53 protein-coding genes, 6 tRNA genes and 2 other RNA genes (1 of these 61 running past the window's edge) are annotated in these 57,671 nt (G+C 50.9%); 47 read left to right on the forward strand and 14 right to left on the reverse strand.

Annotation, left to right across the window (positions count from 1 at the left end; genetic code table 11):
* The first annotated feature begins 46 nt into the window (after window positions 1–46).
* Together LVQ77_RS20465 and LVQ77_RS20470 are read left to right on the forward strand one after the other, a co-directional pair.
* A tRNA-Asp gene (locus LVQ77_RS20465) sits at window positions 47–123 on the forward strand.
* A 54-nt stretch (window positions 124–177) separates the two neighbouring features.
* Window positions 178–253 (forward strand) — tRNA-Trp (locus tag LVQ77_RS20470).
* Window positions 254–332: 79 nt separating this feature from the next.
* Here the strand turns inward: LVQ77_RS20470 and hdfR are convergent.
* On the reverse strand, window positions 333–1,187 hold the full coding sequence (gene hdfR / locus LVQ77_RS20475; protein ID WP_370639870.1) for an HTH-type transcriptional regulator HdfR: 855 nt from the start codon (window positions 1,185–1,187) through the stop codon (window positions 333–335).
* Between the two features lie 89 nt (window positions 1,188–1,276).
* Here hdfR and LVQ77_RS20480 point away from each other — a divergent pair, with 89 nt between their 5' ends.
* Window positions 1,277–1,615, forward strand: a complete 339-nt coding sequence (locus LVQ77_RS20480; RefSeq protein ID WP_151996167.1) for a MaoP family protein — start codon at window positions 1,277–1,279, stop codon at window positions 1,613–1,615.
* Window positions 1,616–1,641: 26 nt separating this feature from the next.
* Here the strand turns inward: LVQ77_RS20480 and LVQ77_RS20485 are convergent, their stop codons facing one another.
* On the reverse strand, window positions 1,642–3,162 hold the full coding sequence (locus tag LVQ77_RS20485; RefSeq protein ID WP_232905369.1) for a YifB family Mg chelatase-like AAA ATPase: 1,521 nt from the start codon (window positions 3,160–3,162) through the stop codon (window positions 1,642–1,644).
* Between the two features lie 354 nt (window positions 3,163–3,516).
* Between LVQ77_RS20485 and ilvL the strand changes: the two genes are divergently transcribed.
* The 14 genes from ilvL (at window position 3,517) to LVQ77_RS20555 (ending at window position 17,547) form a co-directional block, all read left to right on the forward strand.
* Complete coding sequence (gene ilvL / locus LVQ77_RS20490; RefSeq protein ID WP_072009493.1) at window positions 3,517–3,615, forward strand: ilv operon leader peptide; 99 nt, start codon at window positions 3,517–3,519, stop codon at window positions 3,613–3,615.
* Window positions 3,616–3,754: 139 nt separating this feature from the next.
* Window positions 3,755–5,401: an acetolactate synthase 2 catalytic subunit gene (gene ilvG, locus LVQ77_RS20495; protein ID WP_232905370.1), complete on the forward strand. Its 1,647-nt coding sequence runs from the start codon at window positions 3,755–3,757 to the stop codon at window positions 5,399–5,401.
* Window positions 5,398–5,655 carry an acetolactate synthase 2 small subunit gene (ilvM, locus tag LVQ77_RS20500; protein WP_064515142.1) on the forward strand — a complete coding sequence of 86 codons (258 nt, stop codon included), beginning with the start codon at window positions 5,398–5,400 and terminating at the stop codon, window positions 5,653–5,655. Before ilvG ends, ilvM begins: the two co-directional genes overlap by 4 nt.
* A gap of 19 nt (window positions 5,656–5,674) precedes the next feature.
* Window positions 5,675–6,604, forward strand: a complete 930-nt coding sequence (locus LVQ77_RS20505) for a branched-chain amino acid transaminase (RefSeq protein ID WP_151996170.1) — start codon at window positions 5,675–5,677, stop codon at window positions 6,602–6,604.
* A gap of 156 nt (window positions 6,605–6,760) precedes the next feature.
* Window positions 6,761–8,611 carry a dihydroxy-acid dehydratase gene (gene ilvD / locus LVQ77_RS20510; protein ID WP_064515146.1) on the forward strand — a complete coding sequence of 617 codons (1,851 nt, stop codon included), beginning with the start codon at window positions 6,761–6,763 and terminating at the stop codon, window positions 8,609–8,611.
* Between the two features lie 2 nt (window positions 8,612–8,613).
* Complete coding sequence (gene ilvA, locus LVQ77_RS20515; RefSeq protein WP_151996171.1) at window positions 8,614–10,158, forward strand: threonine ammonia-lyase, biosynthetic; 1,545 nt, start codon at window positions 8,614–8,616, stop codon at window positions 10,156–10,158.
* Window positions 10,159–10,414: 256 nt separating this feature from the next.
* Window positions 10,415–10,930: a PTS sugar transporter subunit IIA gene (locus LVQ77_RS20520; RefSeq protein ID WP_232905371.1), complete on the forward strand. Its 516-nt coding sequence runs from the start codon at window positions 10,415–10,417 to the stop codon at window positions 10,928–10,930.
* 1 nt (window position 10,931) lies between these two features.
* On the forward strand, window positions 10,932–11,210 hold the full coding sequence (locus tag LVQ77_RS20525; protein ID WP_232866432.1) for a PTS sugar transporter subunit IIB: 279 nt from the start codon (window positions 10,932–10,934) through the stop codon (window positions 11,208–11,210).
* A gap of 45 nt (window positions 11,211–11,255) precedes the next feature.
* On the forward strand, window positions 11,256–12,659 hold the full coding sequence (locus LVQ77_RS20530) for a PTS galactitol transporter subunit IIC (protein ID WP_232866435.1): 1,404 nt from the start codon (window positions 11,256–11,258) through the stop codon (window positions 12,657–12,659).
* Between the two features lie 68 nt (window positions 12,660–12,727).
* Window positions 12,728–14,791: a BglG family transcription antiterminator gene (locus LVQ77_RS20535; protein ID WP_232905372.1), complete on the forward strand. Its 2,064-nt coding sequence runs from the start codon at window positions 12,728–12,730 to the stop codon at window positions 14,789–14,791.
* A 103-nt stretch (window positions 14,792–14,894) separates the two neighbouring features.
* On the forward strand, window positions 14,895–15,557 hold the full coding sequence (locus LVQ77_RS20540; protein WP_232905373.1) for a class II aldolase/adducin family protein: 663 nt from the start codon (window positions 14,895–14,897) through the stop codon (window positions 15,555–15,557).
* Window positions 15,558–15,602: 45 nt separating this feature from the next.
* Entirely contained in the window at window positions 15,603–16,613 is a 1,011-nt protein-coding gene (locus LVQ77_RS20545) for a dihydroxyacetone kinase subunit DhaK (protein WP_232866442.1), read from the forward strand.
* A gap of 9 nt (window positions 16,614–16,622) precedes the next feature.
* Window positions 16,623–17,264: a dihydroxyacetone kinase family protein gene (locus LVQ77_RS20550; RefSeq protein ID WP_232905374.1), complete on the forward strand. Its 642-nt coding sequence runs from the start codon at window positions 16,623–16,625 to the stop codon at window positions 17,262–17,264.
* Between the two features lie 16 nt (window positions 17,265–17,280).
* Window positions 17,281–17,547, forward strand: coding sequence for an HPr family phosphocarrier protein (locus LVQ77_RS20555; protein ID WP_035896560.1), 267 nt, complete (start codon window positions 17,281–17,283; stop codon window positions 17,545–17,547).
* A gap of 72 nt (window positions 17,548–17,619) precedes the next feature.
* On the opposite strand, the gene fabV is transcribed toward LVQ77_RS20555, so the two are convergent.
* The 4 genes from fabV to ilvY form a co-directional block, all read right to left on the reverse strand.
* Window positions 17,620–18,813, reverse strand: coding sequence for an enoyl-ACP reductase FabV (gene fabV, locus LVQ77_RS20560; protein ID WP_232866446.1), 1,194 nt, complete (start codon window positions 18,811–18,813; stop codon window positions 17,620–17,622).
* A 235-nt stretch (window positions 18,814–19,048) separates the two neighbouring features.
* Window positions 19,049–19,678: a dihydroxyacetone kinase subunit DhaL gene (gene dhaL / locus LVQ77_RS20565; protein ID WP_232905375.1), complete on the reverse strand. Its 630-nt coding sequence runs from the start codon at window positions 19,676–19,678 to the stop codon at window positions 19,049–19,051.
* A 1-nt stretch (window position 19,679) separates the two neighbouring features.
* Window positions 19,680–20,684 carry a dihydroxyacetone kinase subunit DhaK gene (locus LVQ77_RS20570; protein ID WP_232905376.1) on the reverse strand — a complete coding sequence of 335 codons (1,005 nt, stop codon included), beginning with the start codon at window positions 20,682–20,684 and terminating at the stop codon, window positions 19,680–19,682.
* A 131-nt stretch (window positions 20,685–20,815) separates the two neighbouring features.
* A complete protein-coding gene (ilvY, locus tag LVQ77_RS20575) occupies window positions 20,816–21,718 on the reverse strand; it encodes an HTH-type transcriptional activator IlvY (RefSeq protein WP_151995971.1) in 903 nt (300 codons plus the stop codon).
* A 165-nt stretch (window positions 21,719–21,883) separates the two neighbouring features.
* On the opposite strand from ilvY, the gene ilvC reads away from it, so the two are divergent.
* Window positions 21,884–23,359 (forward strand): ketol-acid reductoisomerase, encoded by a 1,476-nt coding sequence (gene ilvC / locus LVQ77_RS20580; protein WP_151995967.1) that lies wholly within the window; start codon window positions 21,884–21,886, stop codon window positions 23,357–23,359.
* A 170-nt stretch (window positions 23,360–23,529) separates the two neighbouring features.
* On the opposite strand, the gene ppiC is transcribed toward ilvC, so the two are convergent.
* The gene (gene ppiC / locus LVQ77_RS20585) at window positions 23,530–23,811 is read right to left on the reverse strand and encodes a peptidylprolyl isomerase PpiC (RefSeq protein ID WP_064515151.1); all 282 of its coding nucleotides are present in this window, start codon (window positions 23,809–23,811) and stop codon (window positions 23,530–23,532) included.
* 279 nt (window positions 23,812–24,090) lie between these two features.
* On the opposite strand from ppiC, the gene LVQ77_RS20590 reads away from it, so the two are divergent.
* The 4 genes from LVQ77_RS20590 (at window position 24,091) to rep (ending at window position 28,401) form a co-directional block, all read left to right on the forward strand.
* Window positions 24,091–24,783 (forward strand): Crp/Fnr family transcriptional regulator, encoded by a 693-nt coding sequence (locus LVQ77_RS20590; RefSeq protein WP_233338077.1) that lies wholly within the window; start codon window positions 24,091–24,093, stop codon window positions 24,781–24,783.
* A 27-nt stretch (window positions 24,784–24,810) separates the two neighbouring features.
* Entirely contained in the window at window positions 24,811–25,560 is a 750-nt protein-coding gene (locus tag LVQ77_RS20595) for a nucleoside phosphorylase (RefSeq protein ID WP_232905377.1), read from the forward strand.
* Window positions 25,560–26,288 carry a nicotinamide riboside transporter PnuC gene (gene pnuC, locus LVQ77_RS20600; protein WP_232905378.1) on the forward strand — a complete coding sequence of 243 codons (729 nt, stop codon included), beginning with the start codon at window positions 25,560–25,562 and terminating at the stop codon, window positions 26,286–26,288. The genes LVQ77_RS20595 and pnuC overlap by 1 nt, the downstream gene beginning before the upstream one ends.
* A 91-nt stretch (window positions 26,289–26,379) precedes the next feature.
* Entirely contained in the window at window positions 26,380–28,401 is a 2,022-nt protein-coding gene (rep, locus tag LVQ77_RS20605; protein ID WP_232905408.1) for a DNA helicase Rep, read from the forward strand.
* 1 nt (window position 28,402) lies between these two features.
* Here the strand turns inward: rep and gppA are convergent, their stop codons facing one another.
* Window positions 28,403–29,887 carry a guanosine-5'-triphosphate,3'-diphosphate diphosphatase gene (gene gppA, locus LVQ77_RS20610; protein WP_232905379.1) on the reverse strand — a complete coding sequence of 495 codons (1,485 nt, stop codon included), beginning with the start codon at window positions 29,885–29,887 and terminating at the stop codon, window positions 28,403–28,405.
* Window positions 29,888–29,893: 6 nt separating this feature from the next.
* A complete protein-coding gene (gene rhlB / locus LVQ77_RS20615; protein WP_034461719.1) occupies window positions 29,894–31,165 on the reverse strand; it encodes an ATP-dependent RNA helicase RhlB in 1,272 nt (423 codons plus the stop codon).
* Window positions 31,166–31,283: 118 nt separating this feature from the next.
* Here rhlB and trxA point away from each other — a divergent pair, with 118 nt between their 5' ends.
* The 18 genes from trxA (at window position 31,284) to LVQ77_RS20705 (ending at window position 45,291) form a co-directional block, all read left to right on the forward strand.
* Window positions 31,284–31,613 (forward strand): thioredoxin TrxA, encoded by a 330-nt coding sequence (gene trxA, locus LVQ77_RS20620; RefSeq protein ID WP_034461718.1) that lies wholly within the window; start codon window positions 31,284–31,286, stop codon window positions 31,611–31,613.
* A gap of 358 nt (window positions 31,614–31,971) precedes the next feature.
* Complete coding sequence (gene rho / locus LVQ77_RS20625) at window positions 31,972–33,231, forward strand: transcription termination factor Rho (protein WP_034492237.1); 1,260 nt, start codon at window positions 31,972–31,974, stop codon at window positions 33,229–33,231.
* 252 nt (window positions 33,232–33,483) lie between these two features.
* A complete protein-coding gene (wecA, locus tag LVQ77_RS20630) occupies window positions 33,484–34,575 on the forward strand; it encodes a UDP-N-acetylglucosamine--undecaprenyl-phosphate N-acetylglucosaminephosphotransferase (protein WP_134187791.1) in 1,092 nt (363 codons plus the stop codon).
* Between the two features lie 23 nt (window positions 34,576–34,598).
* On the forward strand, window positions 34,599–35,648 hold the full coding sequence (gene wzzE, locus LVQ77_RS20635; protein WP_151995962.1) for an ECA polysaccharide chain length modulation protein: 1,050 nt from the start codon (window positions 34,599–34,601) through the stop codon (window positions 35,646–35,648).
* A 62-nt stretch (window positions 35,649–35,710) separates the two neighbouring features.
* On the forward strand, window positions 35,711–36,844 hold the full coding sequence (gene wecB, locus LVQ77_RS20640) for a non-hydrolyzing UDP-N-acetylglucosamine 2-epimerase (protein ID WP_232866466.1): 1,134 nt from the start codon (window positions 35,711–35,713) through the stop codon (window positions 36,842–36,844).
* Complete coding sequence (gene wecC / locus LVQ77_RS20645) at window positions 36,841–38,103, forward strand: UDP-N-acetyl-D-mannosamine dehydrogenase (RefSeq protein ID WP_232905380.1); 1,263 nt, start codon at window positions 36,841–36,843, stop codon at window positions 38,101–38,103. The genes wecB and wecC overlap by 4 nt, the downstream gene beginning before the upstream one ends.
* 25 nt (window positions 38,104–38,128) lie before the next feature.
* Window positions 38,129–38,818: a dTDP-4-amino-4,6-dideoxy-D-galactose acyltransferase gene (rffC, locus tag LVQ77_RS20650; protein ID WP_232905381.1), complete on the forward strand. Its 690-nt coding sequence runs from the start codon at window positions 38,129–38,131 to the stop codon at window positions 38,816–38,818.
* A gap of 4 nt (window positions 38,819–38,822) precedes the next feature.
* Window positions 38,823–39,953 (forward strand): dTDP-4-amino-4,6-dideoxygalactose transaminase, encoded by a 1,131-nt coding sequence (gene rffA / locus LVQ77_RS20655; RefSeq protein WP_232866473.1) that lies wholly within the window; start codon window positions 38,823–38,825, stop codon window positions 39,951–39,953.
* A 1-nt stretch (window position 39,954) separates the two neighbouring features.
* Entirely contained in the window at window positions 39,955–41,205 is a 1,251-nt protein-coding gene (gene wzxE, locus LVQ77_RS20660) for a lipid III flippase WzxE (protein WP_151995957.1), read from the forward strand.
* A complete protein-coding gene (locus tag LVQ77_RS20665) occupies window positions 41,202–42,281 on the forward strand; it encodes a TDP-N-acetylfucosamine:lipid II N-acetylfucosaminyltransferase (RefSeq protein WP_232866475.1) in 1,080 nt (359 codons plus the stop codon). The genes wzxE and LVQ77_RS20665 overlap by 4 nt, the downstream gene beginning before the upstream one ends.
* Window positions 42,278–43,654, forward strand: coding sequence for an ECA oligosaccharide polymerase (wzyE, locus tag LVQ77_RS20670; RefSeq protein ID WP_232905382.1), 1,377 nt, complete (start codon window positions 42,278–42,280; stop codon window positions 43,652–43,654). Before LVQ77_RS20665 ends, wzyE begins: the two co-directional genes overlap by 4 nt.
* Complete coding sequence (gene wecG / locus LVQ77_RS20675) at window positions 43,651–44,391, forward strand: lipopolysaccharide N-acetylmannosaminouronosyltransferase (RefSeq protein WP_232866479.1); 741 nt, start codon at window positions 43,651–43,653, stop codon at window positions 44,389–44,391. Before wzyE ends, wecG begins: the two co-directional genes overlap by 4 nt.
* A 157-nt stretch (window positions 44,392–44,548) precedes the next feature.
* Window positions 44,549–44,625, forward strand: a tRNA-Arg gene (locus LVQ77_RS20680).
* A gap of 73 nt (window positions 44,626–44,698) precedes the next feature.
* A tRNA-His gene (locus LVQ77_RS20685) sits at window positions 44,699–44,774 on the forward strand.
* 17 nt (window positions 44,775–44,791) lie between these two features.
* Window positions 44,792–44,878 (forward strand) — tRNA-Leu (locus LVQ77_RS20690).
* A 39-nt stretch (window positions 44,879–44,917) separates the two neighbouring features.
* Window positions 44,918–44,994 (forward strand) — tRNA-Pro (locus tag LVQ77_RS20695).
* Window positions 44,995–45,030: 36 nt separating this feature from the next.
* Window positions 45,031–45,143, forward strand: a non-coding RNA gene (locus LVQ77_RS20700) — RtT sRNA.
* Between the two features lie 35 nt (window positions 45,144–45,178).
* Window positions 45,179–45,291, forward strand: a non-coding RNA gene (locus LVQ77_RS20705) — RtT sRNA.
* A gap of 609 nt (window positions 45,292–45,900) precedes the next feature.
* Here LVQ77_RS20705 and hemY read toward each other — a convergent pair.
* The 4 genes from hemY to hemC all read right to left on the reverse strand — a co-directional run bounded on the left by hemY (window position 45,901) and on the right by hemC (window position 50,034).
* Window positions 45,901–47,097 (reverse strand): protoheme IX biogenesis protein HemY, encoded by a 1,197-nt coding sequence (gene hemY, locus LVQ77_RS20710; RefSeq protein WP_232866482.1) that lies wholly within the window; start codon window positions 47,095–47,097, stop codon window positions 45,901–45,903.
* A 2-nt stretch (window positions 47,098–47,099) separates the two neighbouring features.
* Complete coding sequence (hemX, locus tag LVQ77_RS20715) at window positions 47,100–48,281, reverse strand: uroporphyrinogen-III C-methyltransferase (protein ID WP_151995952.1); 1,182 nt, start codon at window positions 48,279–48,281, stop codon at window positions 47,100–47,102.
* Between the two features lie 74 nt (window positions 48,282–48,355).
* Window positions 48,356–49,096 carry a uroporphyrinogen-III synthase gene (gene hemD, locus LVQ77_RS20720; protein ID WP_232905383.1) on the reverse strand — a complete coding sequence of 247 codons (741 nt, stop codon included), beginning with the start codon at window positions 49,094–49,096 and terminating at the stop codon, window positions 48,356–48,358.
* Complete coding sequence (gene hemC / locus LVQ77_RS20725; RefSeq protein WP_232905384.1) at window positions 49,093–50,034, reverse strand: hydroxymethylbilane synthase; 942 nt, start codon at window positions 50,032–50,034, stop codon at window positions 49,093–49,095. Before hemC ends, hemD begins: the two co-directional genes overlap by 4 nt.
* Window positions 50,035–50,315: 281 nt before the next feature.
* Between hemC and cyaA the strand changes: the two genes are divergently transcribed.
* Entirely contained in the window at window positions 50,316–52,868 is a 2,553-nt protein-coding gene (gene cyaA / locus LVQ77_RS20730; protein WP_232866487.1) for a class I adenylate cyclase, read from the forward strand.
* Here the strand turns inward: cyaA and cyaY are convergent.
* Complete coding sequence (cyaY, locus tag LVQ77_RS20735; protein ID WP_151995948.1) at window positions 52,865–53,185, reverse strand: iron donor protein CyaY; 321 nt, start codon at window positions 53,183–53,185, stop codon at window positions 52,865–52,867. The genes cyaA and cyaY overlap by 4 nt on opposite strands.
* A 125-nt stretch (window positions 53,186–53,310) precedes the next feature.
* Here cyaY and lptM point away from each other — a divergent pair, with 125 nt between their 5' ends.
* The 6 genes in view from lptM to uvrD are tightly spaced (at most 57 nt apart) and all read left to right on the forward strand, a layout consistent with a single transcriptional unit that may run on beyond the window.
* On the forward strand, window positions 53,311–53,517 hold the full coding sequence (gene lptM, locus LVQ77_RS20740; RefSeq protein WP_151995947.1) for an LPS translocon maturation chaperone LptM: 207 nt from the start codon (window positions 53,311–53,313) through the stop codon (window positions 53,515–53,517).
* A gap of 38 nt (window positions 53,518–53,555) precedes the next feature.
* On the forward strand, window positions 53,556–54,380 hold the full coding sequence (dapF, locus tag LVQ77_RS20745; protein ID WP_232866488.1) for a diaminopimelate epimerase: 825 nt from the start codon (window positions 53,556–53,558) through the stop codon (window positions 54,378–54,380).
* Complete coding sequence (locus LVQ77_RS20750; RefSeq protein WP_232866490.1) at window positions 54,377–55,081, forward strand: DUF484 domain-containing protein; 705 nt, start codon at window positions 54,377–54,379, stop codon at window positions 55,079–55,081. The genes dapF and LVQ77_RS20750 overlap by 4 nt, the downstream gene beginning before the upstream one ends.
* The gene (xerC, locus tag LVQ77_RS20755; protein WP_232866492.1) at window positions 55,078–55,983 is read left to right on the forward strand and encodes a tyrosine recombinase XerC; all 906 of its coding nucleotides are present in this window, start codon (window positions 55,078–55,080) and stop codon (window positions 55,981–55,983) included. The genes LVQ77_RS20750 and xerC overlap by 4 nt, the downstream gene beginning before the upstream one ends.
* On the forward strand, window positions 55,983–56,699 hold the full coding sequence (gene yigB / locus LVQ77_RS20760) for a 5-amino-6-(5-phospho-D-ribitylamino)uracil phosphatase YigB (RefSeq protein ID WP_232905385.1): 717 nt from the start codon (window positions 55,983–55,985) through the stop codon (window positions 56,697–56,699). Before xerC ends, yigB begins: the two co-directional genes overlap by 1 nt.
* A gap of 57 nt (window positions 56,700–56,756) precedes the next feature.
* Window positions 56,757–57,671, forward strand: partial view of a DNA helicase II gene (gene uvrD / locus LVQ77_RS20765; protein ID WP_154155098.1) — the 5' end (the start) only. The gene runs 1,248 nt beyond the window's last position; only the first 915 of its 2,163 coding nucleotides appear in the window; it begins with the start codon at window positions 56,757–56,759; its stop codon lies beyond the right edge, outside the window.

The raw sequence follows: 57,671 nt of genomic DNA on the forward strand, positions 1-57,671 counted from the left end.
AAAAGCCAGAATGTGACATCTGGTGGTAATAAGAAAGAAATTCGGTGGAGCGGTAGTTCAGTCGGTTAGAATACCTGCCTGTCACGCAGGGGGTCGCGGGTTCGAGTCCCGTCCGTTCCGCCACTTATAAAAAAATTATGCCTGCTTAATCAGCGGGCTTAATAATAAGCGTTATTTAGGGGCGTAGCTCAGTTGGTAGAGCACCGGTCTCCAAAACCGGGTGTCGCGAGTTCGAGTCTCTCCGCCCCTGCCATATAATGATCCTTTGCTTCGGCAAAGGATTTTTTTTGCCTAAAATTCCTCAAGTTATCCCTCAAATCTACAAAAGCGCATTACTGCGCCATAAGTGGTGTCTTTAATAACTCTTTGATTGTGCTTTGTTTATCACTATTTTGTAACCAGATCGCATACAAAGGGCGCGAAAGTGTATTTGTATCGGGTACCTGGTAAATTCCTTCGCATTCTTTGGCCCATTCGATGGGTAAAAATGAACAACCATTGAGCGGTGCCAACAATTTATAGGCTATTTGTGCTGAGCTAGTCGTTAGAACTGGAATGCTATCATTGTTGATAAGGCCCGCTTCATGTTGTTGAAAATCAGGACCCCACTCCAGACGTAAATACGTTAACCCTGTTTTTGAGCTTTGTTGTGAAGAAGAAAATAGTGCCAGGTTAAAATGCCCTAATAACTGGCATGAAAACTCGTCCATCTTTGGCGATTCCGTCGTGATCAGCAGATCAAGTTGACGTTCATGCAATTGTTTAACTAGCGACTGGCGTTGGGAAATACGGGCTTCAAATTGAAGTCCTTTGTGCTGTTGATACAGAGCAACAAGCCATTCAGAAAGCATGCATTCCCAAAGTGAAGAACTAGCACCAATCGTTAGCTCATTGTGCTGAGATGTGTTGGAAACTTCTTTTTTGGCAGCGAGCCAGGTATTCATGAGGTTTTCTGCATAAGGCAACAAACGCTCACCTGCTGTCGTCAGGCGAATATTATTACGATGACGAGTAAAAAGATTCACGCCGAGTTGATTCTCTAATTGACGAATTCTGAAGCTAACTGCTGATTGCGTTAGATAAAGAGCCTCTGCAGCCCGCCCAAAATGCCGCGTTCGGCTCACTTCTAGAAACGTTTTTAATAATTCAGTATCCACAACTCTCTCCCAAAAAAAATTTGTCGTTATGATTTAAATGTTTTGTTTGACGCTCTGTCAAGCGTAACTAATACTCCGCGCCATAAATAGCTCGACCAAGAGAATTAGGAGCGTGCAGGATGGCGGAAAGCTTTACGACGACTAATCGGTTTTTCGACAATAAACATTATCCACGCGGGTTCGCTCGCCATGGTGATTTCACCATCAAAGAAGCCCAGTTATTAGAGCGTCATGGTTATGCGTTCAATGAGCTGGATCTTGGCAAGCGTGAACCTGGTACTGAAGAGGAAGTTCTGTTTGTAGCTGTATGCCGTGGTGAACGTGAGCCGGTGACAGATGCAGAACGTGTGTGGAGCAAATACATGGCGCGAATTAAGCGCCCTAAACGTTTCCATACCCTCTCAGGTGGCAAGCCGCAGGCGGATGCGGTTGAAGACTATACCGACAGTGATGATTAATAAAAATGGGGCGAAAGCCCCATTTTTTATCCTGTTAACTGTTGTAGATGAATGAGTAAGCGGTCAATCGCCCGATAGCTCAATGCTTCTAGAAGATGTTCCCTCTGTATCTGTTTATGTTCCTGAATATCTGCAATTGTTCGTGCAACTTTTAATAATCGATGCCATGCACGTACCGACAACCCCAACTTTGCCAATGTCTCTTCAAGCCACATGGCATCATTGTGCTCAATGACACAATGTTTTCTGATTTCATGGTTATCCAGTCTCGCATTTAACTTTTGCTGTCTCTCATACTGCCGCTGTTGTGTAGCGATGACTCTTGCTCTTACGTCTGCGCTACTTTCGCTGCTCACACCTGGATTACTTAGCATTCCAGGTGGCGGAAGTGGGATCTCTGCGGATAAATCAAATCTATCAAGAAAAGGCCCTGAAAGACGGCTAAGGTAGCGCAGCGTTTGTTCGGGTGTGCAGCGATTATGCTTACCTTGATAGTGACCTGTTGGACTTGGGTTCATCGCAGCCAGAAGTTGAAAATTGGCAGGGTAGCTAATTTTTGCACGGGTACGGGAAATATGAATTTCCCCTGATTCTATAGGCTCGCGTAATGCATCAAGCACACGGCGTTCAAATTCCGGGAGTTCATCGAGAAATAACACACCGTTATGTGCCAGAGATATTTCACCGGGTCTTGGTATTGAACCTCCACCAACCATTGCACTCAGTGAAGCGCTATGATGAGGCGCTCTGAATGGGCGCTGACGCCACTGTTGCTGTAACGAATGTGGATTGACCAGGCTTAGAATGGCAGCACTCTCCAGCGCTTCACTGTCGCTTAAAGGGGGGAGTAAAGTATTCAGTCGGCTGACCAGCATGGTTTTACCCGTTCCTGGAGGGCCAATGAGTAATAGGTTATGCCCACCAGCTGCGGTGATCTCTAGCGCTCGCTTCCCCTGAGACTGACCAAAAATTTCATTAAGGTCTTGCCGATATTCAATGTGTTGCTGCGGTTGTTTTTCTGGAGCAGATAATTCGGCTCTGCCTTCAAGGAATGCGCAGACTTCAGTGAGATGGTTTGCAATAAGGCAGCCAGCTTGTGTTATCAAACTAAGTTCAGCGGAGTTTTCATCGGCAACGATTATTTTCTTCCCTGATTTTAAAGCCTCCATAGCAGATGAAATTGCGCCTGGGACGCCTCGTAACGCCCCGGTAAGTGCGAGCTCACCAACGAACTCATATTGACTTAACTTATCAATAGAGAGCTGCTCAGACGCTGCCAGCAATGCCAGAGCAATAGGTAAGTCATACCTGCCGCCTTCCTTAGGAAGATCTGCCGGCGCGAGATTTATCGTGATTTTCCGGGCCGGGAAAGTATAGCCACTATTGATGATGGCACTTCGCACTCTGTCTCGCGCTTCACGGACTGTCGTTTCCGGTAAGCCCACAAGCGTCAAACCTGGCAACCCTTGACTGATATGAACCTCAACGGTTACCAATGGGGCGGCAATGCCTAATGCTGCTCTTGTATTAACAACTGCCAGTGACATAGCTCTTTCCTCTGGGTGAACTTTCATCCTGTCAGCTTGCTAATGATGCTGAAAGAGGCGAAATAATGTTCCTCGCAACGCCTTCCAGACTTTCGAGTAAGATTTCTTTTTTGAAAATTATTCTGCGATGCGCTTCGCAAAAGATTTATTTTTGGAAGAAATTTTGAGGAGAGGAATAAGAATTCGCTCTATATGAAATATTTTCACTATCTACTTATGTGCTGAAAACAAAAAGTTTTTTTGTTGACTGATTTTTGTATCCCCTTTCTCGCCATAAAAAAATCTTGTGCTTGTCTCTGACTCTGTGATAACTCTGTAGGCATTACTTCGAACAAGTAGACAGAATAAACAAACATGAAAGCCCTCCTACAAGTGATTAGCCTGGTCGTGATTAGCGTGGTGGTGATTATTATCCCACCGTGCGGGGCTGCACTTGGAGAAAGAAAGGCTTAAAAATCAAGCCTGAATCGAAAAGAACCCCCGCACCGAAAGGTCCGGGGGTTTTTTGTTGGGCAAAGAAATACGGAGAGGAACAGATGATGCGTTGCAGAATAAAATGCTGTTTCTCCGATAATGAGACGGGGAACTAACTATGAATGGTGCGCAGTGGGTGGTACATGCGTTGCGAGCGCAGGGTGTAGAGACAGTTTTCGGCTATCCGGGTGGCGCAATCATGCCCGTCTATGATGCGTTGTATGACGGCGGGGTCGAACACTTGCTCTGTCGCCATGAACAAGGCGCTGCAATGGCAGCCATTGGGTATGCACGTTCTACTGGAAAAACAGGCGTTTGCATCGCCACTTCCGGGCCTGGCGCTACCAACCTAATCACTGGCCTTGCCGATGCGCTGTTAGACTCCGTTCCAGTCGTTGCCATCACAGGCCAGGTCGCCGCCCCATTCATCGGTACCGATGCGTTCCAGGAAGTGGATGTTTTAGGATTATCCCTCGCGTGCACCAAACACAGTTTCCTCGTTGAATCATTCGATGATTTACCTCGCGTCCTTGCAGAAGCCTTTGAAATTGCAAACTCTGGTCGTCCGGGCCCCGTGTTAGTGGATATCCCTAAGGATATTCAATTAGCACAAGGCGATCTGGAGCCGTGGTTATCGACAGTTGAAGATGATTTTGCAATGCCGCATGCCGAGCTGCAACAGGCTCGCGAAATGATAGCCAGTGCCCGCAAACCTATGCTGTATGTCGGCGGTGGCGTCGGCATGGCTCAGGCGGTTCCTGCGCTGCGCGAATTCATTGCGGTTACCAATATGCCTTCTACGGTCACCTTGAAAGGTTTGGGTGCCGTTCCAGCAGAGCATCCGTTTTATACCGGCATGTTAGGTATGCACGGCACCAAAGCAGCTAACTTCGCGGTGCAAGAATGCGACTTGCTGATTGCCGTCGGCGCCCGTTTTGACGACCGTGTTACCGGAAAATTGAATACCTTTGCCCCTCACGCGAAAGTGATCCATATGGACATCGACCCGGCTGAATTAAGTAAATTGCGCCAGGCACATGTTGGGTTGCAGGGGGATTTGGTCCAGTTATTACAGGCGCTGCAGCAACCGCTGGATATCGCGGACTGGCAGCAAGAAGTAGCCACTTTGCGCGCTAATAACCCATGGCGCTACGATCATCCTGGCGAAGCCATTTTTGCCCCGTTATTACTGAAACAAATCTCTGACCGCAAGCCGCAGGAATGCGTGGTGACCACTGACGTGGGCCAGCACCAGATGTGGACGGCTCAGCATATGTCATTCACACGTCCGGAGAATTTCATCACTTCCAGTGGCCTGGGAACGATGGGTTTTGGTCTGCCCGCAGCCGTAGGCGCACAGGTAGCCCGGCCGAACGATACGGTTATCTGTATCTCGGGTGACGGCTCTTTCATGATGAACGTTCAGGAGCTGGGCACCGTAAAACGAAAACAGCTGCCGCTCAAAATCGTTTTACTGGATAACCAACGTTTAGGAATGGTACGCCAGTGGCAGCAGATGTTTTTCTCAGAACGATATAGTGAAACCAATCTCTCCGATAACCCCGATTTCCTCACGCTAGCCAGTGCCTTCGGTATCCCAGGTCAACACATTACTCGTAAGGACCAGGTAGAAGCCGCCATCGATACGATGCTCAACAGTGATGGCCCATACATGCTTCACGTCTCGATAGATGAGTACGAAAATGTCTGGCCGTTGGTGCCACCAGGTGCCAGTAACTCTCAAATGCTGGAGAAATTATCATGATGCAACATCAGCTCGCAGTAACGGCCCGTTTTCGTCCAGAAACGCTGGAACGCGTGTTACGCGTGGTGCGTCATCGTGGTTTTCAGGTCTGTTCTATGAACATGGTCACGGTGGGGAACACTGACGATATTAATATTGAATTGACCGTTGCCAGCCTGCGCCCAGTCGAATTACTGTTTAGTCAATTAAGCAAACTGGTTGACGTTGGACGCGTCGAAATCCAGCAACAAACAACACAACAAATCCGCGCCTGAGCGCAGAAGGAAGAGAACAATGACAACGAAGAAAGCTGATTACATCTGGTTCAATGGTGAGATGACGCCGTGGGGCGAAGCAAAGGTCCATGTAATGTCCCATGCGCTGCATTACGGCACATCGGTCTTTGAAGGCATCCGTTGCTATGAATCTCACATTGGTCCAGTGGTGTTCCGCCATCGTGAACACATGCAGCGTTTGCGTGATTCCGCAAAAATCTATCGTTTCCCTGTATCACAAAGTGTTGATGAGCTGATGGAGGCTTGCCGTTCTGTTATCCGTAAAAACAACCTGACCAGCGCGTATATCCGCCCGTTAGTTTTTGTGGGTGACGTCGGTATGGGCGTGAACCCGCCAGACGGTTACACCACTGATGTGATCATCGCAGCCTTCCCATGGGGTGCATACCTCGGCGCAGAAGCGCTGGATCAAGGGATCGACGCAATGGTTTCCTCATGGAACCGAGTGGCGCCAAACACTATTCCTACTGCGGCGAAAGCCGGTGGTAACTACCTTTCTTCCTTGCTGGTTGGCAGCGAAGCTCGTCGTCATGGTTATCAGGAAGGCATCGCGCTGGACGTGAACGGCTACCTGTCTGAAGGTGCGGGTGAAAACCTGTTTGAAGTAAAAGACGGCATCCTGTTTACCCCGCCATTTACCTCTTCCGCGCTGCCGGGCATTACCCGTGACGCCATCATTACGCTGGCGAAAGACCTGGGTATCGAAGTACGTGAACAAGTGCTGTCCCGCGAGTCCCTCTACCTGGCCGACGAAGTGTTTATGTCAGGCACGGCGGCAGAAATCACGCCGGTTCGTAGCGTTGACCGTATTCAGGTAGGCGAAGGCCGCTGTGGCCCGATTACCAAGCGTATTCAGCAAGCATTCTTTGGCCTGTTCACCGGCGAAACCGAAGACAAATGGGGCTGGTTAGATCCAGTTAACCAATAATTAACGACAAATTTTTACCGAAATAATTCGTGCGACAGGAAGGCGACAACGCAGCGAATCGCCAGGAGCTTACTGCAGTAAGTGACTGGAGGGAGTAAGGCTGCCAACGCATCTGTGGTGCGAATTATGATGGGAAACAGACTGGAGTAAATAAGCATGCCTAAGTACCGTTCAGCCACTACCACCCATGGCCGCAATATGGCGGGTGCCCGCGCATTGTGGCGCGCAACCGGGATGACCGATGACGATTTCGGCAAGCCAATTATTGCGGTAGTTAACTCCTTTACTCAGTTCGTGCCAGGCCACGTTCACCTGCGCGATTTGGGTAAACTGGTTGCAGAGCAAATCGAAGCATCGGGCGGTGTGGCGAAAGAGTTCAACACCATCGCGGTGGATGATGGTATCGCCATGGGCCACGGCGGCATGCTTTATTCTCTGCCGTCACGTGAGCTTATCGCTGACTCCGTGGAATATATGGTCAACGCGCACTGCGCCGACGCGATGGTTTGTATCTCCAACTGCGACAAAATCACCCCAGGGATGCTGATGGCCTCTTTGCGCCTGAACATTCCGGTTATTTTCGTTTCCGGCGGCCCGATGGAAGCCGGGAAAACCAAGCTCTCTGACCAAATCATCAAGCTCGACCTGGTTGATGCAATGATTCAGGGCGCAGACCCGAAAGTGAGCGACGAGCAAAGCGAGCAGGTAGAACGCTCTGCATGCCCAACTTGTGGCTCTTGCTCCGGTATGTTCACGGCTAACTCCATGAACTGCCTGACCGAAGCGCTGGGTTTATCTCAGCCGGGTAACGGTTCTCTGCTGGCAACACACTCAGACCGTAAAGAGTTGTTCCTCAATGCCGGTAAACGTATCGTCGCTCTGACCAAACGTTATTACGAGCAGGATGATGAAAGTGCTCTGCCACGTAGCATCGCCAGCAAAGAAGCGTTTGAGAATGCCATGACGCTTGATGTCGCCATGGGTGGCTCAACGAATACCGTTCTGCACTTACTGGCAGCAGCTCAGGAAGCAGAACTCGATTTCACCATGACCGATATCGACCAGCTTTCTCGTAAAGTCCCACAGCTGTGTAAAGTCGCACCAAGTACCCAGAAATACCATATGGAAGATGTGCACCGTGCTGGTGGCGTAATCGGTATTTTGGGCGAGCTGGATCGCGGTGGCTTACTGCATCGCAATGTGAAAAACGTGCTGGGTCTGACGTTGACGCAAACGCTGGAACAGTACGATGTCATGCTGACTAAAGACGAAAGTGTGAAAAGCATGTTCTCCGCAGGCCCGGCCGGTATTCGTACCACGAAAGCATTCTCACAATCTTGCCGCTGGGATTCTCTGGATGTTGACCGTCAAAACGGTTGTATCCGTTCGAAAGAACATGCTTACAGCCAGGAAGGTGGTTTGGCTGTGCTGTACGGTAACTTCGCAGAAAACGGCTGTATCGTGAAAACGGCTGGTGTAGACGATGAAAGCCTGGTATTCCGCGGGCCTGCAAAAGTTTACGAAAGCCAGGATGATGCTGTTGAGGCAATCCTTGGTGGCAAAGTCGTCGCGGGCGATGTGGTTGTTATTCGTTACGAAGGGCCAAAAGGCGGGCCGGGCATGCAAGAAATGCTTTACCCAACAACCTTCCTGAAATCTATGGGGCTTGGTAAAGCGTGCGCACTGGTCACTGATGGTCGTTTCTCCGGCGGTACTTCCGGTCTTTCTATCGGCCACGTTTCTCCGGAAGCAGCAAGCGGTGGCAATATCGCGCTGATTGAAGATGGCGACATGATTGCCATTGATATCCCGAACCGTGGGATCCAACTGCAATTGAGCGATCAGGAAATGGCCGCTCGCCGTGAAGCACAAGAAGCTCGCGGCGACAAAGCCTGGACTCCACGCGCACGTGAACGCCAGGTTTCCTTCGCTCTGCGCGCTTACGCAATGCTCGCTACCAGTGCCGATAAGGGCGCGGTGCGCGATAAAAGTAAGCTTGGAGGCTAATGATGGCCGAGTCACAACCACTACCTGACGCCCCTTGTGGGGCGGAATATCTGCGAGCCATTCTGCGTGCCCCGGTTTATGAAGTCGCGCAGGTTACACCGTTGCAGAAGATGGAAAAGCTGTCATCACGGCTGGATAACGTCATTCTGGTGAAACGTGAAGACCGCCAGCCAGTGCACAGTTTCAAACTGCGTGGCGCATACGCGATGATTGCCGGGCTGAACAGCGAACAAAAAGCCAGTGGTGTGATTACCGCTTCTGCGGGAAACCACGCTCAAGGTGTTGCGCTTTCTTCAACACGTTTAGGTATCAAGTCTCTGATTGTCATGCCCGTGACTACGGCGGATATCAAAGTGGATGCGGTCAGGGCGTTTGGTGGAGAAGTATTGCTGTACGGCGCGAACTTTGATGAGGCGAAAGGGCGTGCCATCGAGCTTTCGCAGCAGCAGGGGTTCACCTATGTACCTCCGTTCGACCACCCGGCAGTCATCGCCGGGCAGGGCACGCTGGCGCTTGAACTGCTGCAACAAGACGCCCATATCGACCGCATATTTGTACCGGTTGGCGGCGGTGGTCTGGCAGCAGGTGTGGCGGTGCTTATCAAACAGCTGATGCCACAAATCAAAGTGATTGCTGTTGAAGCGGAGGATTCAGCCTGCCTGAAAGCGGCACTTGATGCGGGCAAGCCGGTTGATTTGGCGCGCGTCGGTTTGTTTGCTGAAGGTGTTGCGGTTAAGCGTATCGGCGATGAAACATTCCGTTTGTGTCAGGAATATCTCGACGACATCATCACGGTGGATAGCGATGCTATCTGCGCTGCGATGAAAGATTTGTTCGAAGATGTTCGTGCGGTCGCTGAACCGTCTGGCGCTCTGGCGCTGGCAGGGATGAAAAAGTACATCCAGCAGCACCAGATCCGTGGTGAACGCCTCGCGCATGTTCTATCTGGTGCGAACGTTAACTTCCATGGCCTGCGTTACGTTTCCGAGCGTTGCGAGCTGGGTGAACAACGTGAGGCATTGCTGGCGGTCACCATTCCTGAGCAGCAAGGCAGCTTCCTGAAATTCTGCCAGGTGCTGGGAGGGCGCTCTGTCACTGAGTTTAACTATCGTTATTCTAGCTCGGCAGAAGCCTGCATCTTTGTGGGTGTGCGCCTGACTCGTGGTGTTGAGGAACGACAAGAAATTATCGCACTGCTTAACGAAGGTGGTTACGGCGTTGTCGATCTTTCTGATGACGAAATGGCGAAACTGCACGTGCGCTACATGGTGGGCGGGCGTCCGTCTAAACCACTGCTTGAACGGTTGTACAGTTTTGAATTCCCAGAATCACCGGGTGCTTTGCTGAAATTCCTGCAAACGCTCGGCACGCACTGGAATATTTCGCTGTTCCATTACCGCAGCCACGGCACGGATTATGGCCGCGTACTGGCGGCATTCGAACTGGGCGACAATGAGCCCGATTTCGAAACACGAATCAATGAGCTGGGTTACGATTGTCATAACGAGACAAATAACCCCGCGTTCCGCTTTTTCCTCGCGGGCTAAGTGCCGCTTAAAGCGGGAGATAACCTGTCTGGGTTATCTCCCGCTTTCCTTTTTCCGCTTTATTTTTCATAATCCGCCGAATTATTTCTCTGTCAACGAATCTCAACGATAAAAATGTGACGTAATTAATAATAAAATGCTCACCGCATTGCGCCAGCCTGAGTACATCTTTTGGGGGCAATATTTGTCGCCCGCTTTCTGCTCCTGAATTAACATTATCTCTAGTTAATTCTTAGCGGTTAGAGAGGATATTCGGATGAGAACGGATATAATTGATGCCCCGAATGAAAGTGCGCAAGGATGTGAATATTTTACACCTCAGCTCACATTTCTGGATAAACATTATAATAATTCCACTGACTTTTTTTCTTCGATATTTTTGCTGCTTAAAGAGCAAGGCTACGTCCGGGACTCTTTTCTTGACGCCATCATCGCCCGTGAAAAGTCGTACCCTACCGCGCTGCCAACGCTGCCGGTGGCCATCGCGCTTCCTCATACCGATCCTCAGCACGTTATTCGCCCCTTTATCTCCGTGACGCGGCTGTCTACGCCCATTGCCTGGCAGGAAATGGGTAATGATGACAACACGCTTTACGTTCATTTTATTGTTTTACTTGGTTTTATTGACCACAGCAGCCACCTAACCGCGCTGCAAAAGCTCATGGACTGCCTTGCGGATGAAGAGGTTGTCCAGGCCCTACGCGAAATAGACGATGTAGAAACCTTTCTCTGTACCCTCACATCAAGACTGCAATTAGATAAGGATATATAAGATGAAAAAAGTCATTGTTGCATGTGGAAGCGGCGTTGCTACCTCACAAACTGTTGCCAGTAAAGTGACCCGCTTATTGAATGAACGTCAGCAGTCTCATATCAAAGTTGAAGTCATCGACCTGAAATCGCTTGATAGCCATATAAAAGACAGCGCGGCTTATATCGCCATTACCAAAGTTGATAAGCAATATCCTATCCCGGTAATTAATGGGATTGCTTTTCTTACCGGCATGGGAATGGAGCAGGAATTACAAAAAATTATTGATGCCTGCAAATAAGGTGTAGCTCTTTAATCCGTATAATTATTTTAGTGGAGAAGTGCTATGGACTTTCTTGGTGTAGTCATAAATTATATTCTGAATTTAGGCGCGCCGGTTTTTGTGCCCTTTATTATGCTATTAGCCGGGCTGGTGGTGCGGATGAAATTCCGCGATGCGGCCTCGGCGGCCATCACGCTGGGCGTCGCCTTCGTTGGGATGAGCATGCTGATTGGCTTTATGGTTGATGCCATCGGTGTTGCCGCGCAGACCATGATGAACCGTACTGGCCTTGAGCTAAGTATCGTCGACGGCGGCTGGACGACGATGGCGAATATCTCCTGGGCCTGGCCTTATGCGTTCGCCATGTTCCCGCTTCAGGTTGGCGTAAACATTGTGATGTTGATGCTGAACAAGACCAATACCTTCAACGCCGACCTCTGGAACGTGTGGGGGAAAATCTTTACCGCGTTTATCGTGGTGAGCGTCACCACCCCATTGTTTGGCCCGGTCTGGAGTCTGGTACTGGCGTTCCTCGTTGCCGCTTTCCAGATCATTATGGAACTGAACGCGGGGGATATTCACCAGCATCGTATCGAGAAGCTCACGGGGATCCCGGGGGTGACCTGTACGCACCGTATGGTTTTCTTTGGTGCCATCTATTACCCGTTCGATCTGCTGCTGCGCAAAATTCCGGTCTGCAATAAGCCGATGGATGCCAGCGCGCTGCGCGCTAAAGTCGGGGTCTTTGCTGAAAACCACATCATTGGTTTTATTCTGGGGATCCTGTTTGGGGTGATTGCGGGCTACAGCGTTGCGAAAACGCTGATGCTGGGTGTGCAGGCCTCAACGGCGCTGGTGCTGTTCCCGATGATTTCAAAGCTCTTCATGCAGGCGCTGTCGCCGATCTCTGAGGCCATCAGCGACTATATGAATAAGAAATTCTCCGGTCGTAAGCTGTTCGTGGGTATCGACTGGCCGTTTATGGGCGGTGCAAGCGAGATCTGGTTTGCCATTATCGTTGCCATCCCGTTCACCCTGCTGTGGGCGCTGATTCTGCCGGGAAATAAGATCCTGCCGTTTGCTGGCATCATTAATATTGCGCTGATTGTTCCGGCCTATCTGGTGACGCGCGGTAACACGCTGCGCATGGTTATCCTGAGCATTATTGGCGTACCGTTTTTCCTGTTCGTTGGCACGCAGTTTGCGCCAATGATTACCGACCTCGGTCTGGCCACTAAAGCGATCACCATCCCGGCAGGGCAGCTGATTTCGAACAGCTCGATTGATGCGCCTGTCTTCACCTATGCCTTCTCTTTCCTGTTCAAATTCCTGGAAGGCAACTTTATCCCGCTGATCTTCGCGCTGTGGTGGGGCTGCGGCTACTTCTTCTACTCCCGCGAACTGCGTCGTGAAAGCAATCTGGCACAGCAAGAAGCCGAGCAGCAGGAAAAGGTTCAGCAGGCGTAATTCTGGGTTTCATGTTCGTGTCTGGCGGCAGGCGCCGCCGCCAGGCTTTTCATTGCAGGAGAGTCGGCATGGCTATGGATAAACGCGTGGTTGCAGTGCTGGATGCCATTGTGAACGATTCCGGCATCACGGGGACGAAGCTTGAAGAGCAGTTTTGCCTGACGCGCAAACAGCTGAGCTATACGCTGAAAAAGGTGAATGACTACCTGGAGTCGAACCACTTCGACCGGATCAACCGCCTGAAAACCGGGAAGCTGCATATCCCGCGCCATGTGATTGAGCATTTTCGCCAGAATCAGACCTCTGAAACCGAGCATCGCTATCTCTACTCGGAAGAAGAACGTGGGCAGATGATTATCTTTATGTTGCTGACCCGCAGTGAACGACTGTCATTGCTGCATCTCTACTCTTCGCTGAGCGTTAGCCAGAATACGATTGTCAATGACCTGAAAAAGGTACGAGCTGAGGTTATCGAGCACGGGCTGGAGATAAGCTACGACCGGAGCAACGGCTACCATATTCTTGGTGGGGAGCTGGAAAAACGCTACCTGCTGCTTAACTGTTTACGTCGGGTGCTGGAAATTCCGGTCGCAAAAAATATCCTCGCCCACTACAACAACGTGATGAGCGACTATCTGGAAAAGGTCGGCAACGTTTTTAGCGAAATTGAAAAGCGTTTTAAAATTCAGTTTACCGACCGTCAGCTTCAGGAGCTTATTTATTTTATCTGCTTTGTCCTGCACCGTATTGATTCAGGGAAAGGTCTGGTCAATATTCCGAGTAGCTATGCCGATATTATTGACAGCAGAGAATTTACCCTGATGCAGAGCGTTATCAGTAAAATCAATATCAATAGTGAAAATGAACTGGTTTTCCTGACGGCACTGATCCAAAGTTCCAATATTCAAAGTATTGCCGATAAATATTTCCACCTGGATACGCTGCTGCTTGAAAGCGTGGTGGCGGTAGTCGACAACTTTGAGAAAATAAGCTGCGTCACTATCAAAGAGAAAAATGAGCTGATTGAAAAAATCTATCAGCACTGGAAGCCGGCCTATTACCGTATTCGCTATCATCTGACCAATACCAGCAGCGTTTACGATCTGGTGGTGAAAGAGTTCAGCCATCTGCACGAGATGGTTCGCCGTGCGGCCGTGCCGTTCGAGACGGTGCTGCACTGCGAAATCCCCGATGAAGAGATGGCGTTTTTGACGGTGCTCTTTGGCGGTTGGCTGACCCGCGAAGGGGTTATCCATCAGATTAAACTACAGAAAACCGCGGTGGTGGTGTGCGAAAACAGCGCCACGATTTCTACCTATCTGTTCCTGACGTTGCAGGTGCTTTTCCCGGAACTGCACTTTACTGAAGTGATGTCACGGCGCGAGTTTGAACGCTATACCGGGCACTACGACGTGGTCTTTTCGACCACGCACCTGAACACCAGCAAGATGGTATTTGTGGTGAATCCGTCCATCAGCAGCATTCATAAAAGCGCGTTCCGTAATCATGTGATCAGCGCGCTACAGGGCGTAGATCCGAACATCATTCAGATTGAGCAGTTGCTGCTTATCTTCGAACGCTTCGGCAATATCATCGATCACAAAGGGCTACAGCGCGCGCTCGCCAGCTACATCTATGATGAGAACAGCGCCGCGAGCGCGGCGGGTAGCTTTGACCCGCCGACGCCATCGCTAACGGACTTGCTGCAGCGCGAACACGTTCAGTTTGCTACTTCGCTGCCCGGTGACTGGCAGCAGGCGATTACCGAAGCTTCAGCATCGCTGCTGGAAAACGGGGTGATTGAACCGCGCTACCTGCAAATTATGCTGAATAAAATCGCCGATGAGCAGCCCTATATCATGCTGGCTGATGGCGTAATTATCGCCCACGCGGGTGTCGATGATGGCGCGCTGGAAACGGGGATGACGTTATTACGCCTGCCCTCTAAGATTGATTTCGCCGGTTATATGCAGGCCGATATTATTATCGTCCTGGCAACGAATAATCCGCAAAAGCATCTTAAGGCGCTCGCGCAATTAAATGAATTTCTCGAATTCTATGATGGCGGAAATGTTATTCGCCGCGCACAGGATGAATATGCACTGATAAATGAATTTGCCCGTCATTCGTAATCATTAATTAAACGCCGTTGCAGCTTAAAAACTGCAACGTTATTTCCCGGCAATCATTGTCGCGACATCGCTCGCCCCTATAACCGTATACAGGATAAATATTATGTTAGAAATTCAGAAAAAACACGTCGTTGAAATGGCCAGAACCGCTCAGCAATGGGGACTCTGTAAACATAAAGCGGGTAATTCCAGCGTACGGGATAAAGAGACGGGGCTTATTCTGGTGACCCCAACCACTATCGACAAAATGCATTTAACGCCGCGCGACATCGTGGTGATGGACGTTGAAGCCAACGTGATTGAAAGCGAAGCGGGATTGCGCCCAACCAGCGAATGCCTGATGCATATCGAGATTTATAAAGCGCGTCCCGACGTGTTCGCGATTTCCCACACGCACTCTCTCTACGCGACCTCCTTTGCCGTGCTGAATAAACCCATCCCGGCGGTGGTGTACGAGTGCGCCATTCTCAACCTCAAGGATGGGGTGATCCCGGTCGCGCCGTATGGCCGCCCCGGCACCCGGGCGCTTTCCGATAGCGTGATCGAACCTATCAAGCGTGCCGATGCCATCCTGATGGAAAAACATGGCGCAATCGGCGTGGATAAAGACCCGTATGAAGCGGTGCTGAAATCCGCTTACCTGGAGGAGATGGCGCAGATTTACTACCACGCGCTGGTGATTAACGGCGGTAAGGAGCCTGAATCCTTTGCGCCGGAAGAGCTGCAGCGCTGGGCCTACCCGTCACAGATCAAATTTGCCCGCTAATTGACGCGCCCGTCCGTTCGGGCGGGATATTCATGGAGAGAACGCATGAAAAAATTTCTGAATCAGGCGGAGGATTTTATCCCAGAGATGCTGGAAGGTATCTATCTGGCGCACCCCGATGAGTTCCGCTTTGTGAATGAGGATCTGCACTGCCTTGCCACGGCGCGCCCGGTGCCCGGCAAGGTGGGGATTGTCACCGGTGGCGGCTCCGGGCACCTGCCGCTGTTCCTCGGCTACGTTGGGCAGGGCATGCTGGACGGCTGCGCCATTGGCGATGTGTTCCAGTCACCGTCGCCGGAGCAAATTCTGGCCGTCACGCAGGCGGTAGACAGCGGTGCGGGTGTGCTGTACCTGTACGGCAACTACAACGGCGATATCTTCAATTTTGACATGGCGGCGGAAATGGCCGACATGGAGAGCGACATTCGGACCTGCACGGTCGTTGCCGCCGATGATTCTGCCGGTTCCGTGCCGGGTGGCGGTGCCACCACACGACGCGGCGTGGCGGGGATTTTCTTCGTCTACAAATGTGCTGGCGCATCGGCCGGCAGGATGGATGACCTCGACACCGTCCAGCGTATCGCGCAGAAGGCCGGGGAACGCGTGCGGACACTGGGCGTAGCGCTGTCGCCGTGCATCGTACCGCGTATCGGTAAGCCGGGATTCCATATTGGCGACAACGAGATGGAAATCGGCATGGGTATCCATGGCGAAAGCGGTATCCGCCGCGGGCCGCAGCTGAGAGCTGAAAATATTGCTGAAGAGATGATGTCCTGGCTGATTGCCGACTCTCCCTGCCAGCAGGGCGATGAAGTGGCGGTGCTGATTAACGGCCTCGGTGCGACGCCGCTGGAAGAGCTGTACCTGATGTATCGCCACGTGCACCAGATTCTGGCGCAGAGCAACATCCGCGTCTTCCGCGTATGGGTGGGGGAATTCGCCACGGCGATGGAGATGACCGGCATGTCCATCAGCTTGATGCCGGTAGACGATGAGCTTAAGGCACTGCTGAACGCGCAGGCCGACACGCCGATGTTCCGGCAGTTTCCCGCCTAAGGAGGCGCTATGACGTTAAACAGCGAGAGCTTACGCCCGCTCTTTGCCGAATGGGCGCGGGTGATGCAGGGCAACAAAACGGTACTGACTGAACTGGACAGCGTAGTGGGCGACGGCGATCTGGGCCTCACCATGAGTGATGGTTTTGCCGCGGCGTCGGACTATGCGCAGCATAGCGATGAACCAGATCTGGGACGGTTTTTCTATCTGGCGGGTAAAGCCATGGCCTCGGCAGTGCCCTCAACGATGGGTACGCTGATGGCTTCCGGCCTGATGCAGGCGGGAAAAGTCTTTAAGGGGCGAGAGACGATGACGCTGCCGGACGTGGGCGACTTTTTCCAGTCCTGGTTTGATGGCGTGCAGCAGCGCGGCAAAGCGCAGCCGGGCGAAAAAACCTTTCTTGATGGGATGGCTCCGGCGCTGGTGGTGCTGCGTGGTCAGGGCGACTCGCTGAGCGTGGCGCGGGAAGCGTTGTTAGCGGCACAGCAGGGTGTGCAGCAGACTACCACGATGGTGGCGAAGCACGGGCGTGCGGCTATCCACGGCGAGCGATCCCGTGCGTTCGTCGACCCAGGCGCGATGGTCGCCCAGCTTCTGATTCAGGGCTATTTTAACCTCGTTCAGACTATGTACCCGGCAAACGGGCAGTAAGTAAGGAACCGAAATTATGTTGAAAGAAGTGGTGAAAATCAGCAACCTGCACGGTATTCATGCCCGCCCGGCGGGCGTACTGGCAAAGGCGTGCGCGCAGTACCAGTCGCGGATCGAGATGATCTACGATGGCAAAACCATCAAGGGAAAAAGCATCATGAGTATCCTGGGGGCCGGGATCAAAGGCCGAGGATCGCTTGAGATCATCTGCAGCGGCAGCGACGAGCAGGAGGCGATGGCGAAGTTGAAGGTGCTGTTCGCTGAAGGCTTTGGTTTCGATTAGCCAGGCATCTCAGGCCGAATAAAAAAGGGTTCATGCGCAAGCATGAACCCTTTTTACGGCAGCATCAAAAAATTACAGCGTGATCACGTCGAATTCAACTTCGGTGTTCACGTCAGCGTCGTAGTCCACACCGTCGAGGCCAAAACCGAACAGGTTCAGGAATTCCTGCTTGTAGCCTGCATAGTCGGTTTCTTGCGCCAGGTTTTCAGTGGTGATCAGCGGCCACAGGTCGCGGCATGCCTGCTGAATGTCTTCACGCAGTTCCCAGTCATCCATACGGATACGCTGGTTGTCATCAAGCGCCACTTTGTCACCGTACAGGCTGGTGGTTATCAGACGGTTGATCTGCTCGATACAACCTTCGTGAATCCCCTGTGCTTTCATCAGCTTGAAGACCATAGAGATGTACAGCGGCATCACTGGAATGGCGGAAGACGCTTGGGTGATGACGGACTTCAGTACCGCAACGTTGGCAGAACCGTTCAGCGGAGCCAGTTGGTTGCGCAGTTCAACCGCCGCACGGTCGAGGTCTTCTTTCGCTTTACCCAGCGCACCGTGCCAGTAGATTGGCCAGGTCAGGTCGGTACCGATGTAGGAGTAGGCCACGGTTTTCACGCCTTCAGCCAGCACGCCAGCTTCGCTCAGCGCGCCCATCCACAGTTCCCAGTCTTCGCCGCCCATAACGGTAACGGTGTTCTGAACTTCTTCTTCGGTTGCCGGCTCAATGCTGGCGGTTATGATCTGATCTTTGTTGGTATCAATCGCTTTAGAGGTGTAAACCTCGCCGATTGGCTTCAACGCAGAACGGACGACTTCACCGGTTTTCGGCATTTTACGCACTGGGGAAGCCAGTGAGTAAACCACCAGATCAATCTGACCCAGGTCTTCTTTGATGAGTTTGATCACTTCATCGCGGCATTCGTCAGAGAACGCGTCGCCGTTGATGCTTTTGGAATACAGACCTTCACGCTTGGCCGCTTCGTCGAAGGCGGCAGAGTTATACCAACCTGCGGAACCTGGCTTGGTGTCCGTGCCTGGTTTTTCGAAAAATACGCCGATAGTGGCGGCACCACTGCCAAAGGCGGCGGAAATTCTGGAAGCAAGGCCGTAACCGGTGGAAGCACCGATCACCAGCACGCGGGAAGGGCCGTTCTCGATTTTGCCGTTTTGCTTAACGTACTCGATCTGTTTTTCCACATTGACTTTACAGCCAGTCGGATGGGTCGTTGTACAGATGAATCCACGAATTTTTGGTTTGATTATCATAATGATGGCTAATTAAGTTTGTATTTTCGCTGTCAAGCACGCAATGACACCGTCTGTTCTGGCTTGTTTAACGACATGGTTAACAATCCCCCCACTACAATGGATCGCAACATTATACAGAAAAGGAGCACCAATACTGAATCTACCACTGATTTTAGCCGTCAGACGTCGGACCGCAGGCCAGAAAAGGCCATGCGTAAACATGGCCCCTGTGGACGTTGAGCGCTATTGCAGGTTAGTTCTGATGGGCAAATTCCGCCATAAACTGCAGGATCAACGCCATCGACACCGCGCCTGGGTCGCAGTGGCCAATGGTCCGCTCACCCAGATTTTTGGCGCGCCCAAAGCGCGCAACCATCGCGCTGGTGCCCTCTGCGCCCGCCATTGCCGCCTGCGCGCAGTGGGTAAGCGCTTCCGGCAGCGCTAGCGCTACGTCCGCTTTGGCGCACTCGGCGGCGGCGGCCAACGCATCGACCATCGTTTTATCCCCCGGCTCGGCGCCGCCGCGCTGGTGGATGGCCTGCATGCCGATCGCCAACCACTCGGCGAGGGTGGCAGCATCCAGCTCAGTGCGCCCAGTCAGGCCTTTACCCCCAGCGCGGAAAAGGGTACCGAAAATGGCCCCGGACGCGCCGCCCATGCTGGTCATCAGGCGAGTACCGCTTTGCAGCAGAGCGTCACCAATATCAGTGGCGGTAAATTCTGGTGCGGCGAGCAGTGCGTTAAGCGCGATAAAGCCGCGTTTAATGCCGATACCGTGGTCGCCATCGCCAATGACCTGATCGAGCACGGTCAGTCGTGGTTCACTGGCGATCATTCCCTCAGAGACGTACCGCAGGCAGGCGATAAATTGTGTGGTGTTCATCTTAGTTTCTCCAGCCGAGGGTGCGGATTGGGTGGTCATACAGGCGCTGCATTTCGTCGTCCAGCCGCAGCATGCTCAGGGAAAAACCGGACATTTCCAGCGAGGTACAGAAATGGCCAACCTGCACGTCGTAGGTTTTGATTCCCCGCGCCGTCAGCGCCATGCCGACTTTACGGGTGACCACCATTAGTTCGGTGTTGCTTAGTGCACCGAGGTTGTTGACGCACACGCACACGCTGTCGCCCTTCGCGAAAGGCAGGTCGTTGCACAGGCGTTCAATCATCATCTCGACCAGCTCATCGCTCTGTGGCATCGGAATACGACACAGCCCAGGTTCACCGTGGATGCCAATGCCCAGCTCGATTTCGTTATCGGCCAGCGTGAAGTTAAAGGCATCGGCCTGCGGCAGCGCGCAACCGCTGAGCGCGACACCAATGGTGCGGGTGTTATGGTTGGCTTTTTTTGCCAGCGCTTCCAACTCTGGCAGGGCGTAGTGCTCAAACTGGGCTGCGGCGCCGGTCAGCTTGTACAAAAACGCTAGCCCACCCACGCCGCGGCGGTCGGACATTCTTTCCGGCGGTGCCGAGGCAATATCATCCGTGGCGCGCACGGTGCGGCACTCGATCCCTTCTTCAGCAAGGATTTCAGCAGCGATATCAAAGTTCATGCCATCGCCGGAGTAGTTGCCGTAGAGGAACAGCACGCCGTTGCCCTGATGAACGGCACGGCTGGCTTCAATGATTTGGTCGGGAGAGGGGGATGTGAAGACTTCGCCCAGCGCGCAGGCATCGATGCCGCCTTCGCCGACGAACCCGGCAAACGTCGGCTCATGGCCGCTGCCACCGCCGCTGACGATAACGGTCTGGCCGTTTTGCGCCAGCGTACGATAAACCGCGCAATACTCCGGCAGGGCGTGGATCTTACCGCGCCCCGCGTACACCAGCCCTTCCATGATTTCGCTACGAATATTATCGGTGTTATTGAAGATCTTTTTGGGTTTTTGCATCGTCACTCCCTCTCGTAAGGTCCTGTTTCTTTAGTGACGATTTTACCTGCGGAGCCCGTTTACACCTGGCACCTTTGATACCAATTAATCTCCCGAACCAGGGGCATGACTGGGGGCTGAATGCGTTAACACTATTCGGCGATTTTGCGCTCCAGAACAATCTTCCAGAAGGCATCCACCAACGGTTCATGCAACCGCTTTTTCTGTACGCAAACACCCAGTTCAAACGGTGTTTTCTCATCGCTACGTTCAAGGATCATCACGCGGTTACGCACCGGCTCGGGACTATTTTCCAGCACGATTTCCGGCAGCAGCGCCACGCCGCAGCCCAGCGCTACCATAGAGACCATCGCCTCATGGCCGCCGACGGTGGCATAAATCGACGGATTGCTGATTTTCTGGCGGCGGAACCATAGCTCAATACGGCGGCGCACCGGGCCTTGATCCGGCAAAATAAACGGCACTTTTGCCCAGTCGGGATCTGGCTGGTTCACCTGCGCCCGCACCGGACACGGTAGCGCTGGGGCGATAAGTGCCACGGATAAATTATCCAGAATAGAGAATGCGACGCCGGGAGGTAATGTTTCTGGCTTACCGGCAATCGCAAGATCTGCTTCGTCTGAATCGACTTTTTCTACCGCATCCGCTGCATCGCCGGTCGTCAGCTTGATCTCTACATTGGGATGTTCCGCACGGAATCGGTCGAGAATCGGGGGTAAATGGCTGTAGGCGGCGGTAACTGAGCAAAACAGATGCAGTTCGCCGGTCAGCGATGGCCCTTCCTGACCGATGGTGTGGCGCATTTGCTGATACTGCAACAGCGTGTGCTGGGCGAACTGTTTGAGTTGTTCCCCGGCCTCAGTCAGCGTCACGGTGCGGTTATCACGTAAAAACAAAGGCTGGCCTAAATCGTCTTCAAGGCGCTGGATCTGGCGCGAAAGCGTAGAAGGGCTAACGTGCATGGCGCGCGCGCTCCTGCCAAAATGGCGGCTTTCCGCAAGATGAAGAAACGTTTTCAGATCGCGTAAATCCATGGTCATCAGCCCTCGTTTTCACGTTGCAAAAACTGCAACGTCACGTTGTTAATATATCAATTTCAGCAACGCATTTCCTGTCATATAGTGAGTTCATTATCGCAAGCAAGACACGGCTGGCGAACCTTACAAAGCACAACACAACAATTACGGAGTACCACCACGATGGCTAACTATTTCAATACTTTGAACCTGCGTCAGCAGTTGGCGCAACTGGGTAAATGTCGTTTCATGGGGCGTGATGAATTCGCCGATGAAGCAAGCTACCTCAAAGGCAAAAAAGTCGTCATCGTCGGTTGTGGCGCACAAGGTCTGAACCAGGGTCTGAACATGCGCGATTCCGGTCTGGACGTGGCTTACGCTCTGCGTGCAGAAGCTATCGCTGAGAAACGTGCTTCATGGCGTAAAGCGACCGAAAACGGTTTTAAAGTGGGTACTTACGAAGAACTGATCCCGCAAGCGGATCTGGTTGTTAACCTGACGCCAGACAAACAGCACTCTGCGGTTGTTAAGGCTGTTCAGCCGATGATGAAAGACGGTGCAGCATTGGGTTACTCCCACGGTTTCAACGTGGTTGAAGTGGGCGAGCAAATCCGTAAGGACATCACCGTGGTGATGGTTGCGCCAAAATGCCCGGGTACTGAAGTTCGTGAAGAATACAAACGTGGTTTCGGTGTTCCGACGCTGATTGCGGTTCACCCGGAAAACGATCCGAAAGGCGAAGGCATGGCCATCGCTAAAGCCTGGGCTGCAGCAACTGGCGGCCACCGTGCGGGCGTTCTGGAGTCTTCCTTCGTGGCAGAAGTTAAATCTGACCTGATGGGTGAGCAAACCATTCTGTGTGGAATGCTGCAAGCGGGTTCTCTGCTGTGCTTCGATAAGCTGGTGGAAGAGGGCACCGACCCGGCATACGCTGAAAAACTGATTCAGTTCGGCTGGGAAACCATCACCGAAGCGCTGAAACAAGGCGGTATTACTCTGATGATGGACCGTTTGTCCAACCCGGCGAAAGTCCGTGCTTATGCGTTGTCTGAACAATTGAAAACCATCATGGCTCCATTATTCCAGAAACACATGGACGACATCATCTCCGGCGAATTCTCTTCCGGCATGATGGCTGACTGGGCAAATGATGATAAGAACTTGCTGACCTGGCGTGAAGAGACCGGCAAAACTGCCTTCGAAACCGCTGCACAGTTTGACGGTAAGATTTCTGAGCAGGAATACTTCGATAAAGGCGTTCTGATGATCGCAATGGTTAAAGCGGGCGTTGAGCTGGCATTCGAAACCATGGTTGATGCGGGCATCATCGAAGAATCAGCTTACTACGAATCTCTGCACGAGCTGCCGCTGATTGCCAACACCATCGCACGTAAGCGCCTGTACGAAATGAACGTGGTTATCTCTGACACCGCTGAATACGGCAACTACCTGTTCTCTTACGCAGCAGTTCCATTGCTGAAAGAGTTCATGACAACTTTGCAAGCGGGTGACTTGGGTAAAGAAATCCCGGCTGGTGCGGTTGATAACGCGCAACTTCGTGATGTTAACGAAGCGATTCGTAACCACGAAATCGAAACCGTTGGCAAGAAACTGCGCGGCTATATGAAAGATATGAAGCGTATTGCAGTAGCAGGATAATACCCCGTCGTCTTTCGATTCGCCGCTGTGTTGGCGGCGCTCGTACACCCCATTCACATAGTTGTCTATGCTTCCGGGACTGTACTTACTTGCCGCCTGGCTGCAAATCGAAATCCATAGGGGTATAGCATTGATACAGGCCCGGTAAGCTTAACGCTACTGGGCTTTTTTTAATTGCGGTATAACACTTTGATAATGTGGTAACCAAACTGAGTATGCAGCGGGCCATATGGCTCCAGCAGCGGGCAGGAGAACACCACTTTATCGAACGCCGGAACCATCTGGCCCTGACGGAATTCACCTAAGTGCCCACCTTTTTTGCCTGACGGGCAAGTGGAGTGCTTTTTAGCCAGTTTCTCAAAGTCGCCGCCAGCTTGAAGCTGCGCCAAAATTTCCTGAGCCAGTTTTTCTTCCTTAACAAGGATATGCAATGCTGCCGCGGTTTTTGCCATGATAGTGCCTTGATTGGGTGAATATAAATCTGGCCGCAATAATAGCATGCGTCATGTGATAGCCAAATTTGGTTTACTTGCCTTTTACTTTGCAATAATCCCTTCTTTACCAGTACCAGTCTTTCAGCCATCGGGCATATGCACTTTGGCGTAGCAGGACAGATGTCCCATCCGATTGAAGGAACCGGGAGGTAGGCAACCTTTTTTAATGGCCTTCTCCTCATTACGCAGGACGCCCGTCCTGTCTTTCCCGTTATGGAGAGCGCTATCATAAATATAATGAAAGAGACTGAATTTTCAGATGGTTGGTTATCAGGGCTGACACAGGTTGTGCGTGATCCAGTGCTGTATGAACTATTAAAAAATTGCCCACTGGAGATTATGCAGCGCTGGATTTTTGAAGAAGTGCCTCGTGGAGCAATGCTTTGCCGACAGGGGGATAAATGCCAGCGTTTTTCATTAATTGTTGCAGGTGAAGTTGATGTCTTCTTTGAAGCTGAGGATGGCCGCCGTTATCGGCAGGCTCGTTACTACAAAGGTGACATGTTAGGTGAGCTGGAAATATTTGAATCACGGCATTACATCTGTTCCGTTTCTGCTGTCACTAATACGCAAATATTGAGCTTATCTCAGACACATTTTTGCCGTTGGTTGGAGCTCGATAATTATTTTAACCAGCGGATGCTACGATTTTTCAGCCAGCAATATTACCAGCTGTCCAGGAAGGCCAGCAGCGACAATCTTTATTCACTTCATCAGCGGGTATGTCAGGCGCTCTGGCTGCAGTTTCAACAGCAGAAAACGACTGAAATATTTATTGATAAACAAAATATCAGTCAGGAGTTTGCGGCCACAACGCGCAGTGTTAATCGCATTTTACATGACCTGAAATCGCTTCGGATTATTGATACTGAAGGAGAAAGAGTTGTATTGCTGGCCCCTGAGCAACTCAGGCAGGAGGCTGATATCTAAATAAAGGAAAAGATAAGGAGAGGGATGATGTCGCTTCAGCCACATATTCGGCTTGATCATAATATGACGAGTGCGAAGTACGCTTTGTTACCCGGTGATCCAGATCGCGTAGATCGTATTGCCAGTTTTCTGGATAACCCTAAAAAACTGGGGCAAAACCGTGAGTTTCGGGCCATGAGCGGCTGGTATCAGGGTATTGAAATTTTGGTGCTATCCACGGGGATCGGTGGCCCATCGACGGCGATAGCTATTGAGGAACTGTGCCAGATTGGTGTGAAAACGATGATTCGTATTGGCAGTTGCGGTGCGTTGCAAGATAGCCTGGCACTGGGGGATATCGTTATCGCTCACGGAGCCGTCGCGGATGACGGCACCAGCAGAACCTATGCACCAGCTTGTTACCCGGCCTGTGCCGATCCGCTGTTAACCGCAACACTAGTTCAGCAGGCAAAGCAGATGGGCATCCCCGCCGTTCATGGGTTGGTGCGTAGCCATGACAGTTTTTACACTGATCGAGAAGTGCTGCTGGATGCGGAATGGTCAGCTCGGGGAATCCTGGGCGCGGATATGGAGAGTGCCGCGCTGATGGTTGTTGGAGCATTACGCGGGCTGCGCACAGCGTCACTGTTGAATGTCGTTGTCGAACATAACGGTTGCCTTGATAGCAGTATCAACGACTACGTGCAGCAGGAAACTTTGTGTCTGGAGGGTGAAGAACGCCAAATCCTGCTGGCACTACGCGCAATCTATGCTGATAGTCAGCAAGGAGAAAAATAATGGATTTTTTCAGTATTAACAATGTGATGGTCTCGATCCCTTTGGGTGAAGGTGGCTATGCATTATCGTGGATTGAAGCGATTGGTACGCTGTTTGGTTTGCTATGTATCTGGTTTGCCAGCAAGGAAAAAATCATCAACTATTTGTTTGGGTTGATTAACGTCACGCTGTTTGCGGCTATCTTCTTTCAGATTCAGCTTTATGCCAGCTTGCTGCTGCAAGTGTTCTTCTTTGCCGCCAATATTTATGGATGGTACGCGTGGAGTCGGCAGACCGAAAATAATGAGGCCACGCTCAAGGTTCGTTGGTTATCTCGTCAGCAAACCGCCGTACTGGGTGCGATTTGTATTGTGGCAATTTTGTTGATGACGTTATTTATCGACCCGGTGTTTGCGGCGCTAACCCACATGATGATTTCCGTCTTGCAGGCTGTGGGTATTTCCGTAGTGATGCCAGAGCTGCAACCTGATGCGATGCCGTTCTGGGACTCAACCATGCTGGTACTTTCGATAGTGGCAATGGCGCTAATGACCCGTAAATATGTGGAAAACTGGCTGCTGTGGGTCGTGATTGACGTGATAAGCGTGGTTATTTATGCCATTCAAGGTGTTTACGCGATGTCGCTTGAATATGTTTTGCTGACGGCAATTGCGGTGATGGGTTCCTGTAGCTGGGTCGCCCGTGCAAAACGTAATGGCTATGCGCCTCTGGCTTCTGCCTCCTCCTGATTTTTCGGGCAGCTCGATTGGGCTGCCCGCTGCACCATCTGCACCACTTCTGCTACAATCCTTCCCCCGTTCGAAGATTGAGCAATACATCATGCGTTTAAACCCTGGCCAACAACAAGCCGTCGAATTTGTCACAGGACCCTGCCTGGTCCTGGCGGGCGCTGGTTCCGGCAAAACGCGTGTTATCACCAATAAAATGGCGTATCTGATCCGCGAATGCGGTTATCAGGCTCGCCATATCGCCGCCGTGACTTTTACCAACAAAGCAGCGCGTGAGATGAAAGAGCGTGTGGCGCAAACGCTGGGGCGCAAAGAAGCGCGCGGTCTGCTGATCTCCACGTTCCACACGTTAGGGCTTGAGATAATCAAACGTGAATTCGCCGCTCTCGGCATGAAGTCTAACTTCTCGCTGTTTGACGACACCGACCAGATGGCGTTGCTAAAAGAGCTGACGGAGGGTTTGCTCGAAGACGATAAAACGTTATTGCAACAATTGATCTCGACGATCTCAAACTGGAAAAACGATCTGCTGACCCCGTCGCAGGCCGCAGCGCAGGCGAAAGGAGAACGCGACCGAATCTTTGCCCACTGTTATGAGCTTTACGATACGCATCTGAAATCGTGCAACGTACTGGATTTTGACGATCTGATTTTGCTGCCAACGCTGCTTTTACAGCGCAATGAAGAAGTGCGCGAGCGTTGGCAAAACCGCATCCGCTATTTGCTGGTGGATGAATACCAGGATACCAACACCAGCCAGTACGAACTGGTGAAGCTGCTGGTGGGCGCGCGAGCAAGGTTTACCGTAGTGGGCGATGACGACCAGTCGATTTACTCCTGGCGTGGCGCACGACCACAAAACCTTGTTTTGCTAAGCCAGGATTTCCCGGCGCTTCAGGTCATTAAGCTTGAGCAGAATTACCGTTCTTCCGGGCGCATTCTGAAAGCGGCAAACATTTTGATCGCCAATAACCCTCACGTGTTCGAAAAGCGGCTGTTTTCGGAGCTGGGTTACGGCACCGAATTAAAAGTGCTGACCGCGAACAGTGAAGATCATGAGGCCGAACGCGTAACTGGCGAGCTTATTGCCCATCACTTCATCAATAAGACCAACTACAAAGATTACGCCATTCTCTATCGCGGGAATCACCAGTCGCGCGTGTTTGAAAAAATGTTGATGCAAAACCGCATTCCTTATCGTATTTCTGGTGGAACTTCATTCTTCTCACGTCCTGAAATCAAAGATCTGCTGGCCTATCTGCGTGTGCTGACCAACCCGGATGACGACAGCGCATTCATGCGGATTGTGAATACGCCGAAACGTGAAATTGGTCCGGTTACGATGCAAAAACTCGGTACCTGGGCAACTCAGCGTAATAAAGGTTTATTTGGCGCAAGCTTTGATATGGGTTTGAGCCAAACGCTAAATGGTCGTGGTCTTGAGTCGTTGCAGCGTTTTACTCATTGGTTACGCGATGTGGCAACGCTTGCTGAGCGTGAACCTATCGCAGCGGTACGTGATTTGATTCACGGCATCGACTACGAAAGCTGGCTGTATGAAACCTCCCCCAGTCAGAAAGCTGCCGAAATGCGCATGAAGAACGTTAACCTGCTTTTCAGCTGGATGACGGAAATGCTTGAGGGTTCAGAAATTGATGAGCCGATGACGCTGACTCAGGTCGTCACACGCTTTACCCTGCGCGATATGATGGAACGTGGCGAGAGTGATGAAGACACAGACCAGGTGCAATTAATGACCCTTCATGCCTCGAAAGGGTTGGAGTTCCCGTACGTATTTTTAGTCGGGATGGAAGAGGGCATTCTGCCGCATCAGAGTAGCATCGACGAAGATAATATTGATGAAGAGCGCCGCCTGGCTTATGTGGGGATTACTCGTGCGCAGAAAGAGCTAACCTTCACGCTTTGCAAAGAGCGACGTCAGTATGGTGAACTGATCCGCCCGGAACCGAGTCGTTTCTTGCTGGAATTGCCACAGGATGATTTGCAGTGGGAGACTGAACGTAAAGTGGTATCGGCGGAAGAACGTATGACGAAAGGGCAGAGTAATGTCGCCAACATCCGTGAAATGCTGGCAAAAGCGCGTAAAAGCTGAGTTATTTAATTATCAAAGGCCAGTGGACATAACTTTGCCACAGGCTTTCTTGCTCCAGCAATTCTGCGCCGAGGGGGTGGCACTCAAGCCACTTCTTAGGTAGCTCAAGAATCAGTGTTTCATCTTCAACATTCAGCGTAATTTCCGGCAGGATGTCATCACGACGACGGCTGGCAAAAATAATCGCCAACCGTAACAGGCGGCAAAGATGTTCTGCAATGCGCGGCGGCACGGCATTTTGCTGGTGGAGTGAAGAGAGATCGACCGGGTTTGTCTGGTTTAGCATTAACGTCGCCAGCAGCTTTTTCTGCGCGGGAGTGTATCCAGGGAGATCAAGGTTCTTCACCAGATAAGCCGCATGCTGTGGCGCCTGTTTGAAATCAACACTCAGGCCAATTTCATGCAGCAATGCTGCACTGCTGAGCATTTCTATGCTGAGTGGAGTGAGATTCCATGCATCCGCGACCTGGTTTGCAAGAGCTTGAGCCAACTGTTGGACACGTTCTGCCTGGCTGGTATCAACCATAAAACGGCGCTGAATATTCCGCACTGTGCGGCTGCGGATTTCCTGATTCACCGTCAAATGAAGCATTCCGTAAACCAGGCCTTCGCGCAATGCGCCACCTGCAAGTGTCATACATTCTATTGATAACTCTTCAAAGATAGCGATCAAAATTGCCAGCCCGCTTGGAAAAACCAGCGCTCTTTCCAGCGTTAAGCCTTCGATTTCCAGCTCTTCAAGACGCCCGCATTGAATGGCTCGTTGCTTCAGTTGTTGAAGTTTTGCGAGCGTAATGCGTTCATCCATGCCTTGCGCCATCATGATTTCTTGCAGTGCTTGCACGGTGCCTGACGCACCGACACACACTTTCCAACCGTGGTGTTTTAACCGGTCGCAAATTGGCCTGAGAACCTCTTTTGCAGCGCTTTCGGCAGCATCGAAGTTTTCTTTGGCAAGATTTCGGTCACTGAAAAAACGCTCAAGCCAGGTCACGCAACCCATCGATAAGCTAAAGAGTGCGGTGGTTTGCGCCCCCGAGCCGGTAACCAGTTCTGTGCTGGCACCGCCGATATCAACTACTAAGCGTTGATCGGCACCGCCTGTCGTATGGGCAACACCCTGATAAATCAGACGTGCTTCTTCTTCACCATGAATAATTTGCACCGGGCAGCCGAGGATTTTTTCAGCCTGCTGGATGAATTCACTGGCATTCGTGGCAAGGCGGAGTGTCGCGGTTGCGACAACGCGAATTTGGGTTTGAGGAATATCTTGAAGACGTTCAGCGAACAAGCGCAGGCATTGCCACCCGCGCTCCATTGCTTCACGTGAAAGCGTATTGTCGCTGCTTAAACCAGCAGCAAGGCGTACTTTTCGCTTAATCCGGGCAAGGGTTTGTATGCTCCCTGCCACCTCACGTACAACCAACATATGAAAGCTATTAGAGCCTAAATCTATTGCAGCATACAGCGAGGTGGAGCTGAGCATAAATTTTTAACCTGTGCGACGGCGATTACCGCGAGGAGCGCCACCATTACGGCGAGGACCGTTACCCGGACGGGCGCGAGTCAGACGCTTCGGTGGAGGAAGTTCGCTTAACAGTGCTTCAGTTTTGTATTTGCTGACTGGAATTGAGTGACCAATGTAAGTCTCAATCGCAGACAGGTTCAACGCATAATCTTCACACGCAAGGCTAATGGAATGACCACTTTCGCCAGCACGACCGGTACGGCCAATACGGTGAACGTAATCTTCGCAGTCATCAGGAAGATCGTAGTTGAAAACGTGTGTCACTAACGGGATATGCAAGCCACGCGCTGCAACGTCGGTTGCAACCAGAATATCGAGGTCGCCACGGGTAAATTCTTCAAGAATGCGCAGACGTTTCTTCTGAGCAACATCACCGGTTAACAGACCAACACGATGCCCGTCAGCCGCAAGGTGGCCCCAGATATCTTCACAACGGTGTTTTGTATTGGCAAAGATGATGGCGCGATCTGGCCACTCTTCTTCGATGAGAGTCTGCAGCAAACGCATTTTCTCTTCGTTAGAAGGGTAGAACAGCTCTTCCTGAATGCGGTGACCGGTTTTTTGCTCCGGCTCGACTTCCACGTATTCCGCGTTGTTCATTTGCTCGAATGCCAGTTCACGCACACGGTAAGAGAGTGTGGCGGAGAACAGCATGTTCAGGCGTTGAGTGACTGGCGGCATACGGCGGAACAACCAGCGAATATCTTTAATAAAGCCCAGATCGTACATGCGATCGGCTTCATCCAGCACCACAACCTGAATTGCGCCTAAGTTAATGTGGTTTTGCTTGGCATAATCAATCAAACGACCAGTTGTGCCGATAAGAATATCAACACCGCTTTCCAGCACTTTAAGCTGTTTATCGTAGCCGTCGCCACCGTACGCCAGGCCGAGTTTAAGGCCGGTCGATTGTGCTAGTGGCTCTGCATCAGAGTGAATTTGGACTGCCAGTTCACGAGTCGGCGCCATAATTAAGGCACGCGGCTGGTTCACCTGGCGATTCTCTGGAACCGGGTGAGAGAGTAAATAATGGAACGTTGACGTTAAAAACGCCATCGTTTTGCCAGTACCGGTTTGCGCCTGCCCTGCAACGTCACGATTCGCTAGTGTCAGCGGTAGTGCCAGTGCCTGAATAGGGGTGCAGTTATGGAACCCTTTATTTTCAAGGGCTTCAATCACCTTAGGGTGCAGTGCGAAGTCGGAAAACTTCTGTTCGGTCAAATGTGTTTTGCTCATAGTGTGGTAGAATATCAGCTAACTATTGCTTTACGAAAGCGTATCCGGTGAAATAAAGTCAACCTTAAGTTGGTTAATGCTACACCAACAAGGTAGACATAATCCTGCGGAGTAGAACATGAGCGATAAAATTATTCACCTGACTGACGACAGTTTCGACACGGACGTGCTAAAAGCTGATGGGTTGATCCTGGTTGATTTCTGGGCAGAGTGGTGTGGTCCATGCAAGATGATCGCCCCGATTCTTGATGAAATCGCTGATGAATATCAGGGCAATCTGACCGTTGCTAAACTGAACATCGATCAGAACCCGGGCACGGCACCAAAATATGGTATCCGTGGTATCCCAACTCTGTTGCTGTTCAAGAACGGTGAAGTGGCTGCGACCAAAGTTGGCGCACTGTCCAAAGGCCAGTTAAAAGAGTTCCTCGACGCTAATCTGGCATAATGGAATCTCAGCCGGTGCGTGCGTGGTTCGCAATTTTTTGTGAGCCGCTGGACGCCCGGCGTCAGTCATGCTAAGTTACTTTTACTGCATTTAGAACTTGTCTTGTAGTTTGAATCTTTGTAATACCCAATGCTTCCAGTTTCTCTTCACTAAGACGCTGTTTTACAGTGAACATACGGTCGCATAATCGATTTCGGGCGTATCACCCATTCCGTCGTGTCGTTTCAGTTCTGCGTTTTTCCTATGACCAGGCAGCGATAAGACATGTGGTGGTGGCCATTAAACAGGCATGGATGATCCTGCCATACCATTCACGATACATGTTCGAGATTTACCCCGAGTTTAAGAACCCACCATTATGAATCTTACCGAATTAAAGAATACGCCGGTTTCTGAGCTGATTACTCTCGGCGAAAATATGGGGCTGGAAAACCAAGCCCGTATGCGCAAGCAAGACATTATTTTCTCCATCCTGAAGCAACATGCGAAGAGTGGTGAAGATATCTTTGGTGACGGTGTACTGGAGATATTGCAGGACGGATTTGGTTTCCTCCGCTCTGCAGACAGCTCCTACCTCGCCGGTCCTGATGATATCTACGTTTCTCCCAGCCAAATCCGCCGTTTCAACCTCCGCACAGGGGATACCATCTCCGGTAAGATTCGCCCGCCGAAAGAAGGTGAGCGTTACTTTGCACTGCTGAAAGTTAACGAAGTCAACTACGACAAGCCGGAAAACGCGCGTAGCAAAATCCTGTTTGAAAACTTAACCCCGCTGCATGCTAACTCTCGTTTACGCATGGAACGTGGTAACGGTTCTACCGAAGACTTAACTGCACGTGTACTGGATCTGGCATCGCCAATCGGTCGCGGTCAGCGTGGCCTGATTGTGGCTCCGCCGAAAGCCGGTAAAACTATGCTGCTGCAAAACATCGCAACCAGCATTGCGTACAACCACCCAGACTGCGTGTTGATGGTTCTGCTGATCGACGAACGTCCTGAAGAAGTAACCGAGATGCAGCGTCTGGTTAAAGGCGAAGTGATTGCTTCTACCTTTGATGAGCCAGCATCACGCCACGTTCAGGTTGCCGAAATGGTTATCGAGAAAGCGAAACGTCTGGTTGAGCATAAGAAAGACGTCATCATTCTTCTCGACTCCATCACTCGTCTGGCGCGTGCGTACAACACCGTTGTACCGGCATCCGGCAAAGTATTGACCGGTGGTGTGGATGCTAACGCCCTGCATCGTCCAAAACGCTTCTTCGGTGCTGCACGTAACGTAGAAGAGGGTGGTAGTCTGACTATCATCGCTACAGCGTTGGTTGATACCGGTTCTAAAATGGATGAAGTTATCTACGAAGAATTTAAAGGTACCGGCAACATGGAACTACATCTGGCGCGTAAAATCGCTGAGAAGCGTGTGTTCCCTGCTATTGACTACAATCGTTCAGGTACACGTAAAGAAGAGTTGCTTACTACCCAGGAAGAACTGCAGAAAATGTGGATCCTGCGTAAAATCATCCACCCAATGGGTGAGATTGATGCAATGGAATTCCTCATCAACAAGTTAGCGATGACGAAAACCAACGAAGACTTCTTTGATATGATGAAGCGCTCGTAAGTAACAAAAACTCGGGGAACGCCACGCTTAGACGTGGCGTTTTTCATTTCTGGTATATACGATATAGCTGTAATGATCGCAGCTAAGCACATAATTGTGGCAAGGAATGCCATTATGTTATTTACAGCAATGCTGGATGATGTTGTTTGAATAATAACCAGGTTGTTCAAGGATTAGATGTATATAACCATTGGACGGGGTAGACTTCAAAGAAGTTGTCCTTGACCTTTTATTTTGCAGAGAGCTTGCACTGTGAATTTAATCACCGCTGGAACTGACCTGGTTTGTATTTTTTTATTCACCACCATCTTTCTTTTTTTTGCGCGCAAAGCGGCAAAAAAAATTGGTCTGGTAGATAAACCCAACTTCCGTAAACGCCACCAAGGACTCATTCCTTTGGTCGGCGGTATCTCGGTTTATGCTGGGATCTGTTTTACTTTTCTGATTGCTAACTACTATATCCCGCATGCATGGCTTTATTTGATATGTGCTGGAGTGCTGGTATTTGTCGGCGCCCTGGATGACCGTTTTGATATCAGTGTAAAAATTAGGGCTTCGGTTCAGGCTTTAATCGGCATTGTGATGATGGTGGTCGGAAAATTGTACCTGCTCAGCCTCGGCTATATTTTTGGCTCGTGGGAAATGGTTCTCGGCCCGTTCGGTTATTTTTTAACCTTATTTGCGGTTTGGGCCGCAATAAATGCTTTCAACATGGTTGACGGTATCGACGGTCTGCTGGGTGGGCTTTCTTGCGTATCCTTTGCGGCAATGGGGATTATTCTTTATTTCGATGGGCAATTGAGTTTGGCTATGTGGTGCTTCGCAATGATTGCTGCCATCCTGCCTTATATTCTTTTAAACCTTGGGATACTTGGTCGTCGCTATAAAGTCTTTATGGGCGATGCGGGGAGTACTCTTATTGGTTTTACCGTCATCTGGATCTTGCTTGAAACTACGCAGGGCAAAACTCATCCTATTAGCCCTGTCACCGCATTATGGATTATTGCCATTCCATTGATGGACATGATTGCCATCATGTATCGCCGACTACGCAAAGGTATGAGTCCATTCTCACCAGATCGCCAGCATATTCACCATCTGATTATGCGAGCCGGTTTTACTTCTCGGCAGGCATTCGTACTCATCACAGCAGCAGCAGCTCTGCTTGCTTCAATTGGCGTAGCGGCTGAATACATGCATTTCATTCCAGAATGGGTCATGTTGGCATTATTCTTGCTTGCATTTGTTCTCTATGATTACTGTATCAAACGAGCCTGGAAAGTTGCTCGTTTTATAAGACGTCATAAGCGTCGGCAACGTAGAAATACCAGCAGTATTTCTTAATTCTGAAAGTAGTCGGGGAAGTGATGAAACAAAACGTGCCAGGAAGTAATCCGGGAATGGTGGACAACGAGTTGGACATTCGTGGTTTATTCCGGACACTGTGGCAAGGAAAGCTGTGGATTGTTGGTCTGGCTGTGTTATTTGCGGCCATTGCATTTATCTACACCTTCTTTGCCAAGCAGGAGTGGAGTGCTAACGCGATAACCGATCGCCCAACAGTTAACATGATGGGTGGGTATTATTCGCAACAGCAATTCCTGCGCAATCTTGATGCTAAAGCTAATATGGTTTCCGTCGATCAGCCTTCGGTGATGGATGAAGCCTATAAAGAGTTCATCATGCAGTTATCTGCATATGATACTCGTCGTGATTTTTGGCTTCAGACCGACTATTACAAACAGCGTCAGGTTGGCAACAGTAAAATTGATGCCGCGCTGCTAGATGAACTAATTGATAATATTCAATTTTCAGCTGGCGATGCCACACGCAATATCAGCGATAGCGTGAAACTCATTGCAGAAACAGCTGCTGATGCGAATAACTTGCTGCGCCAGTACGTCGCTTTTGCCAGCCAGCGTGCTGCGAGTCATCTTAACGAAGAACTGACGGGCGCCTGGGCTGCTCGTACAATCCAGATGAAAGCACAAGTTAAGCGCCAGGAAGCGGTGGCTCAGTCAATTTTCGACCGCAAAGTGCACAGTGTGGAACAAGCGCTAAAGATTGCGCAGCAGCAAAATATTGCAAAGAGTGAAACAGAAGTTCCCGCCGACGAGTTGCCTGATTCTGAAATGTTTATGTTAGGACGCCCTATGCTGCAAACTCGTCTTGAAAGCCTGCAAGCTGTCGGTCCGAGTTACAGCATCGACTACGACCAGAATCGAGCCATGCTGGCGACTTTGAACGTTGGGCCAACGCTTGACGCACGCTTCCAGACATATCGCTATTTACGTACCCCTGAGGAACCTGTGAAGCGTGATAGTCCACGCCGGGCATTCTTGATGATTATGTGGGGTATGGTTGGGGCCCTGATTGGCGCGGGTGTGGCATTAGCTCGCCGTCCAAAATATTTGTAACGCCCTTACCCGGTGAAGGCTCGATGGACGGCCTTCACCTTTTTTAACAAAAGAGAATTGCTGTGAAAGTGTTAACTGTTTTTGGCACGCGCCCGGAAGCTATCAAAATGGCTCCTCTGGTTGATGCGTTGGCAAAAGACGCGTTTTTTGACGCAAGAGTATGCGTGACCGCGCAGCATCGCGAGATGTTGGATCAGGTGCTGAATTTATTTTCTATCGAGACGGATTATGATTTAAACATCATGAAACCGGGGCAGGGGCTTACGGAAATTACCTGTCGCATTCTCGAAGGATTGAAACCGATACTTGAGTCATTCAAGCCCGATGTTGTTCTGGTTCATGGTGATACTACGACTACAGTTGCCACTAGTCTTGCCGCATTTTATCAGCGGATTCCTGTAGGACATGTTGAAGCAGGTTTGCGCACTGGTGATCTGTATTCTCCGTGGCCGGAAGAGGCGAACAGAACTCTGACCGGTCACCTGGCTATGTATCACTTCGCCCCGACCGAGAATTCTCGACAAAACTTATTACGCGAAAATATCAGCGACAATAAGATTTTCGTCACCGGTAACACTGTGATTGATGCGCTGATTTCTGTTCGCGATCGTGTACTTGCGGATGATGCTTTGCATAGCTCTCTGGCGCAGTGTTATCCGTTCCTGGATAGCAGCAAAAAGCTGATTTTGGTCACTGGCCACCGTCGTGAAAGCTTTGGTGATGGTTTTGAGCGCATTTGCCACGCACTGGCGCAGATTGCCAAAGAAAACAGTGACGTCCAGATTGTTTACCCTGTGCACCTGAACCCGAATGTCAGCGAGCCTGTGACGCGCATTCTTGGCGATGTCAAAAATGTGGTGCTGATTGACCCACAAGAATATTTGCCATTTGTCTATTTGATGAACCATGCGTACCTGATTCTGACTGACTCAGGTGGCATTCAGGAAGAAGCACCGTCACTGGGTAAACCGGTGCTGGTTATGCGTGATACCACTGAGCGCCCTGAAGCTGTTGATGCAGGCACCGTTCGTCTGGTCGGTACGGATACACAAGAAATTGTTCGCCAGGTTACGCGGTTGTTGAAAGACGAAGATGAATATCAAGTTATGAGTCGGGCGCATAATCCTTATGGTGATGGCAAGGCTTGTGAGCAAATTTTGGCTGCATTGAAAAAGAATCAGGTGACACAACAATGAGTTTTGCAACCATCTCTGTGATTGGTCTTGGTTATATCGGTTTACCAACTGCGGCTGCATTTGCTTCAAAACAGCGAAACGTTGTCGGTATCGATATTAACCAGCATGCTGTAGATACCATTAATCGTGGTTCTATTCATATTGTTGAACCAGACCTGGATAAGGTGGTTAAAACGGCTGTAGAGGGTAGTTTCTTACGCGCCAGTACACAGCCGGTTGAGGCAGATGCTTATTTGATTGCAGTGCCAACGCCTTTTAAAGGCGATCATGAACCTGACATGGTTTTTGTTAAAGCAGCTGCAGAGTCCATCGCTCCTGTGCTAAAAAAAGGCGCTCTTGTGATTCTGGAATCAACTTCCCCTGTCGGCTCCACCGAGCAAATGGCGGGTTGGTTAGCGGATCTGCGTCCTGACCTGACTTTCCCTCACCAGGCTGGTGAAGCGGCAGATATCAATGTTGCCTATTGCCCTGAGCGTGTACTGCCAGGCCAGGTGATGGTTGAGCTTATCAAAAACGATCGCGTAATTGGCGGTATGACCCCAGTTTGCTCTGCTCGTGCCAGCGAACTCTACAAAATCTTCCTTGAAGGCGAGTGCGTGGTGACGAATTCCCGCACTGCTGAAATGTGCAAACTAACCGAGAATAGCTTCCGTGATGTGAATATCGCATTCGCCAACGAGCTATCGCTGATTTGTGCGGCTCAAGAGATCAACGTATGGGAATTGATTCGTCTGGCTAATCGCCATCCGCGAGTCAATATTCTGCAGCCGGGCCCGGGAGTGGGTGGTCACTGTATTGCAGTTGATCCATGGTTTATCGTTGCTCAAAACCCTGAGCAAGCACAGCTGATTCGCACTGCGCGTGAAGTCAACGATGGCAAACCACACTGGGTAGTAAACCAGGTGAAAGCTGCTGTCGCTGATTGTCTTGCTGAAACCGGCAAGCGTGCCAGTGAAATTACCATTGCCTGCTTTGGCCTTGCGTTTAAACCGAATATTGATGACCTGCGTGAAAGCCCAGCCATGGAAATCGCTGAGCTTCTCAGCACCTGGCATAATGGTAAAACGCTGGCTGTTGAGCCAAACATTCACCAGTTGCCGAAAAAACTGATCGGTAGTTGTGAATTAGCCTCTATTGATGACGCTCTTCAACAGGCTGATGTGTTGGTGATGCTGGTTGATCACCAGGCATTCAAAGCCATTCCGGGTGAGCAAGTTCAGCAAAGCTGGATTGTTGACACCAAAGGAGTCTGGCGCTAGGTTCTGCCCGAGGTTGGTGAAGCCAATGACGACTTGCTCTGTTCCTGTTCACGCAAGAATTGAATCTCTAAACTGGGAGAATCAGTTCTTTGCGGTGAACAGCGCTATCGTTCGTTTTGACGATGCAGCCTCCTTGCTTACCCCGCAAAGCCTTGATGCGTATTCCCGCGTGCAGGCGAAAATCCCTGCTCAGCGGACCGATTGGCTTGACGGTTTACAGCAGCTTGGTTTTCAGCTGGTTGAAGGGGAAATCGATCTTGCTCTGCAGCCTGGCATACAAAATGCAGCACCTTCTGTCGAGTTAGCCACAAGCGCTGACATTCCTGTATTGCGGGATTTAGCGGCAAGAATTTTCACACAAAGTCGGTTTCGTGCACCCTGGTATCAATCTGCTGACAGCGGCCGTTTTTACGCACAATGGGTTGAAAACGCTGTGCTAGGCACCTTTGACCATGAATGTCTGTTGTTGAAGAACAGTGGCGCGATTCAGGGCTTTGTGAGCATGCGCCAACTTAATGAGAGCGAGGCGCGTATTGGTTTGCTGGCAGGACGAGGCGTGGGTGGTCCGTTAATGGATGCCGCGCGTTTTTGGTGCCAGCAACGCGGAGTAGAAACGCTGCGCGTGGCAACGCAAACCAGTAATACCGCAGCCCTGCGACGTTATATTCAAAGCGGTGCCAATATTGATAGCACCGCCTTCTGGTTATACAGGTGAAAAAATGATCCCATTTAATGCTCCTCCAGTAGTAGGTACGGAAATCGAATACATGCAGGCTGCGATGGGTAGCGGCAAGCTCTGTGGTGATGGCGGTTTCACCCGTCGTTGCCAGCAATGGATGGAGCATCGTTTCGGCAGCAAAAAAGTACTGCTCACCCCTTCCTGTACTGCATCGCTGGAAATGGCCGCGTTACTGTTGAATATTGAGCCCGGCGATGAAGTGATTATGCCGAGTTATACCTTTGTTTCTACTGCCAACGCCTTTGTGTTGCGTGGTGCAAAAATCGTCTTTGTCGATGTGCGCCCGGACACCATGAATATTGATGAAAAGCTGATTGAAGCGGCAATTACTGAGAAAACTCGCGTGATTGTGCCCGTTCACTACGCCGGTGTAGCCTGCGAAATGGACACCATCATGGCCATTGCGGACAAACATAATCTGTTTGTGGTTGAAGATGCCGCACAAGGCGTGATGTCGACCTACAAAGGCCGCGCACTGGGTTCAATTGGTCATATCGGTTGCTTCAGCTTCCATGAAACCAAAAACTACACGGCAGGTGGTGAAGGTGGCGCGACCCTGATTAACGATCCGTCGTTGATTGAGCGTGCAGAAATCATTCGTGAGAAAGGTACCAATCGTAGCCAGTTCTTCCGTGGTCAGGTGGACAAATATACCTGGCGTGATATCGGTTCAAGTTACTTGATGGCTGATCTCCAGGCTGCTTATCTCTGGGCGCAGTTGGAAGCGGCAGAAAAGATTAACCAGCAGCGTCTGAAGCTGTGGCATACCTATCATGATGCCCTGGCTCCGTTGGCAAAAGCAGGGCGTATCGAACTGCCGTCTGTTCCAAAAGACTGTGTGCAGAATGCGCATATGTTTTATATCAAATTGCGTGATATTGAAGACCGCAGCGCTTTGATTGCGTATTTGAAAGAGGCAGAAATTCTGGCAGTGTTCCACTACATCCCACTGCATGGCTGCCCAGCTGGTGAGAAGTTTGGTTACTTCTATGGCGAAGATCGTTTCACTACTCAAGAAAGTGAGCGCCTGCTGCGCTTGCCGCTGTTCTATAACTTATCTCCTGCGAACCAACGTACTGTCATTAATACGTTGTTAAGCTTCTTCTCCTGATATGTCGCTCGCTAAAGCCTCAGTGTGGACCGCCGGGTCCACACTGGTAAAAATTGCTGCCGGTTTGCTGGTAGTGAAGTTGCTTGCGGTGGCATACGGGCCGAGCGGAGTCGGGCAGGCGGGAAACTTCCGCCAGATGGTTACCGTATTAGGCGTACTTGCCGGGGCGGGAATCTTCAACGGCGTGACCAAATACGTCGCGCAGTATCACGATCAGCCCGAGCAGTTACGCAAAGTCATCGGTACTTCATCGGCCATGGTATTGGGCTTCTCAACGCTATTGGCGATCATCTTTGTTGTTGCCGCGAAGCCAATCAGTCTGGGCCTGTTCGGGCATGAAAATTACCAGGGATTAGTACGCCTGGTGGCGTTAGTGCAGATGGGCATCGCCTGGGCAAACTTGTCTTTAGCCATCATGAAAGGGTTTCGTGATGCTGCCGGTAATGCGCTGGCACTGATTGGTGGCAGTATCATTGGCGTGATTGCCTATTACCTCTGCTATCGCCTCGGCGGCTATCAAGGCGCGTTGTTGGGTCTGGCATTAGTGCCTGCACTGGTGATCATTCCTGCGGGAGTTATGCTGGTTCGCCGCGAACATGTGCCGCTTAGTTACCTGAAACCGCAGTGGGATAAAGTGTATGCCAGCAGCCTTGGCAAATTCACCATCATGGCGCTAATCACGTCGGTGACACTGCCAGTGGCTTACGTGATGATGCGAAATTTGCTGGCGGCCCACTATAGCTGGGATGATGTCGGTATTTGGCAAGGGGTGAGCAGCATTTCCGATGCTTATCTGCAATTCATCACTGCCTCGTTTAGCGTTTATCTTTTGCCAACGCTTTCGCGCTTAACCAGCAAACATGACATCAGCCGTGAGATTGTTCGCTCCCTGAAGTTCGTTCTGCCCGCGGTTGCTCTGGCAAGTTTCACCGTCTGGCTGTTACGCGACTTCGCGATTTGGCTGCTTTTCTCGCATAAATTTATTGCGATGCGCGATCTCTTCGCCTGGCAGTTGGTAGGCGATGTGCTGAAAGTCGGCTCATATGTGTTTGGTTATCTGGTGATAGCGAAAGCATCACTACGCTTCTATGTTTTGACTGAAATCAGCCAGTTTGCGTTGTTGACTGGTTTTTCACATTGGCTTATACCTGCGCACGGTGCTTTAGGGGCTGCTCAGGCTTATATGGCAACGTATATTATTTATTTCACGCTCTGTTGCAGCGTTTTCCTCATTTATCGTAGACGAGCATGACAACACTGATTCACGTTTTGGGATCGGATATCCCGCATCATAACCAAACGGTGCTGCGCTTCTTCAATGATGCTCTGGCTGCCTCAAATCCGCATGCGCGCCAGTTTATGGTGGTTTCGAAGGACGACTCAATTTTGTCCTCTTTTCCGGCGCTTGCCGTGACACTCTATCCAACGAAAAAAGCGTTGGCGCAGGCCGTTGTAGCAGCAGCTCGTGCTAATCGCCAGCAACGCTTTTTCTTCCATGGCCAGTTTAATAGCTCACTGTGGATTGCGTTGCTAACTGGCGGCTTGAAACCGGCTCAGATGAACTGGCACATTTGGGGCGCTGACCTTTATGAGGCCTCAAAAAGCTTCAAGTTTCGGGCGTTTTATTTGTTGCGCCGCATTGCGCAGGGGCGAGTGGGGAGAGTGTTTGCTACACGAGGTGACCTGAATTATTTCCATGAGCGCCACCCACAGGTTCCAGGTGAGTTAATTTACTTTCCGACGCGTATGGACCCATCTCTAAATACTCTGGCCAACAGTGAAGAGAAAGTTGGCAAAATGACGTTTCTGGTAGGTAACTCCGGCGATCATAGCAACCAACATATTGCAGCATTAAAAGCGATTCATGCACAGTTTGGTGACTCGGTACGCGTGGTAGTACCGATGGGCTATCCAACAAACAATGACGCTTATATCAATGAAGTTCAGCAGGCTGGACGCGCGCTATTTAGTAAAGAAAATCTCCATATCCTGAAGGAAAGCTTGGCCTTTGATGATTATCTGGCTCTTTTGCGTCAGTGCTCACTGGGCTATTTCATTTTCGACCGCCAGCAAGGTATTGGCACGCTTTGCTTGCTGATTCAGGCGGGTATTCCTTGCGTGCTGAGCCGTAAAAATCCGTTCTGGCAGGATATGACTGAACAGCATATTCCCGTGCTGTTTGCTGGCGATACGTTAAACGAGCAGATCGTTCGCGAAGCGCAGCGTCAGCTACGCTTACTGGATAAGCAACAGATTGCTTTCTTTAACCCTAATTATATCGACGGCTGGAAGCGGGCGCTGGACGTAGCATCAGGAGAAGCCGCATGAGTTTGCTAGAGTTTGGCGGTTTATTTGCGGTCTGGTTTTTATCAGTGATGTTCATTGGTATTTTAACGTACCAGGAATTCCGCCGGGTGCGTTTCAATTTTAATGTGTTCTTCTCATTACTATTTCTGCTGACGTTTTTCTTTGGCTTCCCCTTCACCTGTACGCTGGTATTTCGTTTTGGGGTCTCGGTTGTACCGGCAGATGTGCTTCTGCAAGCGCAACTCGCTGCCGTCTGCTTCTATGGTATTTACTATGTCGCCTACAAAACCCGGCTGCGGGAGAAACGAACTACAAAGGTTCGGCGTCAGTTGTTTACTATGAACCGTGTTGAAACTCATCTGACGTGGGTCATGCTGATGGTGGTGGCGTTGGTGAGTGTCGGCATCTTCTTTATGCATAACGGTTTCTTACTGTTTAAGTTGCATTCATATAGTCAGATCTTCTCCAGCGAAGTATCGGGTGTTGCGTTAAAACGTTTCTTCTACTTTTTCATCCCTGCGATGCTGGTTGTCTATTTTCTTAAGCAAGATGGCCGAGCCTGGATGTTTTTCCTGGTGAGCACTGTGGCGTTTGGTCTACTGACTTACATGATTGTTGGTGGGACTCGAGCCAATATTATCATCGCGTTCGCCATCTTTTTGTTCATCGGTATTATTCGCGGCTGGATCTCGCTGTGGATGCTGGCGGCGGCGGGTGTATTTGGCATCGTCGGTATGTTCTGGCTGGCATTGAAGCGATATGGGCTAAACGTCAATGGGGAGGAAGCGTTTTACACCTTCTTGTACCTGACTCGCGATACCTTTTCGCCGTGGGAAAATTTGGGATTACTGCTGCAGAATTACGACAAAATTGAGTTCCAGGGTCTGGCACCAATCATACGTGATTTCTATGTCTTTATTCCTACCTGGTTATGGCCTGGCCGTCCGGGGATTGTCCTGAATAGTGCGAACTACTTTACTTGGGAAGTTCTTAACAACCACTCTGGCCTGGCAATTTCACCGACCATAATCGGTTCACTGGTGGTTATGGGGGGCGTGTGGTTTATCCCATTAGGCGCAGTTGTAGTCGGGCTGATTATTAAATGGTTCGACTGGTTGTATGACCTGGGTAATCGTGAAACCAACAAGTACAAAGCCGCCATTTTGCATAGTTTCTGCTTTGGAGCGATTTTTAACATGATTGTATTGGCACGTGAGGGATTGGACTCTTTTGTCTCCCGAGTGGTGTTTTTCATGGTTATCTTTGGTGTCTGTCTGCTATTTGCGAAGCTGCTTTACTGGCTATTTGATAGCGCGGGGCTGATACATCAACGCCTACGCCGTTCACCGCAAGTTGTTTCTGGCTCTCAAAATGTATCGCAGGGAATATCATGACAGAACTCACGACTGCCCCTTCTTATACGATTCGTGGCTTGAGCCTACTGGGTTGGCGCGATATGCAGCATGCATTGGATTATCTCTACGCAGGAGGCTCGCTGCGTAGCGGTACGCTGGTAGCGATTAATGCGGAGAAAATCCTTTCCGCAGAACGTGACCAGCAAGTGAGAGTGTTAATCGATAACGCAGAATACAAATACGCTGACGGTATTAGTGTGGTGCGCTCGATTCGCAAAAAGTTTCCAGGTGCTGCTGTGTCTCGCGTTCCGGGAGCCGACCTCTGGGAGGCATTAATGCAACGGGCAGGCGGAGAAGGCACTCCCGTTTTCCTGATCGGTGGAAAACCTGAAATACTGGCGCAAACCGAAGCCAAACTGCGTAAGCAGTGGAACGTTAATATTGTTGGTAGCCAGGATGGATACTTCAAAGCCGAGCAACAGCAGGCTCTGTTTGAGCGTATTCGGGAAAGCGGTGCCGCTATTGTCACTGTAGCGATGGGATCGCCGCGGCAGGAAATCTTTATGCGCGATTGCCGCAAGGTTTACCCTGATGCTCTGTATATGGGAGTGGGTGGAACATACGATGTCTTTACCGGGCATGTGAAACGCGCACCAAAAGTTTGGCAGAATCTGGGTCTTGAGTGGTTGTATCGCTTATTGTCGCAACCGAGCCGCATCACACGGCAAATAAAGTTGCTGCGTTATCTGGCCTGGCATTACACCGGCCGCCTATAAAACGCAGCCAGGTATCGCGTTAAAGTGAGTATTACGGCTGAATTTGGCTGGATAATCATCAGAATGTGCAAAGCGTAACCAAATGCGCATTTTATTTAAATAAGCACTAGACAGCTGACCATGAAGCCCGTAATATCCGACCCCGCAACGGCGCTATGCGCCCGTAGCTCAGCTGGATAGAGCGCTGCCCTCCGGAGGCAGAGGTCTCAGGTTCGAATCCTGTCGGGCGCACCATTGATTGAATGGGGCCAGAGCTGCGGCGGTACTTCTTGTTAAGAAGGTGGACCGCGCGAAAAGATTTACAGTGGTGGCTATAGCTCAGTTGGTAGAGCCCTGGATTGTGATTCCAGTTGTCGTGGGTTCGAGTCCCATTAGCCACCCCATTTAATTTAGTGATATTGCGAAGGTGGCGGAATTGGTAGACGCGCTAGCTTCAGGTGTTAGTGTTCTTACGGACGTGAGGGTTCAAGTCCCTCTCTTCGCACCATCTCTAAGTTGAAAGCAGTAAGAAGTAAATGCAGTATTTCGGCGAGTAGCGCAGCTTGGTAGCGCAACTGGTTTGGGACCAGTGGGTCGGAGGTTCGAATCCTCTCTCGCCGACCAATTTCAAGAAAACCCAATCGAAAGATTGGGTTTTTTTACGTCTGGAGTTTATGAGGATGAGAACCTCCGAAGGAGGTTTGAGCCGAGCGAAGCGAGACAACGTTGCTTTAGCAACGGCCCGTAGGGGAATAATCCTCTCTCGCCGACCAAATTTAGAAAAGACCAACCTTCGGGTTGGTCTTTTTGCATCTGTAGTTTATGAGGATGAGAATCTCCGAAGGAGGTTTGAGCCGAGCGAAGCGAGACAACGTTGCTTTAGCAACGGCCCGTAGGGGAATAATCCTTTCTCGCCGACCAATTTCAAGAAAGCCCAACCGCAAGGTTGGGCTTTTTTACGTCTGTAGTTTATCGTTTCGTCGATCGGATTAGTTCAGCGAGGCCGACAAAACCGCCAATCGCAAACCTTCGTCTCAAAATCACGACATCGCGATTTTTATTGTCGCTGTTTGGTGACTCTTAACTCATTGATAAAAAATAATAATTACAAACTTCAATTTAAGTGTCTCTAAAAAGAGACACTATCGCAGCACTACCCTGGCACAAAAATAGCCCATCTATTGCTTAAGGCATCTGAGGTAACATCATGAATATAAAATGATTCCAGGCTAAGGGTAATTATGAATTCAAACCTGGCATGCATCGTGCAATAATATATCTGTAGATGCTCATTCCACTTCTTATGTTTGCTTCGGCTTCATAAACCAAGGAATGACGCAGAGCCGATTACGGTGCTTATCGTCCACCGACAGATGTCGTCTTTCAGACCTCATCCAACACCATGGACATAACGTTGAGTGAAGCACCACTTAGTTGTCTTAAAGACCTGTTTTGACACCTGCCAATTGGCAGGTGTTTTTTTTTGCATAAAGGAAATGGGGAAGGGCGACAGTTATCGCCCTTGGGGTGTTATGAATTGGGGTTGTTTTGCAGGGTTAACAGCAGGCCATCACGGCGCATCAAGGCCGCCTCTTCTGGGTTATGCAGACGATCCAGGCAATCAGCCAACCATGCATAATCAAAGGCATCAGGACGCTGTTTGAGTGCTTCACGGAAAGCATCGCTCGCTTGTTGCCATTCGCCGTGTTTCATCAGTAACTGACCGAGTGTGCTATTAAGCAATGGACGATCGCCTTGTGTCTTGATCTGCTGGCGAAGGGCTTTTTCAAGTTGCTCCGGGTTGCCTGATTTCAGACGTGGCATCAGTAATATCAAACGCTCGTCGTACTGGCGTTTCAGGCCATCAAGAATGATTTCCTGTGCCGCATCATGATCGTCACACTCAATAAGATGCTCCGCCATCGCGACCTGTAGCACGGTTTCATGGCGCGTCTTACGGCTTTGATTTTTCCACCAGGCCTTCAGCCCATCGTTACCCTGATCCGCCATTGCTTGATCCATCAAGCCAATCCAGGCCTGTTGTTGCAATGCGGTGCGGTGGACTTCATCACCAACCTGTACTTTGTCCATTGCAGGTAAAATGTCGAGCAGCGATCCCCATGCACCAGTGCGGACATATGCCATTTCCGCAAGACGTAGCACTTCAGGGTGACGTGGTGCCGTCTCCAGTAACTTATCAACGCCATGGCGGGCAGCATGGTTTTCGTTACGCGCCAGTTGCAGACGCACACGGGTAATTTCTACCGGGAGTTGGTCGCTGTCTGCCAGTTCGGCTGCGCGTTCCAGATGCTGATTGGCACGAATTTCATCGCCACGCTGTTGTGCGGCTTCTGCTGCCAGTAAATAGTTTACGACTGGCTGTTCGGCATGATCGGCATTTTTCAGCATCAGCTTCTCAACTTGCTGATAATCACCTTCAGCCAGTTTCAGTAATGCCGCTTTGGTTTGCTTGCGCGCGCGACTGCTTTTACGCCCAACAAACCAGCCACGGGTACGAGCCCCGGTGCGGAAAACACGGCGCAGTATCCATTCAATAGCAAACAACACGACCATGGTCAGGATCAATATGATCACCAGGCCAGTGACGCTGGTTTCCACGTTGTAATTATCGGTCTGAATCAACACATAACCCTGATGTCCGGCCAGCATTGGTCCAAGGACGATCCCGGCGATCAACAGTAGGAAGAGTAATAAGACTTTAATCATGCTTATTCTCCCTGAGTCGGTGCAGGCGCTTGTTCAGGCGCGGCAGGTTGTTCAGCAGGAGCGGTTGCGCTCGCTGCAGGCTGGGCAAGCAAATTACGCACCCGGGTCTGCATCAGCTTTTCCAGTAGAGGCTGGCTTTCCAGCGTTTGCGGTACATCCATGTTGATGCTTTGCTGGCTGAGAGAATCCAGCTCATCAAGGAAGGATTTTGTCACGCTGTCGTTGGTGTCGTAATAAGCACGAACCCATGTGGAAACATTCTCCAGCGACTGCTTATACGTTTCGTCCTGGTGGCGAGGAACCGCTTGTGCTGCAACTAACAAACGCGAGCGGATATTTTCACGCAGGTAAACATCCTGGTTTGGTGCCAGAAGCGGAACGGCAGTTTCATCGCGGCGGCGAATAGTAATGAAACTATCCATAAAGTTGTGCCAGCTTTTAGTTAGATTTTGACGCCATTCCGTCACTGTAGAAGAAAGCTCGCTACCGTCGGAATCCATAGGCGTGTCGTCGGTATTGTTGTCTGCCAGACGCAGATTATCGACCTGGTTAGAAAGCTGATTGAGCTTGAGGATAATCCCGTCGTAATCAACCTGAGTAATCGCGGAGAGTGCGGAAATATCGTCTGTCAGCGCGCGACGCACGGCAATCAGGCTCGGATCGTTCATATCGGCCAGGCTGGCATCAGCACTCTTCAGCAATGCGGCGGCGGTCGTGACATCCTGATCGCTCCACAATTTCCGTCCGGCCAGTTTCACCAGGAAATCGGATTGTGCTAACAACCAGGTTTTTGCATCGCTGCCGGAAATAGTGGCCACTTTTTGCTGAACTTCGTCAAGCTCGCGCGCCAGATTTGCCTGCTGGCGATCCGACTCCTGGAGTGCAGTTGCCTGCTGCTTGATGGTAGTTTCCAGAGAAGCTTGCTGCTGTTCTTGTTGCTTTTGTAAAGCGGTGAGCTGCGTTGCCAATGCATCGGTGTTGGCATTTTGCGCCGCTGCCTGATGCTTACCATAACTGTAAAGACCGCCACCTAACGCAAGGGCAATAGCAATGGCGATCGCACCCAACGCAATTCCGGCAATACCACTACGATTTTTTTGTGGTGGCTGTTCTGAAAGCGGAGCGCTTTCTACCGCAGGTGTGGTCTCTTCAACCATGGCGGAGTTATTCTGTTGTTCCGTCATTGTGGCGTCCCATATTGTATACCCTTCATTCTTCAAGCTGCCTTGGTGCAACTCGAATTATTTTGGGGGTTGATTTATTGTAACGCGCGAAGCAGCGCGTCATTGTCTGCGTTATCGGCGACCCGAATATCTTGCCAGCCCAAATCCCGGGCAAGGTCTGCCAAACGCTCACTGACAACTAACAGTCGGCAGTGTAGTAACCAGTTTTTTCGATACCATTCCGGAATGAGCGCATAAAGTTGTTGTAGCATTTCACCGCTTGTCACGACCAGCGTTGAAACCCCACGTTCGCGCCAGCGAAAGGCTTCTTCCGTTCCGTCATAAATTCTGGCACTTCTTTGGTAGCATTCGCAGAAAGTCACTTCTGCGCCGCGTTCGGCCAGTGTTTCACCTAACAGTTCACGCCCCCCATTTCCACGTAAAATGAGTGCCCGTTTCCCGGCAACATTCTGTAATTCAGGTAATTGTAGCAAGACTTCCGTTGTTTCCCTGTCTTGCGGATAACGAATCGGCAAATGGCTAACCGTGTGAAACGCTAAGGCAGTCGTACGCCCAATGGCAAACCAGGCAAGATGTGAAGGCCAGGAGATGCCGTTTTGGCGTAATTGCGGGTGGGCATAGTTTATGACGTGCTGCGATAATACGAACACCAGGTCGCCTTCGTTCAGGCTCGCCAGCATGGCAGGCAGTTTGTCCAACTGCCGGCCGGGGGAAAACTCGATAAGTGGGAAGCTATACGCCACCTGCCCCAGTGCGCGCAGTCTGCTCACTAACTCGTCCGCAGCGGGGGAAGGGCGGGTGACAAGTATTGTCATGCCGGAGCATCTCCGTCATAAACGGCGGCAAGAATCTCACGTGCGCCTTTATCGAGAAGCTCCTCCGCAAGCGAAACGCCCATAACTTCGGCATCTTCTGGCTTACCGCGGCGTTCGCCACGCACCAGAATCGAGCCATCAGGTGCGCCCACTAATGCCCGCAACCATAACTCACCATTATTAAGCTCGGCATAACTGCCAATCGGCACCTGGCATCCGCCCTCAAGGCGCATGTTCATGGCGCGCTCCGCACGAACGCGAATCGCAGTCTCTTCATGATTAAGTGACGCGAGCAGCGCTTGTGTGTGTTCATCATCAAGACGGCATTCGATTCCCACCGCGCCCTGGCCTACCGCAGGCAAAGAGACTTCTGCGGGCAATGCGTAGCGGATACGTGATTGCAAACCAAGACGGTTCAGCCCGGCGACCGCCAGAATAATTGCGTCGTAGTCACCGTTATCGAGTTTACCCAGGCGGGTACCGACATTGCCGCGCAAAGAACGAATGACAAGGTCCGGGCGGCGCTCGGCGATCTGGCATTGGCGGCGGAGGCTGGAAGTGCCTACTACGCTGCCTGCCGGGAGTGCGTCCAGGCTGTCGAAATGATTGGAGACAAAAGCGTCACGCGGATCGTCACGTTCGCAAATCGTCACTAACCCTAAGCCTTCAGGAAACTCGACTGGCACATCTTTCATGGAATGTACGGCGATATCCGCACGGCTTTCAAGGAGTGCAAGTTCTAACTCTTTGACAAACAATCCCTTGCCGCCGACTTTCGCCAGCGGTGTATCAAGAATGATGTCGCCACGCGTAACCATAGGCACCAGTTCAACCGTGAGCTGGGGATGGCACGCTTCCAGGCGTTGTTTGACATAATGTGCTTGCCAGAGTGCTAATGGACTTTGGCGAGTGGCAATTCTTAATACATTGTCTAACATTGCTAGTTACCGTAATTATCGTCCCTGACCATCCTACCACTCTTCAAGGAAGGCTGTCAGTTTCAACGGGTTTGCGGAAAAGAGGGACATATTTCGTATTATGGAAGATAAAGCCGGTAGGCGGAGCGGAAGTTGGCGCGTAGCGCATCTTTCTTTACGGTCAACCAGCAAGGTGTTAAATTGATCACGTTTCCAGCAATTCTTTGCCTTGTCGTTTATAATAGAGGCAACAACCGGGAAACGGGTTTTTTCGTAATACTGAAACCATCAGGCGATATGTCTTGTACCTCTATATTGAGACTCTTAAACAGAGACTGGATGCCATTAACCAACTGCGTGTAGATCGCGCACTTGCGGCAATGGGCCCTGCTTTTCAACAGGTCTACAGTCTTCTGCCAACATTGTTACATTATCATCACCCGCTGATGCCAGGTTACCTTGAGGGTAACGTTCCACATGGCATTTGCATCTACACGCCTGATGAAACCCAACGCCACTACCTCAACGAACTCGAATTGATGCGCGGCATGCCGCCGCAGAAAACAGAATCTGGTGAATTGCCTATCACGGGCCTCTATACCATGGGCAGCACATCGTCCGTTGGGCAGAGTTGTTCATCCGATCTGGATATTTGGGTTTGTCACCAGTCATGGCTCGATAATGACGAGCGCCAGTTGCTGCAACGTAAATGCAGCGTGCTGGAAAGCTGGGCCGCCTCTTTAGGTGTTGAAGTCAGCTTCTTCCTGATTGACGAAAACCGCTTCCGCCACAACGAAAGTGGCAGCCTGGGCGGTGAAGACTGTGGTTCAACACAACACATCTTGTTGCTCGACGAGTTCTACCGCACCGCTGTGCGCCTGGCCGGGAAACGTATTCTGTGGAGTATGGTTCCAGGCGACGAAGAAGATCATTACGACGATTACGTAATGAGCCTCTACTCGCAGGGTGTGCTGACACCAAACGAATGGCTGGATCTCGGTGGTTTAAGCTCTCTTTCCGCGGAAGAATATTTTGGAGCCAGCCTGTGGCAGCTCTATAAGAGTATCGATTCTCCTTATAAAGCCGTGCTCAAGACGCTGCTGCTGGAAGCCTATTCCTGGGAATATCCAAACACGCGTCTGCTTGCAAAAGACATTAAGCAGCGACTGCATGATGGCGAGATAGTCTCTTTTGGGCTTGATCCGTACTGCATGATGCTGGAGCGTGTGACTCACTACCTCACACAAATCGAAGACACTGCGCGTCTGGACTTAGTACGTCGCTGCTTCTATCTCAAAGTGTGCGAAAAACTGTCCCGTGAGCGTGCCTGTGTAGGTTGGCGTCGTGAAGTTTTAAGCCAACTGGTCAAAGACTGGGGCTGGGATGAGCCACGTCTGGCGATGCTCGATAACCGCGCTAACTGGAAAATCGACCAGGTTCGTGATGCGCACAACGAACTCCTTGACGCGATGATGCAAAGCTATCGCAACCTGATTCGTTTCGCTCGCCGTAACAACCTCAGCGTCAGTGCAAGCCCGCAAGATATCGGTGTATTGACCCGTAAATTGTATGCCGCGTTTGAAGCGCTACCGGGTAAAGTCACGCTGGTTAATCCGCAAATTTCCCCTGATTTGTCAGAGCCTAATCTGACCTTTATTCATGTTCCGCCGGGTCGAGCAAACCGTTCAGGTTGGTATCTCTACAACCGTGCACCAAACATGGATTCCATCATCAGCCATCAACCGCTGGAATATAACCGTTATCTTAATAAGCTGGTGGCTTGGGCCTACTTCAACGGCCTGCTGACTTCGCGCACCCGCCTGTTTATTAAGGGCAACGGAATCTGTGATTTGCCAAAATTGCAGGAAATGGTGGCCGATGTTTCGCACCACTTCCCGCTGCGTTTGCCTGCGCCAACTGCGAAAGCGTTGTATAGCCCATGCGAAATTCGCCATCTGTCTATCATAGTTAACCTCGAATATGACCCGACAGCGGCATTCCGTAATCAGGTTGTTCATTTCGATTTCCGTAAGCTGGATGTGTTCAGCTTCGGGCAGCAGCAACAGTGCCTGGTGGGAAGCGTTGACCTGCTTTACCGCAACTCCTGGAATGAAGTGCGTACTCTGCATTTCAACGGCGAACAGTCGATGATTGAGGCGCTGAAAACCATTCTGGGCAAAATGCACCAGGATGCCGCACCGCCAGATAGCGTGGAAGTGTTCTGTTACAGCCAGCATTTGCGTGGGCTTATCCGCACGCGTGTTCAGCAACTGGTTTCCGAATGTATCGACTTCCGCTTGTCCAGCACGCGCCAGGAACCTGGTCGCTTTAAAGCGCTGCGTATTTCTGGCCAGACGTGGGGGCTATTCTTCGAACGCCTGAGCGTTTCAGTGCAAAAACTGGAGAATGCGGTCGAGTTCTACGGTGCAATTTCGCATAACAAATTGCATGGTTTATCGGTGCAGGTTGAGACTAATCAGGTTCAGTTGCCGTCAGTCGTAGATGGGTTTGCCAGTGAAGGGATCATTCAATTCTTCTTTGAAGAAGCGAGTGAGGACCACGGGTTCAATATCTATATCCTCGATGAGACCAACCGCGCAGAGGTGTATCACCACTGTGAGGGCAGTAAAGAAGATTTAGTGCGTGATGTCAGCCGTTTCTATTCGTCTTCGCACGACCGTTTCACTTACGGCTCAAGCTTCATTAACTTCAACTTGCCACAGTTCTATCAGATTGTGAAAGTCGATGGGCGCTCGCAGGTAATTCCGTTCCGCACCCAGACTATTACAGCAGCGACGCCGACTAATCATGACGATAGCAATGCGCCGCTACTTCAGCAGTACAGCAACAGCTAGCTAAAGCTAACGGGTTCACCCGCCTGCTGTGTGCAAGCTTCTTCAAGTAATGTCCAAAACTCTGCGCCGCTACGGTCACAAATCCATTTGTCGTCTTTCAAGTTAAAATGGTAACCGCCGCTTTTGGTGGCAAGCCATACCTGATGGAGAGGCTCCTGGCGATTGATAATAATCTTGCTGCGATTCTCAAAACTCAGGGTCAGCACGCCGCCATTGATTTCGCAGTCGATATCGCTATCACCATCCCAGTCATCCAGACGTTCTTCAATTGTTGACCACAGGCCGTCAGCCAGGCGATGAAATTCACTGTCGTTCATTTTCGTTTCTCAGTTGTTCTTCTTCACGGCAGTATAGCAACACTCGCGAATAGAAAAGAGTATTGCTTTTCAGGGATCACCTGCGATGATAGAAGGCAGAATAGTGGATTACAGGCATCTCAATAATGAAGAAAATTTTCTGCCCATTAGCACTCGTGCTGGCACTTTTTAGCCTTTCTGGCTGTGGCCTTAAGGGGCCGCTGTACTTCCCTCCTGCGGACGGTAAAACCAAGCCTACATCTCAGGTCACTCCTAAGCCACAGCCGCAATCAACCACGCCAGATCGTAATAATCGTGGTACTGATAACGCGCCGACTCAGGTTGTCTACTAGCACATTATTAATAAGTAGCCGCGTATATGGAGCAGAAGATGCAGTTTTCGAAGATGCATGGCCTTGGCAATGACTTTATGGTCGTCGACGCGGTGACTCAAAACGTCTATTTCTCCCCTGAGCTTATCCGCCGTCTGGCCGACAGGCATTTGGGAGTGGGTTTTGATCAGTTATTGGTGGTTGAACCGCCATACGATCCTGACCTTGATTTCCATTATCGTATTTTTAACGCTGATGGTAGCGAAGTCTCACAATGTGGTAACGGCGCGCGTTGCTTTGCACGTTTTGTGCGTCTGAAGGGGCTTACCAACAAACGCGATATTCGCGTCAGCACCGCCAATGGCCGCATGGTTCTCAGCGTGACGGAAGATGAGCTGGTACGCGTGAATATGGGCGAGCCTAATTTCGAGCCTTCCGCTGTGCCGTTCCGCGCAAACAAAGCGGAAAAGACCTATATTATGCGTGCCGCCGAACAAACCATTATGTGTGGCGTCGTGTCGATGGGTAACCCGCATTGCGTGATTCAGGTTGATGACTTGACTACGGCCGCTGTGGAAACGCTGGGGCCAGTCATGGAAAACCATGAACGTTTTCCTGAGCGTGCAAACATCGGCTTTATGCAGGTTGTAACCAAAGAACATATCCGTCTGCGCGTTTATGAACGTGGCGCCGGGGAAACACAAGCTTGTGGCAGCGGTGCTTGCGGCGCAGTTGCTGTGGGCATCTTGCAAGGGATACTTGCGGAACAGGTTCGCGTTGAGCTACCTGGTGGCCGCCTTGATATCGCCTGGAAAGGGCCGGGAACGCCGTTGTTTATGACCGGTCCAGCGGCCCACGTCTATGATGGATTTATACATCTATGAAGAATGCCGAGGAACAGCAAGAAGCCGTACTGGAACTGGATGACCGAATGGTGGCGGAATATCTGCTACGTCATCCCGATTTCTTTATTCGTAACGCCCAGCATGTAGAACAGATGCAGGTGCCGCATCCGGTACGCGGCACTGTTTCGTTGGTTGAGTGGCATATGGCACGTAGCCGTAACCATATCAATTTCCTTGAAGAAAACATGACCTTGCTGATGGAGCAGGCGAGTGCCAACGAAGGTTTGTTTTATCGCTTACTGAAGTTGCAGGGCCGTCTGGCTTCTGCCACTAGTTTGCAGGAAATGCTTAACCGCTTGCACCGTTGGGCGCGCGAAATGGGTCTGGCTGGCGCAAATGTGCGTCTTTTTGCGGACCGTTGGCGGATTGGTGCTCCTTCCGATTTTACCCATTTGGCACTGAATCGGCAGGCTTTCGAGTCGTTGCGTATTCAACGTCTTGGGGATCGTCAGCATTATTTGGGGCCGTTAAATGGCCCTGAATTACTGGTGGTTTTACCTCAGGCGAAAGCCATTGGTTCAGTGGCCGTGTCTCTGATGGGTAGTGACGCAGATTTAGGCGTGCTGGTTTTTAGTAGCCGCGATCCTCAGCATTACCAGGAAGGGCAAGGCACACAATTACTTCATGAACTGGCGCTGATGTTGCCAGACTTGCTGGAGCGCTGGGTCGAGCGAGTATGACGGCCTCCCCACTGCAACCTTTAGTCGATGGCTTTCTGCGCTACCTGAAAGTAGAGCGCCAGTTAAGCCCGCTGACACTGCTCAACTATGGCCGCCAACTGACCGCAATAATCACCCTGGCGGGCGAGATGAACATGAGCACCTGGCAGCAGTGTGATGCCGCCGCGGTTCGTTCAATCACGGTTCGCAGCCGCAAAGCGGGCCTCGGGTCATCAAGCCTGGCATTACGTCTTTCCGCGCTCCGTAGTTTCTTCGACTGGTGTGTCAGCCAGGGTGAGCTCAAAGCTAACCCCGCAAAAGGCATTACTACGCCGAAAACGGGCCGCCATCTACCAAAAAATATCGACGTCGATGACGTTAGTCGCCTGCTGGATATCGACATCAACGACCCACTTGCCGTGCGTGATCGCGCGATGCTGGAGGTGATGTACGGTGCTGGGCTGCGTCTTTCCGAACTGGTTAATATGGATTGCCGCCACATTGATCTGACGACAGGTGAAGTGTGGGTGATAGGTAAAGGTAGCAAAGAGCGCCGGGTGCCGGTGGGGAAATCTGCTGTTACCTGGGTTGAGCACTGGCTTGATCTGCGCGAGCTTTTTGGTCCGGACGACGATGCGTTATTTCTCTCCAAACAGGGGAAGCGTATCTCGACGCGCAACGTTCAAAAACGCTTTAGCGAGTGGGGCATAAAACAGGGGCTAAACAGCCATGTACATCCTCACAAATTGCGCCATTCATTTGCCACGCATATGCTGGAGTCGAGCGGGGATCTGCGCGGTGTGCAGGAGTTATTAGGCCACGCTAACCTTTCCACGACGCAAATCTATACCCATCTCGACTTCCAACACTTAGCCTCAGTGTATGATGCTGCGCATCCACGCGCTAAACGAGGGAAATCGTAATGCATTTTTATCGCCCATTAGGGACTATCGCCGCGCTCACTTTTGATCTCGACGACACGCTCTACGACAACCGCGAAGTGATTATGCGCACCGAGCGTGAGTCAATGAGCTTCGTGCAGAACTACCATCCGAAGCTTAACCATCTGCAACGCCCTGATTTTTTGCGCATTCGCCATGCGTTGCGCCTTGAAGAACCGGATATTTACCACGATGTCACCGAATGGCGTCGTCGTGCTGTAGAGCAAGCCATGTTAGATGTCGGATTATCAGCGGAAGAAGCCGCCGCAGGCGCACAAGCTTCGATGGAGAACTTTGCCCATTGGCGCAGCCAAATCGACGTGCCGCAAGAAACGCACGACACGTTAGCGAAACTCGCCGAAAAATGGCCGCTGGTGGCGATTACCAACGGTAACGCTGAGCCACATCTTTTCGGCCTCGATCAATACTTTAAGTTTGTGCTGCGCGCCGGCCCTCATGGGCGATCCAAACCATTTAATGATATGTATCATCTCGCAGCAGAAAAGCTCAATGTTCCGCTCGGCCATATTCTGCACGTAGGTGATGACCTGACTACTGATGTTGCAGGGGCTGTTCGCTGTGGTATGCAGGCTTGTTGGATAAATCTGCGCGATGGCGACCTAATGCAGATTGATGACAGCCGCTTATTGCCACATCTGGAAATTTCGCAGTTGGCATCCCTCACCGCGCTGATATAATCTGATTAATTCTGTATAAAATCACAGTATATTTTTATCTCCTCAACGGCGGTGCCAATGGACGTTTCTTACCTGCTCGACAGCCTCAATGACAAACAGCGCGAAGCCGTCGCGGCCACGCGTAGCAACATGCTGGTACTGGCTGGTGCAGGAAGCGGTAAGACGCGTGTATTGGTGCACCGTATTGCGTGGTTAATTAGCGTGGAAAACTGCTCGCCATATTCGATTATGGCGGTGACGTTTACCAACAAAGCGGCGGCTGAAATGCGCCACCGTATCAGTCAGTTGATGGGAACCAGCCAGGGCGGCATGTGGGTAGGTACTTTCCATGGTCTCGCGCACCGCTTGCTGCGTGCACATCACATGGACGCCAACCTGCCGCAGGATTTCCAAATACTGGACAGCGAAGATCAGCTGCGTTTGTTAAAGCGCCTGATTAAAGCCATGAATCTCGACGATAAACAGTGGCCTGCACGGCAGGCAATGTGGTTTATCAACGGCAAAAAAGATGAAGGCCTACGCCCACATCACATTGAAAGTTATGGCAACCCGGTCGAGCAAACCTGGCAAAAAGTGTATCAGGCGTATCAGGAAGCCTGCGATCGCGCTGGGCTTCTGGACTTTGCCGAACTATTGCTGCGTGCTCATGAACTCTGGCTGAACAAGCCACACATTCTTAATCACTACCGCGAACGCTTCACCAATATTCTGGTGGACGAATTCCAGGATACCAACAGCATCCAGTACGCATGGATTCGCATGTTGGCAGGTGATACAGGCAAAGTGATGATTGTTGGTGATGATGACCAGTCAATCTACGGCTGGCGCGGCGCGCAAGTTGAGAATATCCAACGCTTCCTGACCGATTTCCCTGGCGCACAAACCATTCGCCTTGAGCAGAACTACCGCTCAACCAACAACATTCTGAATGCCGCCAACGCCCTGATTGCGAACAACTCAGGTCGTTTAGGC

Origin of the sequence: Buttiauxella cochleicola (genome assembly GCF_021282435.1) — a bacterium.
GTDB lineage: Bacteria > Pseudomonadota > Gammaproteobacteria > Enterobacterales > Enterobacteriaceae > Buttiauxella > Buttiauxella massiliensis.

Coding starts and splice junctions, on each gene's coding strand:
- rhlB (WP_034461719.1), bottom strand. CDS start 31,165: ATGAGCAAAACACATTTGACCGAACAGAAGTTTTCCGACTTCGCACTG.
- LVQ77_RS20570 (WP_232905376.1), bottom strand. CDS start 20,684: ATGCAAAAACCCAAAAAGATCTTCAATAACACCGATAATATTCGTAGC.
- LVQ77_RS20505 (WP_151996170.1), top strand. CDS start 5,675: ATGACAACGAAGAAAGCTGATTACATCTGGTTCAATGGTGAGATGACG.
- ilvY (WP_151995971.1), bottom strand. CDS start 21,718: ATGGATTTACGCGATCTGAAAACGTTTCTTCATCTTGCGGAAAGCCGC.
- ilvG (WP_232905370.1), top strand. CDS start 3,755: ATGAATGGTGCGCAGTGGGTGGTACATGCGTTGCGAGCGCAGGGTGTA.
- wecG (WP_232866479.1), top strand. CDS start 43,651: ATGACAGAACTCACGACTGCCCCTTCTTATACGATTCGTGGCTTGAGC.
- LVQ77_RS20550 (WP_232905374.1), top strand. CDS start 16,623: ATGACGTTAAACAGCGAGAGCTTACGCCCGCTCTTTGCCGAATGGGCG.
- rho (WP_034492237.1), top strand. CDS start 31,972: ATGAATCTTACCGAATTAAAGAATACGCCGGTTTCTGAGCTGATTACT.
- wzxE (WP_151995957.1), top strand. CDS start 39,955: ATGTCGCTCGCTAAAGCCTCAGTGTGGACCGCCGGGTCCACACTGGTA.
- hemX (WP_151995952.1), bottom strand. CDS start 48,281: ATGACGGAACAACAGAATAACTCCGCCATGGTTGAAGAGACCACACCT.
- dhaL (WP_232905375.1), bottom strand. CDS start 19,678: ATGAACACCACACAATTTATCGCCTGCCTGCGGTACGTCTCTGAGGGA.
- ilvD (WP_064515146.1), top strand. CDS start 6,761: ATGCCTAAGTACCGTTCAGCCACTACCACCCATGGCCGCAATATGGCG.
- LVQ77_RS20590 (WP_233338077.1), top strand. CDS start 24,091: ATGAAAGAGACTGAATTTTCAGATGGTTGGTTATCAGGGCTGACACAG.
- ilvC (WP_151995967.1), top strand. CDS start 21,884: ATGGCTAACTATTTCAATACTTTGAACCTGCGTCAGCAGTTGGCGCAA.
- cyaY (WP_151995948.1), bottom strand. CDS start 53,185: ATGAACGACAGTGAATTTCATCGCCTGGCTGACGGCCTGTGGTCAACA.
- ilvM (WP_064515142.1), top strand. CDS start 5,398: ATGATGCAACATCAGCTCGCAGTAACGGCCCGTTTTCGTCCAGAAACG.
- LVQ77_RS20540 (WP_232905373.1), top strand. CDS start 14,895: ATGTTAGAAATTCAGAAAAAACACGTCGTTGAAATGGCCAGAACCGCT.
- wzzE (WP_151995962.1), top strand. CDS start 34,599: ATGAAACAAAACGTGCCAGGAAGTAATCCGGGAATGGTGGACAACGAG.
- LVQ77_RS20595 (WP_232905377.1), top strand. CDS start 24,811: ATGTCGCTTCAGCCACATATTCGGCTTGATCATAATATGACGAGTGCG.
- rffC (WP_232905381.1), top strand. CDS start 38,129: ATGACGACTTGCTCTGTTCCTGTTCACGCAAGAATTGAATCTCTAAAC.
- gppA (WP_232905379.1), bottom strand. CDS start 29,887: ATGCTCAGCTCCACCTCGCTGTATGCTGCAATAGATTTAGGCTCTAAT.
- wecC (WP_232905380.1), top strand. CDS start 36,841: ATGAGTTTTGCAACCATCTCTGTGATTGGTCTTGGTTATATCGGTTTA.
- LVQ77_RS20485 (WP_232905369.1), bottom strand. CDS start 3,162: ATGTCACTGGCAGTTGTTAATACAAGAGCAGCATTAGGCATTGCCGCC.
- ppiC (WP_064515151.1), bottom strand. CDS start 23,811: ATGGCAAAAACCGCGGCAGCATTGCATATCCTTGTTAAGGAAGAAAAA.
- LVQ77_RS20750 (WP_232866490.1), top strand. CDS start 54,377: ATGAAGAATGCCGAGGAACAGCAAGAAGCCGTACTGGAACTGGATGAC.
- hemC (WP_232905384.1), bottom strand. CDS start 50,034: ATGTTAGACAATGTATTAAGAATTGCCACTCGCCAAAGTCCATTAGCA.
- lptM (WP_151995947.1), top strand. CDS start 53,311: ATGAAGAAAATTTTCTGCCCATTAGCACTCGTGCTGGCACTTTTTAGC.
- trxA (WP_034461718.1), top strand. CDS start 31,284: ATGAGCGATAAAATTATTCACCTGACTGACGACAGTTTCGACACGGAC.
- rffA (WP_232866473.1), top strand. CDS start 38,823: ATGATCCCATTTAATGCTCCTCCAGTAGTAGGTACGGAAATCGAATAC.
- dapF (WP_232866488.1), top strand. CDS start 53,556: ATGCAGTTTTCGAAGATGCATGGCCTTGGCAATGACTTTATGGTCGTC.
- ilvA (WP_151996171.1), top strand. CDS start 8,614: ATGGCCGAGTCACAACCACTACCTGACGCCCCTTGTGGGGCGGAATAT.
- LVQ77_RS20480 (WP_151996167.1), top strand. CDS start 1,277: ATGGCGGAAAGCTTTACGACGACTAATCGGTTTTTCGACAATAAACAT.
- yigB (WP_232905385.1), top strand. CDS start 55,983: ATGCATTTTTATCGCCCATTAGGGACTATCGCCGCGCTCACTTTTGAT.
- xerC (WP_232866492.1), top strand. CDS start 55,078: ATGACGGCCTCCCCACTGCAACCTTTAGTCGATGGCTTTCTGCGCTAC.
- LVQ77_RS20555 (WP_035896560.1), top strand. CDS start 17,281: ATGTTGAAAGAAGTGGTGAAAATCAGCAACCTGCACGGTATTCATGCC.
- LVQ77_RS20520 (WP_232905371.1), top strand. CDS start 10,415: ATGAGAACGGATATAATTGATGCCCCGAATGAAAGTGCGCAAGGATGT.
- LVQ77_RS20530 (WP_232866435.1), top strand. CDS start 11,256: ATGGACTTTCTTGGTGTAGTCATAAATTATATTCTGAATTTAGGCGCG.
- LVQ77_RS20545 (WP_232866442.1), top strand. CDS start 15,603: ATGAAAAAATTTCTGAATCAGGCGGAGGATTTTATCCCAGAGATGCTG.
- LVQ77_RS20525 (WP_232866432.1), top strand. CDS start 10,932: ATGAAAAAAGTCATTGTTGCATGTGGAAGCGGCGTTGCTACCTCACAA.
- pnuC (WP_232905378.1), top strand. CDS start 25,560: ATGGATTTTTTCAGTATTAACAATGTGATGGTCTCGATCCCTTTGGGT.
- hemD (WP_232905383.1), bottom strand. CDS start 49,096: ATGACAATACTTGTCACCCGCCCTTCCCCCGCTGCGGACGAGTTAGTG.
- rep (WP_232905408.1), top strand. CDS start 26,380: ATGCGTTTAAACCCTGGCCAACAACAAGCCGTCGAATTTGTCACAGGA.
- LVQ77_RS20665 (WP_232866475.1), top strand. CDS start 41,202: ATGACAACACTGATTCACGTTTTGGGATCGGATATCCCGCATCATAAC.
- LVQ77_RS20535 (WP_232905372.1), top strand. CDS start 12,728: ATGGCTATGGATAAACGCGTGGTTGCAGTGCTGGATGCCATTGTGAAC.
- wzyE (WP_232905382.1), top strand. CDS start 42,278: ATGAGTTTGCTAGAGTTTGGCGGTTTATTTGCGGTCTGGTTTTTATCA.
- fabV (WP_232866446.1), bottom strand. CDS start 18,813: ATGATAATCAAACCAAAAATTCGTGGATTCATCTGTACAACGACCCAT.
- hemY (WP_232866482.1), bottom strand. CDS start 47,097: ATGATTAAAGTCTTATTACTCTTCCTACTGTTGATCGCCGGGATCGTC.
- ilvL (WP_072009493.1), top strand. CDS start 3,517: ATGAAAGCCCTCCTACAAGTGATTAGCCTGGTCGTGATTAGCGTGGTG.